Origin of the sequence: Phenylobacterium sp. (assembly GCF_041916435.1) — a bacterium.
In the GTDB taxonomy this organism is placed as follows: domain Bacteria; phylum Pseudomonadota; class Alphaproteobacteria; order Caulobacterales; family Caulobacteraceae; genus Phenylobacterium.
Genome location: NZ_JAYRZM010000003.1, coordinates 541,218 through 595,998 on the forward strand (window position 1 = coordinate 541,218; position 54,781 = coordinate 595,998).

Annotated in this window: 58 protein-coding genes and 1 pseudogene (2 of these 59 only partly in view); 37 read left to right on the forward strand and 22 right to left on the reverse strand. The window is 70.3% G+C overall.

The features are described from left to right. Positions 1-132: the 5' portion of an alanine dehydrogenase gene (gene ald / locus ACE3TA_RS11040; RefSeq protein ID WP_374573524.1), read on the reverse strand. 984 nt of this gene lie to the left of the window's left edge; 132 of the gene's 1,116 nt are visible here — the first part of the coding sequence; the start codon lies at positions 130-132; its stop codon lies off the left edge, out of view. Positions 133-264: 132 nt separating this feature from the next. On the opposite strand from ald, the gene ACE3TA_RS11045 reads away from it, so the two are divergent. After that, the gene (locus tag ACE3TA_RS11045; RefSeq protein WP_374573526.1) at positions 265-717 is read left to right on the forward strand and encodes an Lrp/AsnC family transcriptional regulator; all 453 of its coding nucleotides are present in this window, start codon (positions 265-267) and stop codon (positions 715-717) included. Positions 718-726: 9 nt separating this feature from the next. Here the strand turns inward: ACE3TA_RS11045 and mtgA are convergent, their stop codons facing one another. Further along, complete coding sequence (gene mtgA, locus ACE3TA_RS11050) at positions 727-1,398, reverse strand: monofunctional biosynthetic peptidoglycan transglycosylase (RefSeq protein ID WP_374573689.1); 672 nt, start codon at positions 1,396-1,398, stop codon at positions 727-729. Positions 1,399-1,522: 124 nt separating this feature from the next. Here mtgA and ACE3TA_RS11055 point away from each other — a divergent pair, with 124 nt between their 5' ends. Further along, on the forward strand, positions 1,523-2,185 hold the full coding sequence (locus tag ACE3TA_RS11055; RefSeq protein WP_374573528.1) for a nitroreductase: 663 nt from the start codon (positions 1,523-1,525) through the stop codon (positions 2,183-2,185). A gap of 4 nt (positions 2,186-2,189) precedes the next feature. Here the strand turns inward: ACE3TA_RS11055 and ACE3TA_RS11060 are convergent, their stop codons facing one another. After that, the gene (locus ACE3TA_RS11060; RefSeq protein WP_374573530.1) at positions 2,190-2,654 is read right to left on the reverse strand and encodes a carboxymuconolactone decarboxylase family protein; all 465 of its coding nucleotides are present in this window, start codon (positions 2,652-2,654) and stop codon (positions 2,190-2,192) included. 82 nt (positions 2,655-2,736) lie between these two features. Next, the gene (locus tag ACE3TA_RS11065; protein WP_374573532.1) at positions 2,737-3,708 is read right to left on the reverse strand and encodes a WD40 repeat domain-containing protein; all 972 of its coding nucleotides are present in this window, start codon (positions 3,706-3,708) and stop codon (positions 2,737-2,739) included. A gap of 265 nt (positions 3,709-3,973) precedes the next feature. On the opposite strand from ACE3TA_RS11065, the gene ACE3TA_RS11070 reads away from it, so the two are divergent. Further along, on the forward strand, positions 3,974-4,420 hold the full coding sequence (locus tag ACE3TA_RS11070; RefSeq protein ID WP_374573534.1) for a biopolymer transporter ExbD: 447 nt from the start codon (positions 3,974-3,976) through the stop codon (positions 4,418-4,420). Between the two features lie 103 nt (positions 4,421-4,523). On the opposite strand, the gene ACE3TA_RS11075 is transcribed toward ACE3TA_RS11070, so the two are convergent. Beyond that, complete coding sequence (locus ACE3TA_RS11075) at positions 4,524-5,594, reverse strand: GTP-binding protein (RefSeq protein WP_374573536.1); 1,071 nt, start codon at positions 5,592-5,594, stop codon at positions 4,524-4,526. 123 nt (positions 5,595-5,717) lie between these two features. Here ACE3TA_RS11075 and dmeF point away from each other — a divergent pair, with 123 nt between their 5' ends. The 7 genes and pseudogenes from dmeF (at position 5,718) to proB (ending at position 11,311) form a co-directional block, all read left to right on the forward strand. Beyond that, on the forward strand, positions 5,718-6,668 hold the full coding sequence (gene dmeF / locus ACE3TA_RS11080; protein WP_374573538.1) for a CDF family Co(II)/Ni(II) efflux transporter DmeF: 951 nt from the start codon (positions 5,718-5,720) through the stop codon (positions 6,666-6,668). Positions 6,669-6,805: 137 nt separating this feature from the next. After that, a pseudogene (gene rplU / locus ACE3TA_RS11085) lies at positions 6,806-7,243 on the forward strand (50S ribosomal protein L21); the annotation flags it as partial. A 279-nt stretch (positions 7,244-7,522) separates the two neighbouring features. Then, positions 7,523-7,792 carry a 50S ribosomal protein L27 gene (gene rpmA, locus ACE3TA_RS11090; protein WP_374573539.1) on the forward strand — a complete coding sequence of 90 codons (270 nt, stop codon included), beginning with the start codon at positions 7,523-7,525 and terminating at the stop codon, positions 7,790-7,792. Between the two features lie 138 nt (positions 7,793-7,930). Next, complete coding sequence (locus ACE3TA_RS11095) at positions 7,931-8,461, forward strand: GNAT family N-acetyltransferase (RefSeq protein ID WP_374573541.1); 531 nt, start codon at positions 7,931-7,933, stop codon at positions 8,459-8,461. 39 nt (positions 8,462-8,500) lie between these two features. Continuing rightward, positions 8,501-9,061, forward strand: coding sequence for a biotin transporter BioY (locus ACE3TA_RS11100; protein ID WP_374573543.1), 561 nt, complete (start codon positions 8,501-8,503; stop codon positions 9,059-9,061). A 61-nt stretch (positions 9,062-9,122) separates the two neighbouring features. Further along, a complete protein-coding gene (gene obgE / locus ACE3TA_RS11105; RefSeq protein ID WP_374573546.1) occupies positions 9,123-10,184 on the forward strand; it encodes a GTPase ObgE in 1,062 nt (353 codons plus the stop codon). Continuing rightward, positions 10,181-11,311: a glutamate 5-kinase gene (gene proB / locus ACE3TA_RS11110; RefSeq protein ID WP_374573548.1), complete on the forward strand. Its 1,131-nt coding sequence runs from the start codon at positions 10,181-10,183 to the stop codon at positions 11,309-11,311. The genes obgE and proB overlap by 4 nt, the downstream gene beginning before the upstream one ends. A gap of 19 nt (positions 11,312-11,330) precedes the next feature. Here the strand turns inward: proB and ACE3TA_RS11115 are convergent, their stop codons facing one another. Beyond that, the gene (locus ACE3TA_RS11115; protein ID WP_374573550.1) at positions 11,331-12,131 is read right to left on the reverse strand and encodes an aminoglycoside 6-adenylyltransferase; all 801 of its coding nucleotides are present in this window, start codon (positions 12,129-12,131) and stop codon (positions 11,331-11,333) included. A gap of 136 nt (positions 12,132-12,267) precedes the next feature. On the opposite strand from ACE3TA_RS11115, the gene ACE3TA_RS11120 reads away from it, so the two are divergent. From ACE3TA_RS11120 to ACE3TA_RS11160, 9 genes are all read left to right on the forward strand, one after another. Next, positions 12,268-13,833 (forward strand): aldehyde dehydrogenase family protein, encoded by a 1,566-nt coding sequence (locus tag ACE3TA_RS11120; protein ID WP_374573552.1) that lies wholly within the window; start codon positions 12,268-12,270, stop codon positions 13,831-13,833. Between the two features lie 15 nt (positions 13,834-13,848). Continuing rightward, entirely contained in the window at positions 13,849-14,508 is a 660-nt protein-coding gene (locus ACE3TA_RS11125) for a nicotinate-nucleotide adenylyltransferase (RefSeq protein ID WP_374573554.1), read from the forward strand. A 75-nt stretch (positions 14,509-14,583) separates the two neighbouring features. After that, positions 14,584-15,000: a ribosome silencing factor gene (gene rsfS, locus ACE3TA_RS11130; RefSeq protein ID WP_374573691.1), complete on the forward strand. Its 417-nt coding sequence runs from the start codon at positions 14,584-14,586 to the stop codon at positions 14,998-15,000. A gap of 10 nt (positions 15,001-15,010) precedes the next feature. Continuing rightward, entirely contained in the window at positions 15,011-15,475 is a 465-nt protein-coding gene (gene rlmH / locus ACE3TA_RS11135; RefSeq protein ID WP_374573556.1) for a 23S rRNA (pseudouridine(1915)-N(3))-methyltransferase RlmH, read from the forward strand. Positions 15,476-15,506: 31 nt separating this feature from the next. Further along, a complete protein-coding gene (locus ACE3TA_RS11140) occupies positions 15,507-16,382 on the forward strand; it encodes a murein hydrolase activator EnvC (RefSeq protein ID WP_374573558.1) in 876 nt (291 codons plus the stop codon). Positions 16,383-16,431: 49 nt separating this feature from the next. After that, the gene (locus tag ACE3TA_RS11145) at positions 16,432-17,823 is read left to right on the forward strand and encodes a S41 family peptidase (RefSeq protein ID WP_374573560.1); all 1,392 of its coding nucleotides are present in this window, start codon (positions 16,432-16,434) and stop codon (positions 17,821-17,823) included. A 101-nt stretch (positions 17,824-17,924) separates the two neighbouring features. Further along, complete coding sequence (locus tag ACE3TA_RS11150; protein WP_374573562.1) at positions 17,925-19,073, forward strand: divergent polysaccharide deacetylase family protein; 1,149 nt, start codon at positions 17,925-17,927, stop codon at positions 19,071-19,073. Beyond that, a complete protein-coding gene (locus ACE3TA_RS11155; RefSeq protein WP_374573564.1) occupies positions 19,070-19,543 on the forward strand; it encodes an RNA pyrophosphohydrolase in 474 nt (157 codons plus the stop codon). Before ACE3TA_RS11150 ends, ACE3TA_RS11155 begins: the two co-directional genes overlap by 4 nt. Before the next feature lie 115 nt (positions 19,544-19,658). Further along, positions 19,659-20,438 (forward strand): alpha/beta fold hydrolase, encoded by a 780-nt coding sequence (locus ACE3TA_RS11160; protein ID WP_374573566.1) that lies wholly within the window; start codon positions 19,659-19,661, stop codon positions 20,436-20,438. A 24-nt stretch (positions 20,439-20,462) separates the two neighbouring features. Here the strand turns inward: ACE3TA_RS11160 and ACE3TA_RS11165 are convergent, their stop codons facing one another. From ACE3TA_RS11165 to ACE3TA_RS11200, 8 genes are all read right to left on the reverse strand, one after another. Next, on the reverse strand, positions 20,463-21,095 hold the full coding sequence (locus tag ACE3TA_RS11165; RefSeq protein ID WP_374573567.1) for a hypothetical protein: 633 nt from the start codon (positions 21,093-21,095) through the stop codon (positions 20,463-20,465). Positions 21,096-21,317: 222 nt separating this feature from the next. Then, positions 21,318-21,584 (reverse strand): ATP synthase F1 subunit epsilon, encoded by a 267-nt coding sequence (locus ACE3TA_RS11170; RefSeq protein ID WP_374573569.1) that lies wholly within the window; start codon positions 21,582-21,584, stop codon positions 21,318-21,320. A gap of 5 nt (positions 21,585-21,589) precedes the next feature. Continuing rightward, positions 21,590-23,206, reverse strand: coding sequence for a F0F1 ATP synthase subunit beta (gene atpD, locus ACE3TA_RS11175; RefSeq protein WP_374573571.1), 1,617 nt, complete (start codon positions 23,204-23,206; stop codon positions 21,590-21,592). Between the two features lie 21 nt (positions 23,207-23,227). After that, the gene (locus ACE3TA_RS11180) at positions 23,228-24,100 is read right to left on the reverse strand and encodes a F0F1 ATP synthase subunit gamma (protein WP_374573572.1); all 873 of its coding nucleotides are present in this window, start codon (positions 24,098-24,100) and stop codon (positions 23,228-23,230) included. Positions 24,101-24,124: 24 nt separating this feature from the next. Continuing rightward, positions 24,125-25,660 carry a F0F1 ATP synthase subunit alpha gene (gene atpA / locus ACE3TA_RS11185; protein ID WP_374573574.1) on the reverse strand — a complete coding sequence of 512 codons (1,536 nt, stop codon included), beginning with the start codon at positions 25,658-25,660 and terminating at the stop codon, positions 24,125-24,127. Between the two features lie 4 nt (positions 25,661-25,664). Beyond that, positions 25,665-26,219 carry a F0F1 ATP synthase subunit delta gene (locus tag ACE3TA_RS11190; protein ID WP_374573576.1) on the reverse strand — a complete coding sequence of 185 codons (555 nt, stop codon included), beginning with the start codon at positions 26,217-26,219 and terminating at the stop codon, positions 25,665-25,667. Positions 26,220-26,407: 188 nt separating this feature from the next. Beyond that, positions 26,408-26,716 (reverse strand): PaaI family thioesterase, encoded by a 309-nt coding sequence (locus ACE3TA_RS11195; protein WP_374573578.1) that lies wholly within the window; start codon positions 26,714-26,716, stop codon positions 26,408-26,410. 268 nt (positions 26,717-26,984) lie between these two features. Further along, positions 26,985-27,320 carry a hypothetical protein gene (locus tag ACE3TA_RS11200; RefSeq protein WP_374573580.1) on the reverse strand — a complete coding sequence of 112 codons (336 nt, stop codon included), beginning with the start codon at positions 27,318-27,320 and terminating at the stop codon, positions 26,985-26,987. 331 nt (positions 27,321-27,651) lie between these two features. Here ACE3TA_RS11200 and ACE3TA_RS11205 point away from each other — a divergent pair, with 331 nt between their 5' ends. Then, positions 27,652-29,622: a transglycosylase domain-containing protein gene (locus ACE3TA_RS11205; RefSeq protein ID WP_374573582.1), complete on the forward strand. Its 1,971-nt coding sequence runs from the start codon at positions 27,652-27,654 to the stop codon at positions 29,620-29,622. A 12-nt stretch (positions 29,623-29,634) separates the two neighbouring features. On the opposite strand, the gene ACE3TA_RS11210 is transcribed toward ACE3TA_RS11205, so the two are convergent. Next, entirely contained in the window at positions 29,635-29,931 is a 297-nt protein-coding gene (locus ACE3TA_RS11210) for a hypothetical protein (protein ID WP_374573584.1), read from the reverse strand. Between the two features lie 150 nt (positions 29,932-30,081). Here ACE3TA_RS11210 and ACE3TA_RS11215 point away from each other — a divergent pair, with 150 nt between their 5' ends. The 10 genes from ACE3TA_RS11215 to ACE3TA_RS11260 all read left to right on the forward strand — a co-directional run bounded on the left by ACE3TA_RS11215 (position 30,082) and on the right by ACE3TA_RS11260 (position 40,952). Continuing rightward, positions 30,082-30,831, forward strand: coding sequence for an electron transfer flavoprotein subunit beta/FixA family protein (locus ACE3TA_RS11215; RefSeq protein WP_374573586.1), 750 nt, complete (start codon positions 30,082-30,084; stop codon positions 30,829-30,831). Then, a complete protein-coding gene (locus tag ACE3TA_RS11220; protein WP_374573587.1) occupies positions 30,831-31,775 on the forward strand; it encodes an electron transfer flavoprotein subunit alpha/FixB family protein in 945 nt (314 codons plus the stop codon). The genes ACE3TA_RS11215 and ACE3TA_RS11220 overlap by 1 nt, the downstream gene beginning before the upstream one ends. A gap of 279 nt (positions 31,776-32,054) precedes the next feature. Next, entirely contained in the window at positions 32,055-32,933 is an 879-nt protein-coding gene (locus ACE3TA_RS11225; RefSeq protein ID WP_374573589.1) for a 3-hydroxybutyryl-CoA dehydrogenase, read from the forward strand. 152 nt (positions 32,934-33,085) lie between these two features. Then, positions 33,086-34,345, forward strand: coding sequence for an EAL domain-containing protein (locus ACE3TA_RS11230; RefSeq protein ID WP_374573591.1), 1,260 nt, complete (start codon positions 33,086-33,088; stop codon positions 34,343-34,345). A gap of 61 nt (positions 34,346-34,406) precedes the next feature. Beyond that, positions 34,407-35,270, forward strand: coding sequence for a TIGR01459 family HAD-type hydrolase (locus ACE3TA_RS11235; protein ID WP_374573592.1), 864 nt, complete (start codon positions 34,407-34,409; stop codon positions 35,268-35,270). Between the two features lie 87 nt (positions 35,271-35,357). Further along, a complete protein-coding gene (locus ACE3TA_RS11240) occupies positions 35,358-35,780 on the forward strand; it encodes a MaoC family dehydratase (RefSeq protein ID WP_374573594.1) in 423 nt (140 codons plus the stop codon). After that, complete coding sequence (locus tag ACE3TA_RS11245; protein WP_374573596.1) at positions 35,781-36,713, forward strand: bifunctional riboflavin kinase/FAD synthetase; 933 nt, start codon at positions 35,781-35,783, stop codon at positions 36,711-36,713. It abuts the gene before it with no gap. A 182-nt stretch (positions 36,714-36,895) separates the two neighbouring features. Then, entirely contained in the window at positions 36,896-39,823 is a 2,928-nt protein-coding gene (gene ileS, locus ACE3TA_RS11250; RefSeq protein WP_374573598.1) for an isoleucine--tRNA ligase, read from the forward strand. Between the two features lie 2 nt (positions 39,824-39,825). After that, on the forward strand, positions 39,826-40,314 hold the full coding sequence (lspA, locus tag ACE3TA_RS11255; protein ID WP_374573600.1) for a signal peptidase II: 489 nt from the start codon (positions 39,826-39,828) through the stop codon (positions 40,312-40,314). A gap of 80 nt (positions 40,315-40,394) precedes the next feature. Continuing rightward, positions 40,395-40,952 carry a DUF3035 domain-containing protein gene (locus ACE3TA_RS11260; protein ID WP_374573602.1) on the forward strand — a complete coding sequence of 186 codons (558 nt, stop codon included), beginning with the start codon at positions 40,395-40,397 and terminating at the stop codon, positions 40,950-40,952. 119 nt (positions 40,953-41,071) lie between these two features. Here ACE3TA_RS11260 and ACE3TA_RS11265 read toward each other — a convergent pair whose 3' ends face one another. Genes ACE3TA_RS11265 through ACE3TA_RS11275 form a run of 3 tightly spaced genes read right to left on the reverse strand, consistent with a single transcriptional unit; the run spans position 41,072 to position 43,452 of the window. Then, positions 41,072-41,773: a DUF4336 domain-containing protein gene (locus tag ACE3TA_RS11265; protein WP_374573604.1), complete on the reverse strand. Its 702-nt coding sequence runs from the start codon at positions 41,771-41,773 to the stop codon at positions 41,072-41,074. Positions 41,774-41,793: 20 nt separating this feature from the next. Beyond that, positions 41,794-42,555, reverse strand: coding sequence for a phosphatase PAP2 family protein (locus ACE3TA_RS11270; protein WP_374573606.1), 762 nt, complete (start codon positions 42,553-42,555; stop codon positions 41,794-41,796). Positions 42,556-42,576: 21 nt separating this feature from the next. Continuing rightward, the gene (locus ACE3TA_RS11275) at positions 42,577-43,452 is read right to left on the reverse strand and encodes a MaoC/PaaZ C-terminal domain-containing protein (protein WP_374573608.1); all 876 of its coding nucleotides are present in this window, start codon (positions 43,450-43,452) and stop codon (positions 42,577-42,579) included. 188 nt (positions 43,453-43,640) lie between these two features. Between ACE3TA_RS11275 and ACE3TA_RS11280 the strand changes: the two genes are divergently transcribed. Then, entirely contained in the window at positions 43,641-44,438 is a 798-nt protein-coding gene (locus tag ACE3TA_RS11280) for a SapC family protein (RefSeq protein ID WP_374573609.1), read from the forward strand. Positions 44,439-44,451: 13 nt separating this feature from the next. Here ACE3TA_RS11280 and ACE3TA_RS11285 read toward each other — a convergent pair whose 3' ends face one another. Then, a complete protein-coding gene (locus ACE3TA_RS11285) occupies positions 44,452-44,844 on the reverse strand; it encodes an acyl dehydratase (RefSeq protein WP_374573693.1) in 393 nt (130 codons plus the stop codon). Between the two features lie 126 nt (positions 44,845-44,970). Here ACE3TA_RS11285 and ACE3TA_RS11290 point away from each other — a divergent pair, with 126 nt between their 5' ends. Next, a complete protein-coding gene (locus ACE3TA_RS11290) occupies positions 44,971-47,106 on the forward strand; it encodes a protein-disulfide reductase DsbD family protein (RefSeq protein ID WP_374573611.1) in 2,136 nt (711 codons plus the stop codon). Here the strand turns inward: ACE3TA_RS11290 and ACE3TA_RS11295 are convergent, their stop codons facing one another. Next, entirely contained in the window at positions 47,107-47,565 is a 459-nt protein-coding gene (locus ACE3TA_RS11295) for a hypothetical protein (protein ID WP_374573613.1), read from the reverse strand. It abuts the gene before it with no gap. A gap of 130 nt (positions 47,566-47,695) precedes the next feature. Between ACE3TA_RS11295 and pgi the strand changes: the two genes are divergently transcribed. Continuing rightward, on the forward strand, positions 47,696-49,312 hold the full coding sequence (pgi, locus tag ACE3TA_RS11300; protein ID WP_374573615.1) for a glucose-6-phosphate isomerase: 1,617 nt from the start codon (positions 47,696-47,698) through the stop codon (positions 49,310-49,312). A gap of 106 nt (positions 49,313-49,418) precedes the next feature. Here pgi and ACE3TA_RS11305 read toward each other — a convergent pair whose 3' ends face one another. Both ACE3TA_RS11305 and ACE3TA_RS11310 read right to left on the reverse strand, forming a co-directional pair. After that, complete coding sequence (locus tag ACE3TA_RS11305; protein ID WP_374573617.1) at positions 49,419-50,486, reverse strand: deoxyhypusine synthase; 1,068 nt, start codon at positions 50,484-50,486, stop codon at positions 49,419-49,421. Positions 50,487-50,580: 94 nt separating this feature from the next. Next, positions 50,581-51,834 carry a type III PLP-dependent enzyme gene (locus ACE3TA_RS11310; RefSeq protein ID WP_374573619.1) on the reverse strand — a complete coding sequence of 418 codons (1,254 nt, stop codon included), beginning with the start codon at positions 51,832-51,834 and terminating at the stop codon, positions 50,581-50,583. A gap of 272 nt (positions 51,835-52,106) precedes the next feature. Here ACE3TA_RS11310 and phnC point away from each other — a divergent pair, with 272 nt between their 5' ends. The 4 genes in view from phnC to ACE3TA_RS11330 are tightly spaced (at most 20 nt apart) and all read left to right on the forward strand, a layout consistent with a single transcriptional unit that may run on beyond the window. Continuing rightward, positions 52,107-52,901: a phosphonate ABC transporter ATP-binding protein gene (gene phnC, locus ACE3TA_RS11315; protein ID WP_374573621.1), complete on the forward strand. Its 795-nt coding sequence runs from the start codon at positions 52,107-52,109 to the stop codon at positions 52,899-52,901. After that, positions 52,898-53,920 (forward strand): phosphate/phosphite/phosphonate ABC transporter substrate-binding protein, encoded by a 1,023-nt coding sequence (phnD, locus tag ACE3TA_RS11320; RefSeq protein ID WP_374573623.1) that lies wholly within the window; start codon positions 52,898-52,900, stop codon positions 53,918-53,920. Before phnC ends, phnD begins: the two co-directional genes overlap by 4 nt. A 20-nt stretch (positions 53,921-53,940) precedes the next feature. Next, positions 53,941-54,750, forward strand: a complete 810-nt coding sequence (phnE, locus tag ACE3TA_RS11325; protein WP_374573625.1) for a phosphonate ABC transporter, permease protein PhnE — start codon at positions 53,941-53,943, stop codon at positions 54,748-54,750. Between the two features lie 6 nt (positions 54,751-54,756). Next, positions 54,757-54,781, forward strand: partial view of a trans-aconitate 2-methyltransferase gene (locus tag ACE3TA_RS11330; protein WP_374573627.1) — the beginning only. It continues 707 nt past the right edge of the window; only the first 25 of its 732 coding nucleotides appear in the window; the start codon lies at positions 54,757-54,759; the stop codon falls past the right edge of the window.

Sequence of the window (54,781 nt, forward strand, 5' to 3'; positions counted from 1 at the left end):
GCCCGCGCCCTGCCCGGCGCCGGCCTCCACCAGCACCTCGTGGCCATGGGCCACATATTCCCGCACCGCGGTGGGGGTCAGCCCCACGCGGTGTTCACCTGGTTTGATTTCGGAAGGGACGCCGACGCGCATGAGGAAGCCTCCAATTTGGTCGGAAATCCATCTAACTCGAATTGGATGCGGCTTCCGGGCGGATTCTTCGAACGCCGGATCAGCACGCGTGGTATTCCTGCGGCAATCCGCAAATCTGCGAGGGAATCCCGCATGGATCAGTTCGACTGGGCGATTCTCCGCCATCTGCGCCAGCACGGGCGCGCGAGCTACGTGGAGCTGGCCCAGGCGGTCCACTTGTCGGAAACCTCATGCCAGCGGCGCGTGAAGGCCCTGGAGGAATCCGGCGTCATCTCCGGCTACGCGGCGCTGATCGACGAGCGGGCGCTGGGCCTGTCGCTGTCGGTGTTCGTCACGGTCACCCTCTCCTCCCAGGCGGAGGCGGCGCTGGACGCGTTCGAGCGGGCGATCCGCGAGGTCAAGGAAGTGGCCGAATGCCATCTGATGACCGGCGGCGCCGACTACCTGCTGCGCCTGGCCGTGCGCGACGTGGACGATCTGGAGCGCGTCCACTCCAAGGTGCTCACCCGCATTCCCGGCGTGGAGCGGATCAGCTCGAGTCTGGCCATGCGCACGGTCGTGCGGCGTCCGGCGCTGCCGACCTAGGGCTCGAGCCTAGTCCAGCACGCACCCGGCCAGGCCGTCGCGCCGCACGGTCCCGGCCGCGCGGGTGATGCGGCCCGATCGCTTCTTCACATAGGGACCGGGCTTGGCGGCCTGCCATTTCAGCGGGCTCGGCAGGATGGCCGCAAGCCGCGCGGCCTGGGCGTCGGACAGCTTGTCGGCGCCGACCCCGAAGTTCTTCCGCGCCGCCGCCTCGGCCCCGTAGATCCCCGGCCCCCATTCCACGGAGTTCAGATAGACCTCCATGATCCGGCGCTTGCCCCAGATCGCCTCGATCAGGACGGTGAAATAGGCCTCCAGGCCCTTTCGCACGTAGGAGCGGTTCGGCCACAGGAAGATGTTCTTGGCGGTCTGCTGGCTGATGGTCGAACCGCCGCGGATCCTCTTGGACTTGGCGTTGTGCTGCAGCGCCTTCTCCATGGCCTGGAAGTCGAAGCCGTGGTGCTGGCAGAAGCGGGCGTCCTCGGCGGCGATCACCGAGCGCACCAGCCGGGGCGACATCTGGCCGATCGGACGCCAATGGCGCTCGAAGCCGCGCCCCTCGAACAGTCGCTCGATCATCAGATAGGTCACCGGCGGGGGCACGAACCGGTAGATCGCGGTCACCGTCACCGGGCCGATCAGGCCGAAGATCAGCACCAGGGTCAGCGCCACGCGCCACACCTTGCCCAGCCATCCCCGTTTCGCCGCCTTGCGGGCCAAATCAGCGCCCCCTTGCCTTGACCTGACGGATAGGTGCTAGCCGTGGCTCAAGCTTCCGTCCAGATCACCGAACGAGACGCCGCCCATGAATGTCACCGAAGCCGTCGCCGCCCGCATCTCCGTGCGCGCCTTCAAGCCCGATCCGGTGCCCGGCGCCCTGGTGCGGGAGATCCTGGAGGCGGCCGACCGCGCCCCCTCCGGCGGCAACCTGCAGCCCTGGCGCGTCTATGCGCTCGCCGGCGCGCCGCTGGAGGCGCTGAAGGCCGAGGTGGCGGCCAATCCGATGGGCGAGCCCCCGGAATACGACGTCTATCCGCCGAACCTGTGGGACCCGCTGCGCACGCGCCGGTTCGAGTGCGGCGAGGACCTTTACGCCACCATCGGCATCCCGCGGGAGGACAAGCCCGCGCGCCTGCGCCAACTTGCCAGGAACGGCGAGTTCTTCGGCGCGCCGGTGGGCCTGTTCTTCTGCCTCGACCGCCGCTGCGGCCCGCCGCAATGGTCGGACGTGGGCATGTACATGCAGACGGTGATGCTGCTGGCCGTCGAGCGGGGGCTCGACACCTGCGCCCAGGAATATTGGGCGCGCTATCCGAAGACCGTGACCAAGGCGATCGGCCTGCCCGACGACCACATGCTGTTTTCCGGCATGGCGATGGGCTGGCGCGATCCGGACGCGCCGATCAACACCCTGCGCACCCGCCGCGACCCGTTCGAGGCCTGGGCGGAGATGCGCGGGTTCGATTGAGCCGTCAGGCCGCCACGGCCGCGGGCGCCGCCGGGTGGGCCAGGCGGAAGCCGACGGCCAGCCGGTTCCAGGCGTTGATGGCGCCGACCAGCATGGTCAGGTTCACCTGCTCGGCCTCGCTGAATTCGGCCTTGAGCAGGGCGTAGTCCTCGTCCGGCGCGCCGGTCCGGGCCACCAGGGTCAGGGCCTCGGTCCAGGCCAGGGCGGCCCGCTCGCGGGGGGTGTAGAGCGAGGACTCGCGCCAGGCCGGCAACAGATAGATTCGCATCTCGCTCTCGCCGCCCTTGCGCGCGTCGCTCGCATGCATGTGCAGACAGAAGGCGCAGCCGTTGATCTGCGAGGCGCGCAGCTTGACCAGCTCGATCAGGCCAGGCTCCAGGCCGCTGTCGTGGATGGCGGTCTCCAGGGCGACCATCGCCTTGTAGGCGGCGGGGGCGAGCTTCTGGGGATGGGTCAGGCGGGGGGACATCGGGGGGCTCCGTCTCTCGTGGGGATATGCCCCAAGGACGCGCGAGGCCGCCCGTCCGTGACATCGCCCGCCGCGGAAGACCCTAGAGCCCGGCTTCGGCCACGCCCGCGCCGCCCTCCTCGTCGCCCCACGCCACGCGGCGGCCGTCGGGCGTCAGCGCCAGGGCGCAGATGGCCGGGCCCTTGTCGGCCTTGACCTGGGCGATGCGCTGGCCGGTGAGGTCGCAGGTCCAGACCCGCCCGTCGTCCAGACCCGCCGCCACGATCGAGCCGGCCGGCGTGGCGGCCACGCGGGCCACCAGCGAGCTTTCGTCGAAGCCCACCTCGGCGGCCTGCTTGCCCATCGGGCCGGTGGAGCCGGAGAACGGCCAGACCACCAGGCCGTTGGCGCCGGAGGTGGCCAGGAGCTGGCCCTTGGACAGGAACACCAGGCTCTTCACCTTGGACGGATAGCCGCCCATCCGCATGTTCTTCTCGTCGGCCACCCGCCAGCCGTGCAGCTGGTTCTCCTGCATGGACGACATCAGGAACTTGCCGTCGGGGCTCCAGGCGACGGCGATGTGGCTGCCGGCCCATTCCAGGATCACCGGCTTCTGTTCGGCGATCCGCGCGTACCACAGCCAGGCGCCGCCATAGGTGGCCACCGCGATTCGCCGCCCCTTGGGATCGAAGGCCAGCCCCGCCGCCGACTTCTCGTGCGTGAACGTGCGCGCGAAGGCCGCGTCGGCGAGGTCGCGCACGTGCAGGTCGCGGCCGGCGGCGAAGGCGATCAGCCCGGACTCGGCGCTGGCGGCCACCGCGTCGATCCAGCGGCCCGGCAGCGCGGCGATCTCCTGGGCGCCCGACGGCTGCGACCACACGACGCGGCCGTCGTCCCCGCCGGTGACCAGTCCCGGACCCTTGGGATGGGCGCAGGCGGCCAGCACCGCGCCGTCATGGGCCTCGACCACGGTTCCGTCCTCGAAGCGGACGGTGCCGTCGCCCAGGGCGAAGGCCGCCTGGCCGGAACGGTCGAAGAGGGCTGAAGAGACATAGGCGTCGAAGTCGAAGGTCATGGGAGCGAGCCCATAACGCATCCCTGCGCCCAGGCAACCGCCGAGGCCGGCGGGGCCGCCCGGCGAACGCCGGTCTTGGAGGGAGCCGCCCGGCGCTCAAGAATCGATCTGGAGGGCGCCGCCGAATAAGGCCGCGCCGTGATCGGCCCTCTTGCGGCGCGCTTCGCGTTCACCTTCGGGCTTTACTTTCGGAAAACGACAGGCGAATGGTCTGGCGACGAACGACGGGCCGTCCCTCGGCGGACCCAATGGGAAGGAATTGCATATGGGTGCGAAGCTGGGCGGCGGAGGCGGCGGCAAGAAGTTCGACCTCGGCCAGAACAGCGACATCAACGTGACGCCCTTCGTGGACGTCATGCTGGTGCTCCTCATCATCTTCATGGTGTCGATTCCGGCGGCGACGGTGTCGATCAAGCTCGACCTGCCTCCGGCCATTCCGCCGCCGCCCGGCACCAAGGTGAAGGAGCCGATCCTGGTGAACATCCAGCAGGGCGGCGGAATCTTCATCGGCGAGCAGAAGACCTCGCTCGCCAACCTGACCAGCGATCTGGCCGTGGTGCTGACCAAGGAAGATCCGGTCACCCCGCCGACCGAACAGCGCGTCTATATCCGCGCCGACCGGACGGTGAAGTACGGTGACTTCATGTCGGTGATGAACGACCTGCAGGAAAACGGCTTCTATCAGGTCGCCCTGATTAACGAAGACCTCTAGGCCTTCGCACCGATCCAAACGAAAGAGCCCGCCCGGGGAGACCCAGGCGGGCTTTTTTTGTCCGCTTTCTTGTCCGCGTCCGTCCGCGATCGCCGCCCGGGCGTCAGGCGGCGCAGGCCTCGAAGCCCTTGCGCAGGGCGTCCTCGTCGAGGTTGCGGCCGATGAACACCAGCCGGCTGAAGCGCGGTTCGTCGGGCTTCCATTCGCGCTGGAAGTCGCCCTCCAGGATCATGTGCACGGCCTGGAACACCAGCCGGCGGTTCTCCCCGGCCACATCCAGGATGCCCTTGGCGCGCAGGATGTCGGGCCCCTGCGTCTGCAGCACGTTGTTGAGCCACTGGGTCACGCGGTTCCCGTCGATCGGCTTGTCCAGGGTCAGCGAAATCCCGCGGATGCCGGCCTCGGCCACGTGGTCGTGGTGATCGTGGTGGTCGTGATCGTGATCATGATGGTGGTGGTCATGATCGTGGTCGTGGTGGTCGCAGTGCTCGTCGTGCACGTGGCCCGGCTCGCCGTGCGCCGGGTTCAGGAATTCCGGCTGCAGCTCGGTGATGCGCTCCAGGTCGAAGCCGCCGCGGCCGAGGATCGCGTCCAGCGGCACGTTGGAGCGCTGGGCCCGGTGGATCGGCGCCAGCGGGTTGAGCCGGCGGATCTGCGCCTCGACCGCCGCGAGGTCGGCCTCGGACACCAGGTCGGTCTTGTTCAGCACGATCTGGTCGGCGAAGGCGATCTGCTCCACCGCCTCCTTGGAGTCGGCCAGGCGCAGCGGCAGGTGCTTGGCGTCGACCACCGTGGTCACGCTGTCCAGCTCGGCCTTGGCCCGCACGTCGTCGTCGACGAAGAAGGTCTGGGCCACCGGGCCGGGATCGGCCAGGCCCGTGGTCTCCACGATGATCGCGTCGAACTTGCCCTTGCGGCGCATCAGGCCCGAGAGCACGCGGATCAGGTCGCCGCGCACCGTGCAGCAGACGCAGCCGTTGTTCATCTCGAACACTTCTTCGTCCGCGCCGACGATCAGGTCGTTGTCGATGCCGACCTCGCCGAACTCGTTGACGATGACGGCGTAGCGCTTGCCGTGGTCCTCGGACAGGATGCGGTTGAGCAGCGTGGTCTTGCCGGCGCCGAGATAGCCGGTCAGCACGGTGACGGGGGTCTTGTCGGTCATGGCGCTCATCTAGTCATTGCGGGGGCAGGATGGAACAGGCTGATCGTCGGCGCGGCCTCTGTTCCCGCCGCCTTGACCGCCACATGTGTTATATAATAACACTTGAACTCCATCGCACGAGAGGCGCGGCCCTTGAACGCCCATACCCCCGGTCAGACCGTCGACGCCGAGACGAGCGCCGAGACGAGCCTTGACGCCTTCCGGGCGGACCGCACCTACCTGGGCGCGGACCATGCGCGCAATGAGCGGCGCACCCGCCTGGTGGCGGCGATCTGCGTGGCCAGCCTGGCCATGCAGGTGGCCGGCGGCCTGGCGTTCAACTCCATGGCGCTGGTGGCCGGCGGCCTGCACATGGCCGGCCACGTCGCCGCCCTGGCCGTGGCCGCGGCGGCCTACGCCCTGGCGCGCCGCTACGCCGCCGACCGCCGCTTCACCTTCGGCGCCGGCAAGTTCGGCTACCTGGCGGCCTTCGCCAACGCGGTGGTTCTGGCCGTGACGGCCATCCTGGTGCTGGCCGAAAGCCTGGGGCGCCTGTTCGCCCCCGCTGACGTGGGCTACGACGCGGCCCTGCCGCTGGCCGGCGCGAGCCTGGCCGTCAATCTCCTCAGCGCCTGGCTCCTGCGTCCCGCGCGCCGGGACCACGATCACGACGAGCACGGCGACCTTAACCTCAGCGTCGCCCACCTGCACCTGACCGCCGACGCCGCCGTGTCCGCCCTGGCGATCCTGGGCCTCGCGGCCGGCCGCCTCCTGGGCTGGAGCTGGGCCGACCCGGCCGCCGGCGTCGTCGGCGCCCTCCTGATCGGCCAGTTCGCCTATGTCCTGCTGCGCCGGGCCGGCGCGACCCTGCTCGACATGAATCCCAGCCCCGAACTGGCCGCGGAGGTGCGCCGGCGGCTGGAAGGCGACGGCGCGCGGGTGCTGGATCTGCACCTGTGGCGGCTGGGCCCGGGCCACCACGCCGCGATCGTCACCCTGGCCGGCGGGGACAGCCGCACGGCAGAGGCCTATCGCGCCCGCCTGGCCGGCCTGCCGGGGCTCAGCCACGTGACCATCGAACTGCGCGCCGCGCCGGCCGCATGAGCGTGTGGGAAGGCCACTGGCGCGTTGACTCAGGCGAGCGCCTCTGTATAAGTCCGCGCCTCTCGCCCGCGGGGCTTCTCGCGGGCGTATTCCATTCTGCGACAACGCACTCACTATAAGAACTTAAGGCGCGAACGATGTACGCGGTGATCAAGACCGGCGGCAAGCAGTACCGAGTTAAGGCCGGCGATCTGCTCGTGGTCGAAAAGCTCGAGGGCGAACCCGGCGCCAAGGTGGCGTTCGGCGAAGTCCTGATGCTGGGCGAGGGCGAAGCGGTGACCGTGGGCGCCCCGACCGTGGACGGCGCTTCGGTGAGCGCGACCCTGATCGAAACCCGCAAGGGCGAGAAGGTTAAGATCTTCAAGAAGATCCGTCGCCAGGGCTACCGCCGCACCCGCGGCCATCGCCAGACCGAGTCGGTGCTGCGGGTGACCGCCATCGCCGGCGCCGGCAAGTCCGAGACCTGGGACGGCGAAGTCGACCTGACGCCCAAGGCCGTGCTCGACGCGCGCGCCCGCGGCCTGTCGATCGAAGTCGCCGCGCCGGTGGCCGCCGAGGCCCCCAAGGCCCCGGCCAAGAAGGCCGCCGCCAAGAAGGCGGACGAGGCCGTGACGCCGGAGAACGTCGAGGTCGAAACCGTGGTGGTGTCCGACGAGGGCGGCCACGTCGAGGCCAAGATCGTCGAGAAGGCCGAAGCCGCCCCGAAGAAGGCCGCGGCTCCGAAGAAGGCCGCCGCCAAGGCGTCCGACGAGGCCGACGCGGGTGAAAAGAAGGCTGCGCCGAAGAAGGCCGCCGCCAAGAAGACGGAGAAGGACGCCGAGTAGGGCGTCCGCTGAAAGGTTTAGGAGAGCGCTATGGCTCACAAGAAATCGGGCGGCTCCTCGCGCAACGGGCGCGATTCTGATGGCCGCCGTCTCGGCGTGAAGAAGTTCGGCGGCGAAGCGGTCGTCCCGGGCAACATCATCATCCGCCAACGCGGCACCAAGTTCTTCGCCGGCGACAACGTCGGCATGGGCAAGGACCATACCCTCTTCGCGACCGCCGCCGGCGCCGTGAAGTTCGTCACCAAGCGCGACGACCGCACCTACGTGACCGTGGTGCCGGAGACTATGGCCGCCGAATAAGGCGAAACCTCCACTTTCCGGTTTCGCCCTGACGCAATCAGGCAAACCGGACGTGAGACCAAGCGGGGAGTCCGGCGCGCCGGGCTCCCCGCTTTGCTTTTGCGCCCCATGGCCTCAGGCTTGGGGGAGGAGGACGAGATGGTCGACCACGACGTCTCACCGATCGTCGAAACCGAACGCCTGGCGCTGCGCGCGCCGACCCCGCGCGACGCCGACCGCCTCGCCGCGCTGGCCGGCGACCTCGAGATCGCTCGCATGACCTCTTCCATCCCGCATCCCTACACCATTGAGGATGCAAGGGAATTTCTGGACAGGGCGGTCGAACTCGACGCGACGACGCGCGCCAGCTTCGCCATCGACCATGACGGCCAGCTCATCGGCATGCTGGGCTTCCACCCCATGGAGGACGGCCGCACCGAGCTGGGCTACTGGATCGGCGCGCCGCACCGCGGGCGCGGCTTCGCCACCGAAGCGGTCCTCGGGGCGCTGACCTGGGCTTCGCGCGACTGGAGCCGCCGCTACGTCATGGCCCGCCACTTCTCCGACAACCCCGCCTCGGGCGAGGTTCTGTGCAAGGCCGGCTTCCTCTACACCGGCGAAGTCGTGCTCGGCCGGTCCCGCGCGCGGGCCGAGCCGGCGCCGGCGCGCACCATGGTGTGGCTCGCCTGACCGTGAGCCCGCGCCCCGCAGCCTGTGAGGAGGCCCGCCATGCAGCCCGCTCCCCTCGCCGTTCTCCTCCAGGGACGGCCGATCGTCTGGCGCGTGGTCCTGGCGCTCGCCTTGAGCTGGGTGCTGGCGGCCTCCTCGTGGGCGGCCCTGCCCATGGTCCCCGCGCCCATGACCTTGCAGACCTATGCGCTGCTGACGGTCGCGGCCCTGGCCGGGCCCCGGCTGGCCTTCGAGGCGATCGTCATCTGGCTCGGCCAGGCCGCGCTCGGCCTGCCGTTGCTGGCGGGCGGCGCCGGCGGACTGTCGGCCCTCGCCGGACCGACGGCGGGCTTCCTGGCCGGCTTCCTCGTCGCCGGGACGGCGACGGCCTGGCTGGCGCGGCGTCCAGCCCTGCAGGGCTGGGCGGGGCTCACCGGCCTCTTCCTGGCCGCGCACGCCGTGATCCTGGCTCTGGGATGGGCCTGGCTCGCCACGCGCATCGGCCCGGCGAAGGCCTGGAGCGGAGGGGTCTGGCCGTTCCTGCCCGGCGCGGCGGTCAAGAGCCTGGCCGCCGCGGCGAGCGTGAAGCTGGCCGCCCCGGCCCTGCGCGCGCTGGCCTGACGCAGGCCCGGGCGAATCGGGCCGCTCGACGGGCGGCTCCGGCTGGTTCAAAAGGCGCGGCATGAAGTTTCTCGACCAGTGCAAGATCTACGTCCGCTCCGGCTCCGGCGGCGGCGGCGCCGTGTCCTTCCGGCGCGAGAAGTTCATCGAGTACGGCGGCCCCGACGGCGGCGACGGCGGCAAGGGCGGCGACGTGTGGATCGAGGCGGTCGACGGCCTCAACACCCTGATCGACTACCGCTACCAGCAGCACTTCCGCGCCGAGACCGGCGGCCACGGCATGGGCAAGAACCGCCACGGGGCCAACGGCGCCGACGTGGTGCTGAAGGTGCCCGTGGGCACCCAGGTGCTGGACGAGGACAAGGAGACGCTGATCGCCGACCTCGACCACCTGGGCGCGCGCATGCGCCTGTGCAAGGGCGGCAACGGCGGCTTCGGCAACACCTACTTCAAGGGTCCGATCAACCAGGCCCCGCGCCACGCCAATCCCGGCCAGGAGGGCGAGGAGCGGGCGATCTGGCTTCGCCTGAAGCTGATCGCCGACGTGGGGCTGGTGGGCCTGCCGAACGCCGGCAAGTCCACCTTCCTGGCCGCGGCCTCGGCCGCCAAGCCGAAGATCGCCGACTACCCCTTCACCACGCTCGCGCCGAACCTCGGCGTGGTCGACCTGTCGCCCAGCGAGCGCTTCGTGATCGCCGACATCCCCGGCCTGATCGAGGGCGCCTCGGAGGGCGCGGGGCTGGGCACGCGTTTCCTCGGCCATGTGGAGCGCAGCGCCAGCCTGATCCACCTGGTGGACGGAACCCAGGACGACGTCGTCGGCGCCTGGCGCACCGTGCGCCACGAGCTGGACGCCTACGGCGAGGGCCTGGCCGACAAGACCGAATTCCTGGCGCTCAACAAGATCGACGCCCTGGACGCGGAGACCCGCGCGGCCAAGGCCGCCGAGCTGGAAGCCGCCTGCGGCAAGAGGCCGTTCCTCGTCTCCGGCGTGTCCGGCGAGGGCGTCACCGAGCTGCTGCGCGCCGCCTACGCCGAGGTGCGCCTGCGCCGCGCCGAAGCCGTCGAGGATGAGGACGAGGACGAGGACGCCGCGCCCGAGTCCGGGGGCTGGACCCCGTGAGCGGCCTGGATCGCGCACGGCGCGTCGTCGTCAAGGTCGGCTCGGCCCTGGTGGCCGGCGCCGGCGGCGGATCGGCCGACGCCGCCTGGCTCGCCGCCTTCGCCGCCGACGCCGCCCGCCTGCGCGCGCGCGGCCAGCAGGTGCTGGTGGTCTCCTCCGGCTCCATCGCGCTCGGCCGCCGGCGGCTGGGGCTGGGGCGCCGGGCCCTGACCATCCCCGAGAAGCAGGCCGCCGCCGCCGCCGGCCAGTCCGGCCTGATGCGCGCCTGGGAAGAGGCGTTCGAGCCGCATGGCCTGGCCGTGGCCCAGGTGCTGCTCACCCGCGACGACACCGAGGTCCGCCGCCGCTGGCTGAACGGCCGCGCCACCCTGGAGACCCTGCTGGACCTGGGCGTGATCCCGGTGATCAACGAGAACGACACCGTGGTCACCGAGGAGATCCGCTACGGCGACAACGACCGCCTGGCCGCCCGCGTGGCGCAGATGATCGGCGCCGACGTCCTGGTGCTGCTGTCCGACATCGACGGGCTCTACACCGCCGACCCCCGGCGCGAGCCGGACGCGCGCCACCTGGCGCGCATCGAGCGCCTGACCGCCGAGATCGAGGCCATGGCCGGCGGCGCCAACGCCGGCGCGGGCGTGGGCACCGGCGGCATGGCCACCAAGCTGGCCGCCGCCCGCATCGCCCAGTCCGCCGGCTGCGCCACGGTGATCACCCTGGGAACCCGGCCCGCGCCGCTGAAGGCCGTGGAAGAGGGCGAGCGGTCCACCGTGATCGAGCCCGCCACCACGCCGGCCGCCGCCTACAAGGCCTGGATCGCCGGCTCCCTCGCGCCCGGCGGGGCGCTGATCGTCGACGAGGGCGCGGCCCAGGCGCTGGGACGCGGCAAGAGCCTGCTGGCGGCGGGCGTGCGCCGCGTGGAGGGCCGCTTCGGCAAGGGCGACGCGGTGGTGATCCGCGACGAGGCCGGCCGCGAGGTGGGCCGCGGCCTCAGCCGCTACGACGCCGCCGACGCCGAGCGGGTCTGCGGGCTCAAGTCCGACGCCATCGAGGCCGTGCTGGGCTACACCGCCGGCCCGCTGATCCACGTGGACGACCTGGCGCTCGCCGATCGCGCCAAGGCCTGACGGCCCGCGCCCGAAGCCCTCAGGCGCAGCCCCAGTCGCGCCCGATCGCGCGCTTCAGGTGCGCCCGCGTGGCCGCCTCGAAGGCGTCCGGCCAGGGCGCGCCGATGCGCTCGGCCAGGGCGCGGGCGCGGGGCAGGAAGATGCGCGCATAGGCCAGGTGCGTGTCGATCACCGAATCCATGTCGGCCGCGGCGAGCGGCAGGCCGGTGGCCAGCTCCAGGTCGTCCGGCGGCAGGACGCGGGACAGCGACAGCGCTCCGGGCGGCGTGGGCAGGCCCTGCTCCTCCACCAGGAGCGAGATGATCGCCTGGCGCTGCAGCCCCGCGCCGGTGACCGACACGGCCACCTCGCCGCGGCCCACGACCACCGACAATAGCCCCAGCACCCGCAGGAACTCGCGCACCAGGACGTCCAGCCGCTGGGGGTCCGGCCCGCCCTCGCGCCGGCGCGGGCGCAGGGCCTCATGCACCCCGTCCCGGTCGATCAGCGGCTTGAGCTCGTCGCGCGCGCCGCTCACCACGCCCGGGACCGTCACCGTCAGGTCCAGCCGCGCCCAGTCGGCGGTGATGGCGGTGAACAGCGGCAGCGGTGGATGGGGCGCCTTCCAGTTGACGATCTCGACGGCCGCCTCGACCCACGGCAGAGCCTCGGCGACGAAGGCCTTGTGATCGTCCGCCCCCACCACGGCGATCAGGTCGACGTCGCTGAAATCGTCGCCCTCGCCGCGCCCCAGGCTGCCGCCGAGGAACAGCGCGCGCACGCGCTCGTCGCCCTGCGCGCGCGTCGCCACGGCGTCGATCAGCTCATCCCGCTGAGCCATGAAACACACCCCTGCATTGTCTGGCGGCACCCTAAGACGCGTCTTCACCAACGCAAAGGCGACTCATCGGATTTGCCGCGCGGGCCCATTGCGCCTACTAAGGCTCAACTTGAGCATATCGGACCGGACACGGACGATGGACGACGCCGCCGCCAGGACCGCCTCGACTGACGCCGCCGGGCCCTCCGCCCGGCTGGAGGCGCTGGTCCCCGGCATGGCCGTGATCTACGGCGGCGACAAGGTGGCCCACGTCACGCCGGCGCTCGCCGCCGCCTTCCGCCCCGGCGACCGGCTGGTGGTGGTGCAGGACACCGGCGCCCTCCTGCACGTGCCCGCCGCCGAGGCCGCCGTCGCCGAGGCCGCCGTGGGCCGCGCCCACGCCGCGTTCCAGCGGATGGGCCAGGTGTCCGACGCGGCTATCACCGCCTTCTTCGAGGCCTTCGCCGCCAACCTCGCCGATGACGCGCGCTGGGCGAAGATCGCCGCGGCCAACGCCGCCGACGTGGAGAGCGCCAGGGCCCGCGGCCGCTCCACCACCCGCCTTGTCGCCTCCGAGGCCATGCGCCGCGACATGATCGCCGGCCTGCGCGCCTGGGCGAGCGCGCCCGCCGCCCGCGGCCGGGTGATCGAGACCGTCCGCCACGACGGTTGGCGCGTGGAGCAGACCCTGGCGCCGCTGGGCGTGGTGGGCTTCGTGTTCGAGGGCCGTCCCAACGTCTTCGCCGACGCCACCGGCGTCCTGCGCACCGGCAACACCGTGGTCTTCCGCATCGGCTCGGACGCGCTGGGCACCGCCCGCGCCATCGTCGAGCACGCCCTGGACCCCGCCATCGCCGCCGCCGGCCTGCCCGCCGGCGCCGCGGCCCTGGTGGATTCGGCCGCCCACGCCGCCGGCTGGTCGATGTTCTGCGACACGCGCCTGTCCCTGGCCGTGGCCCGCGGCTCCGGCCCCGCGGTCGCCCAGCTCGGCGCCATCGCCCGCCAGGCCGGGACCGCCGTCAGCCTGCACGGCACAGGCGGCGCCTGGATGATCGCCGACGCCGGCGCCGACCCGGTCCGCTTCCACGCCGCGGTGTTCCACTCCCTGGACCGCAAGGTGTGCAACACGCTCAACGTCTGCTGCATCGTGCGCGAGCGCGCCGAGGCGCTGGTTCCCCTGTTCCTGAAGGCCCTGCATCAGGCCGGCGAGCGGCGCGGCCACGGCGCCAAGCTGCACGTGGTCGAGGGCTCGCAGGGCTGGATTCCCGCCGACTGGATGGGCGCCCGCACCCTCGTCTCCCGCGCTGAGGGCCCCTGCGAGGAGCCTCTCGTCGAACGCCTGGCCGAAGCCGACCTCGGCCGCGAATGGGAGTGGGAGGAGACCCCCGAGGTCACGCTGGCGGTGGTGGACGACCTGGACCAGGCCGTCGGCCTCTTCAACCGCTACAGCCCCCAGTTCACCGCCAGCCTGATCTCAGGGGACGCGGACGCCCAGCGCCGCTTCTACGAGAGCGTCAACGCCCCGTTCGTCGGCGACGGCTTCACCCGCTGGGTGGATGGCCAGTACGCCCTGGACAAGCCCGAGCTCGGCCTCTCGAACTGGGAGCACGGGCGCCTCTTCGCCCGCGGCGGCGTCCTGGCCGGCGACGGCGTGTTCACCGTGCGCAGCCGCGTGGTGCAGGACGACGCGCACCTGGACCGGGGCGGAGCGCCCACCCCTTGAAGCAGACACTTCGCCATGTGGTTCGCCGGACCGGCTCGCCGCGTCCCTGAGGCCGGCCGGCCCGCCATGCTGCGCCCGGGCTTCTCGCTCGCGCCCGGCATGCGCGTCGGGCTGTACGGGGGCTCGTTCAACCCCGCGCACGAGGGCCACGCCCACGTGGCCGAGACCGCGCGCCGGCGGCTGCACCTGGACCGGGTGATCTGGCTGGTCTCGCCGCAGAATCCGTTGAAATCCACCCGCGAGACGGCCGACCTGTCCCATCGCCTGGCCGGCGCGCGCCGCCAGGCCCGCGGCCGCGGCATGATCGTCTCCGACGTCGAGAGCCGCATCGGCACCCAGTACACGGTCGACACCATCCGCGTGATGAAGGCCCGCTATCCGGGGGTGAAGTTCGTCTGGATCATGGGCGCCGACAGCCTGGCAAACTTCCACCGCTGGCGCGGCTGGACCCAGATCATGCGCGAGGTGCCCGTCGCCGTGGTCTCGCGCCCCTGGATCTCCCTGAAGAGCCGTTCCTCGCCGGCGGCCCGCCGCTTCGCCTCGGCCCGGCTCTCCTCGGCCCGCGCCGCGCTGCTGCCCGGCTCGACGACGCCGCGCTGGACCTTCCTGCGCGGACCCTTGAATTTCCAGTCCTCGACGGCCCTGCGCGAGCGCATGGGACGGACCGTCCCGTGACACGCGAAACAGGCGCCTGACCAAGGCCTCAGTCTGTGTTAGCCTGCGGGTCGCGAGGACTAGAGGAGCATCCCGCTGAACACCCAACCCGCGCCGCGCGCGCAGGAGGACATCGGCCCCGCCGAGCCCTCCCCGGAGGACCAGGGACGCGTCGGCGCCTTGGAAGATCTGATCCTGGCCCGTCTGGACGACGACAAGGCCCAGGACGTCGTTTTCATCGACCTCAGAGGCAAGAGCGCTGTGGCGGACGGCCTGATCGTGGCGTCCGGCCGCTCGCATCGGCACGTCGGCGCCATGGCCGACCACCTGCTGCGCGCCCTGAAGGAGCACGGCTACGGCCGCGCCCGGGTCGAGGGCATGCCGCACTGCGACTGGGTGCTGATCGACACGGGGGATGTGATCATCCACCTGTTCCGCCCCGAGGTGCGCGCCTTCTACAACATCGAGAAGATCTGGTCGGTGGAGCCGCCGGCCCGCAGCGCGGCGAACTGACCGCCCGCTTGTGAAGATCGCCATTGTCGCCATCGGCCGGCTGGCTCGTTCTCCCGAGACCGAGCTGGTCAAGCTCTACGCGGAGCGGGCCGGGGCGGCCGGCCGCGCCCTGGGCCTGGGTCCGGTGGAGGTGGTCGAGGTGGAGCCGCGCAAGGCCGGCAAGGCGGCCGAGGCCGAAGCCCTGCGCCCGCATCTGGTCCAGTCCCACGTCGTCGCCTGCGACGAGCACGGCGCGGCGCGTCCCTCGCGCGACTTCGCCGCGGAGATCGGCCGACTGCGCGACGACGGCGTGCGCCGCCTGGCCTTCGTCATCGGCGGCGCCGACGGGCTGGATCCGGCCCTGCTGGCCGAGGCCCAGGGCAAGCTCGCGTTCGGCCCGCAGACCTGGCCCCATGCGCTCGCCCGCGCCATGCTGGCCGAGCAGATCTACCGCGCCGTCACCATTCTGGCCGGAAGTCCCTATCATCGGGATTGAGGCGACGCAGGCGCGCGCTTAAGCCTGGACCATGGTTCGCCGCCGGATCGCCATGCCCGCCGCCCTGGCCCTGATGGTCGCGATGGGCTGCGCCGCGCTCGCCCAGACCGACCGCGCCCGCGAACGGCTGGCCGACCTGAACCTGCGCGAGACCGAGCTGAACGCCGAGCAGGGCAAGAACCTCAACCGCATCGCCCGGCTCCTCAGCGTCCTGGTGCAGATCCGGCGCGATCCGCCGCCGGCGCTGCTGGTGAGCCCGCAGGACGCCAAGGACGCCGTGCGCGCGGCGATCCTGGTCAAGGCGATGACGCCGGCGCTGCAGGACCGCGCGCGGTCCTACGCGGCCGAGGCCGTGGAGATCGCCCGCCAGCGCCGCCTGGCCGCCGTGGCCAGCGCCACCGTGTTCACCGCCGACAGCGAGGCCGCCGACCACACCACGCCCGAGACCCTGGATCGGGCCGAACTCGAACAAGCGCGCGCCAGGCTCGAGAAGGAACTGGTGAGCCCGCCCAAGGAGCTGCTCGTCCCCGTGGCCGGGCCGGTGATCCACGGCTTCGGCGACAAGGCGGTCGGCGGCGGCCGCACGGAGGGCCTGACCTTCCGCGCCGGGCGCAACGCCCGCGTTCAGGCGCCGGCCACCGGGCTGGTGCAGTACGTCTCCCCGGTGAAGGGCTGGGGCGTCATCGTTATTTTACGAATGCTGGGCGGATATCACCTGGTGCTCGCCGGATTGGACCGCTCGCCCCTTCAGGTCGGACAATCCGTCGCGCCGGGCCAGACTGTCGGTTGGATGCCTGATGCGAGACAATCGTCCGCCGATCTCTATTTCGAGGTTCGACAGCGCGGAGAGCCAGTTGATCCGCGACGCTGGATGAGCCCCAATGCAGAAGACGGCCGAGGGGGCTGAAACGCGTGAGCGACGCATGTCCGTCGCAAGGGAGCCTGTAGGCAGGCAGATGAAGAAGTACCTTCTGATCGGCATTTCGGCCTTCGCCATGGGCGCCGGCTCCATGGCCTACCTCAGCCAGCAGGCCGCGGCCTCGGCCACGGTCCAGCCGCGCACCAAGACCTATCAGATGCTCGAGCTGTTCGGCGACGTGCTGGACACCGTCGAGCGCCAGTACGTGACCCAGGTCGACGACACCAAGCTGATCCAGGCCGCCATTGACGGCATGCTCACCTCGCTCGATCCGCACTCCGGATATCTGGACCCCGAGAGCTTCGACGACATGCGCGACCAGACGCGCGGCGAATACGGCGGCCTCGGCATCGAGGTCACCAGCGAGGACGGCGTGGTCAAGGTGATCTCGCCGATGGACGGCACCCCGGCCGCCGAGGCCGGCATCAAGGCCGGCGACTACATCACCGCCGTCAACGGCGAGAGCGTCCTGGGCATGAGCGTCAACGACGCGGTCAAGGAAATGCGCGGCAAGCCCGGCGAGGCCGTCACCCTGACCATCGCCCGCGAGAAGACCGATCCGTTCGACGTGAAGGTCGTGCGCGAGGTGATCAAGCCGAAGTCGGCGGTGGCCCGGCTCGAGGGCGACTACGGCTATCTGCGCATCTCCTCGTTCAACGAGCGCACCACCGAGGACGCCGAGGCGGCCCTGGCCAAGATTCGCGCCGAGGACCCGAAGATGAAGGGTCTGATCCTCGACCTGCGCAACAACCCCGGCGGCCTGCTCGACCAGGCCGTGGGCGTGGCCGACATGTTCCTCGACGGCGGCGAGATCGTCTCCCAACGCGGCCGCGATCCGCGCGACGTGGAGCGCTACAACGCCCGTCCCGGCGACGAGGCCCAGGGTCTGAAGATGGTGGTGCTGGTGAACTCCGGCTCGGCCTCGGCGGCCGAGATCGTCGCCGGCGCCCTGCAGGACCGCAAGCGCGCCGAGCTGGTGGGCCTGACCACCTTCGGCAAGGGCTCGGTGCAGACCGTCATCCCCCTGCGCGGCGGCATGGACGGGGCGCTGAAGCTGACCACGGCGCGCTACTACACCCCCTCGGGCCGCTCCATCCAGAAGACCGGCATCACCCCGGACCTGGAGGTCGCCTCCAGCCGCGAGGAGGCCCAGGCCATCGCCAACCGGGCCTTCCAGTTCAGCGAGGCGTCGCTGCGCAACGCGCTGAACGCCGACGAGGGCAAGGTGCGCGAGGGCGCCCACGAGCCGGCCGAGGAGCCGCCGGAAAGCTTCGATCCGAAGAAGGACTTCCAGCTCGTCCGCGCCGAGGACGTCTTGAAGTACGGCTCGGTGGCCGCCACGCCGAAGATGCCCAAGCCCACGGCCAAGCTCGCCGAGATCACCTCGCCGAAGGTGAAGGGCTCCGAGGCCCCGGCCGTCAACAAATAGGCGCGATCAGGGCTCGGCGTCCCGCGCCGGGCCCTTTGCGTTAAGCGCTTCATTAACCATATCGGGACACGTTCCAGGGGCCGCCATTCGCATCCCGGGCCATGTTCTCCAAGAAGTCCCTCAAGCCGGCCGCCGCCCCTGTCGCCCGCCCCCGGTGGAGCGCGCCGGAAGGCGCACGCGCGGCTCTGGCCAACCCCTATGTCGGCGCCAGCGGCGCGGCCGTCCTGCTGCTGGCCGCCCTCGTCGCCCTGATCGCCATCGCCGGCGATCCCAAGGCGGGCGAGCCGCAGGTGCGCATCTCGCTGGCCAAGATCGCCGCCAGCGCCGCCCCGGCCGGCTGGCGCGAGGCCCTGGTGCAGGAACAGCCCGGCCGCCAGACGGTGACCGAGGAGCTCTACCAGCTCTCCGAGAAGCCCCAGCCCATCGAGGGCCAGGCGGTGATCACCCTGCCGGGCGCCCAGGCTCATCATGGCGCGGCCCTGCCGCCGGCGCCGATCGCCGGCCTGCAGACCCAGGGCCCGAACGGCCCCCTGCCGATCATCGCCGCCGACGGGCGCACGCCGGCCGAGGCCTATGCGCGGCCCTTCACCTCCGACGGGCGGCCGAAGATCGCCCTGGTGATCGGCGGCCTGGGCCTGAACGCCAAGGCCACGCGCGAGGCCATCGAGACCCTGCCGGGCGAGATCACCCTGTCGTTCGTGCCCTATTCGGAGGGGCTGCAGGGCTGGATCGACCTGGCCCGCGAGAACGGCCATGAGGTGCTGCTGGAAGCGCCCATGGAGCCCACCGACTATCCGGAGAACGATCCGGGCCCCTACACCCTGATGGCCGCCGCCCCGCCCGGCGACACCGTGCGCAAGCTGGAGTGGCTGTTGTCGCGCGCCACCGGCTACTTCGGCCTGACCAACTACCTGGGCTCGCGCTTCCTGGCCTCCGACAAGGCCATGGCCGCCTTCACCGGCGCGCTGAAGACCCGCGGCCTGGCCTTCATCGACGACGGTTCGGCCGCGCGCAGGGGCGCCGGCGTCCCCCGCGCCTCGGCCGACCGGATCATCGACGACCAGCTTTCCGAGGACGCGATCGACCAGCAGCTGCTGGCCCTGGAGGCCGGCGCCCTGCAGCACGGCCAGGCGCTGGGCTCGGGCTTCGCCTATCCGGTGACGATCGAGGAGGTCGCGCGCTGGGCCGCCCAGGTGCAGCAGCGCGGCTACCAGCTCGCGCCGGCCTCGGCGCTGATGGGGCGCAAATGACCGATCTGGCGCTCTATCGCCCCAACGTGGGCGTGGTGCTGTTCCATCCCGACGGCCACGTCTGGCTGGGCCGCCGGAACAATACGCCCGCCCCCTACAACTGGCAGTTCCCCCAAGGCGGCGTCGACGACGGCGAGGACCTGCAGTCTGCGGCCCTGCGCGAGCTCGCCGAGGAGACCGGCGTGACCTCGGCGACGGTGCTGGCCCGCACGGACGACTGGCTGACCTACGACTTTCCCCCCGATCACGGCGGATCCAAGCAGGCCAGGGGCTGGAAGGGCCAGCGCCAGGTGTGGTTCGCCGCGCGTTTCGACGGCGAGGAGGACGAGATCGATCTCCTCGCCCATCCGCCCCAGGAGTTCGACGCCTGGCGCTGGGCCGCGCTGGACGAGGCGGCCGAGGTGGTGGTGCCGTTCAAGCGGCAGATCTATCTGACGGTGGCCGAGGCCTTCCGCGTTTTCGCCGGATAGGCGGGCCGGGGCTCCGGCGCGGCCTGAAAGGCTTGCACCTCGGGGAAATACTGGTGATTGATCATGGACCTGCGCCCACGGTCGGGGCGATGAGCAACGCTGAGACGGGGGTTCGATGCCGGCGCCTGTAGTGATGGTGCATGGCGCCTTTTGCGGCGGCTGGGTGTTCGACGACTTTCGGGTTCCGTTCGAGGCGGCGGGGCACCAGGTGCTCTGTCCGGACCTGCGCGGCCACGGCGCGGACGAGCCGCCCCAGTCGGTGGCCGGCGTCTCCATGAGCGACTTCGCCCAGGACATCATGGCCTTCTGCGCCGGGCTGGACGAGCCGCCGATCCTCTTGGGCCACTCCATGGGCGGGCTGGTGGCCCAGCTCGCCGCGCGCCGCACGCCCCTCGCCGCCCTGGTGCTCCTGGCCCCTTCCGCCCCCTGGGGCGTGACCGGCTCGACCGTGGAGGAGGCCGTCACCGCCATGGGGCTGCAGGCGCTCGGCCCCTTCTGGTTCCACGCGATCCCGCCGGACGTGGGGCTGATGGTCAACTATTCCCTGGACCGCATGCCCAAGGGCGAGCGGCGGCCCGTCCTGGAGCGGCTGCGGCCCGAGAGCGGCCGCGCCGTCTGGGAGACGCTGAACTGGTGGATGGACCCGATGATGACCACCAGCGTCGGCCTGCGCACGCCCTCGGCGCCGGCCCTGGCCCTGGTGGGCGAGCGCGACGTCGTGCATCCGCCGGCCACGGTCAAGCAGACCGCCCAGCGCATCGGCGCCGAGTTCCTGGTGCTGCCGGGCATGAGCCACTGGCTGCCGGGCGAACCGGGCTGGCAGGAGGTCGCCGAGATCGTGCTCGGCTGGCTTGAGGGGCTGGAGGCCAGCGCGCCGGCCTCGTCGCGGCGCTGAAGCGAGGCCGGCGTCGAACGCCGCTTAGAAGCTGCGTTCGCTGTAGAGGATCGTGGCCTGGTCGAACTTCTTGTCGATCGGGCTGTCGTCCGGGTTCTTCAGTTGCACCAGCACCAGGCCCGTCGACTGGTGATCGGTGAAGTACTCCCACGACAGGGTGACCCGCTTGACGCCATCGGCGCCGACGACGAAGTCGTTGCGCTGCATCGGCAGCTCGGGCTGGTGCAGGAAGGCCCAGATGTTCAGCGCGTTGACGATCGGCTTGGCCTCGCCCACCGCGTAGTGGACCGTCACGTTGCAGACGTTCTCGTTGGCGCCCTTGGGCAGGACCGAGATCTCATAGGGCTTGGCGCCCATGGTCTTCACCCAGGTGCCTTCGCGCTTGTTCTTCTTGAAGCCGAGCGGCTTGGCCAGCTCGTCCACCGTGCCGCCGTGCACCAGGGGCACGCAGATGTTGTTGATGACCGAGATCACCTCGGCGCCGTCGCCGGTGGTCGGCAGCGTCGGATGGGCCTCCGCGTCGTCGGCGGGCGCCGGAGCCGGCGCGGCGGCCGGCGCTTCGGCGGCGGGAGGCGCCTGCGTCTCGTCCGCAGGCTGGGCGACCGCAGCGGTGCTAAGCCCCGCAAGAACGATCAGACTGGCGACAACGGTCCGCATCACGAATTCCCCTGACTTCAATACGCCCTGACTTCAAACGCGCGGCATCACACTAAAGGCGGCCTGGCTTCGCAAGCCCCCCAGCGCGAATTTCAGCCCGTTCGAGCATGATCGGCGGCGGCTTGAGCGGCTTTCCCGCTCGAACGCGCCCCCGAGGCGGTTTGAATCCGGAACGCCGTCAGGCGGCGGGCGACCACGCCCGCGCCCGTCGCGCTCCAGACGTCAGGCGGCCGCTTCGACGGCGTGCTCGGCCAGGATGGTCAGGCCCTCGGCCGTCACGTCGGCGAAACCGCCCTTGAGGTCAAACACCGTGACTTGGGCGGCGTTCCGCACCACGACCCGGCCCTCGCGCAGGGTGGTCATGAACGGCGCGTGGCCAGCCAGCACGCCGAAGTCGCCTTCGGCGCCCGGCGCGTCCACCTGGTCCACTTCGCCCGAGAACAGTTCGCGCTCGGGCGAGACCAGCGAGAAGTGGAGCTTGTCGGCCATCAGGATCAGGCCTCGGCCGCCAGCTTTTCGGCCTTGGCCACCGCGTCTTCGATGGTGCCGACGTTGTAGAAGGCCGGTTCCGGCAGGTGGTCGTACTCGCCGTCGCAGATCGCCTTGAACGAGCGGATCGTGTCTTCCAGGCTCACGAACACGCCCGGCAGGTTGGTGAACTGCTCGGCCACGTGGAACGGCTGGGACAGGAAGCGCTGGATCTTACGGGCGCGGGCCACGATCAGCTTGTCCTCTTCAGACAGCTCGTCCATCCCCAGGATGGCGATGATGTCCTTCAGGGCCTTGTACTGCTGCAGGATTTCCTGCGTGCGGCGGGCGACGGCGTAGTGCTCCTCGCCGATCACCAGCGGGTCCATGATCCGGCTGGTGGAGTCCAGCGGGTCCACGGCCGGGAAGATGGCCTGGGCGGCGATGTCGCGGCTCAGCACGGTCGTCGCGTCCAAGTGGGCGAACGAGGTGGCCGGGGCCGGGTCGGTCAGGTCGTCGGCGGGCACGTAGATGGCCTGCACCGAGGTGATCGAGCCCTTGTTGGTCGAGGTGATGCGCTCCTGCAGGTTGCCCATCTCGGTGGCCAGGGTGGGCTGATAGCCCACGGCCGAGGGGATGCGGCCCAGCAGGGCCGACACTTCCGAGCCGGCCTGGGTGAAGCGGAAGATGTTGTCGATGAAGAGCAGCACGTCCTTGCCCTCTTCGTCGCGGAAGTACTCGGCCTGGGCCAGGCCGGTCAGGGCCACGCGGGCGCGGGCGCCGGGCGGCTCGTTCATCTGGCCGTAGACCAGGGTGCAGCGGCTCTCGCCGCCGCCGCCCGGCTGGTTCACGCCGGATTCGATCATTTCGTGGTAGAGGTCGTTGCCCTCGCGGGTGCGCTCGCCCACGCCGGCCAGCACGGAGTAACCGCCGTAGGCCTTGGCGATGTTGTTGATCAGCTCCTGCATGGTCACGGTCTTGCCCACGCCGGCGCCGCCGAACAGGCCGATCTTGCCGCCCTTGGTGTAGGGGCACATCAGGTCGATGACCTTGATGCCCGTGACCAGCACTTCGGCCTGCGTCGACTGCTCGGCGAAGGACGGGGCGTCGCGGTGGATGCCGCTGGTGAACTTGGAGTCGATCGGGCCGGCTTCGTCGATCGGCTCGCCGATGACGTTCATGATGCGGCCGAGCGTCGCCGGGCCGACAGGCACGGTGATCGCCGAGCCGGTGTCGACCACGGCCTGGCCGCGGGTCAGGCCCTCGGTGGTGTCCATAGCGATGGTGCGCACGGTGTTCTCACCCAGGTGCTGGGCGACTTCCAGCACCAGGCGGAAGGGCTGGCCGGTCCGCTGGTCGGTGTTGGTCGTCTCCAGCGCGTTCATGATCGCCGGCAGGTGGCCGTCGAACTCGACGTCGACGACGGCGCCGATGACCTGGGAGATGCGGCCCGTGGCCACGCCCTTGGCGGCGACCGGCGTGGTCGGCGCGGCGGCGGGCTTGGCCGGAGCCTTGCGGGCCGGGGCCTTGGCGGCGGTCTTCGGAGCGGCGGCCGCGGCGGCGGCTTTCGGCGCCGCAGCCTTCGGAGCGGCGGCCTTGGGGGCGGCGGGCTTCTTGGCCGGAGCCTTCGGGGTCGTAGCCATGGGGTCCAACTCTCTTCGGGTCTAGAGCGCCTCGGCGCCGGAGATGATCTCGATCAGCTCCTTGGTGATCTGCGCCTGGCGTGCACGGTTCATTTGCAGGGTGAGTTTGGCGATCATCTCGCCGGCGTTGCGGGTGGCGTTGTCCATCGCCGTCATCTGGGCGGCGAAGAACCCGGCCTGGTTCTCCAGCGTCGCCGAGAGGATCTGGACGGTCAGGTTCCGCGGCAGGAGGTCCTCCAGGATCGCTTCCTCGGAGGGCTCGTATTCATAGGCCGCGCCCTTCAGGTCGATCGGGGCCGCGCCGGCGTCCACCTGGGCGGGCACGAGCTGCACCGCGGACGGCACCTGGCTGACCACCGACTGGAACTGGTTGTAGATCAGGGTCACGACGTCGGCGTCGCCGCCCTCGAACAGCTCGATGATCTTGTCGGCCACGGCCTGGGCGGTGGCCATCGAGGGGTTGGAGCCCGCCTCGAAGAAGCCCACGAAGCGGTCGCCGTACAGGCGGCGGAGCTGGTCGCGGGCCTTCTTGCCGACCGCGATGATCCGCACGTCCTTGCCGGCGGCCAGGAGGCCCGAGATCTTCTCGCGGGCCAGGCGCACGACCGAGGAGTTGAAGCCCCCCGCCAGGCCGCGGTCCGAGGTCGCGACGACCACGAGCTGCTTGACGTCGGAGCCCGTGCCCACCAGCAGGCGCGGCGCGCCGTCGCCGGACACGCCCTGCGCCAGATTGGCGATCACCGAGGCCATACGCCGGGCGTAGGGCCGGGCGTTCTGCGCCGCATCCTGGGCGCGCCGCAGCTTGGCTGCGGCCACCATCTGCATCGCCTTCGTGATCTTCTGCGTGGCTTTCACGCTCGAGATCCGATTGCGCATGTCCTTGAGGCTGGCCATCCCCTTAGGTTCTCCGGCTCAGTCTCAGGCGAAGGTCTTGGTGAAGCTTTCGAGCGCGCCCTTCAGCTCCGCCTCGAAATCGGCCGTCAGCTCCTTCTTGGTGCGGATGCCGTCCAGCAGGGGCTGATGCTTGGCGTGCAGGAGGCCGAGCAGCTCGGACTCGAAGCGGCCCACCGCCGAGGTCGGGATGCCGTCCAGGTAGCCGCGGGTGCCGGCGTAGATCACGCAGACCTGCTCTTCCACCGCCAGCGGCGCGTATTGCGGCTGCTTCAGCAGCTCGGTCAGGCGCTCGCCGCGGGCCAGCATGCGCTGGGTGGCCGCGTCCAGGTCGGAGCCGAACTTGGCGAAGGCCGCCATTTCCCGGTACTGCGCCAGCTCGCCCTTGATGGGGCCGGCCACCTGCTTCATCGCCTTGATCTGGGCCGAGGAGCCCACGCGCGACACCGAGATGCCGACGTTCACCGCCGGGCGGATGCCCTGGAAGAACAGGTCGGTTTCCAGGAAGATCTGGCCGTCGGTGATCGAGATCACGTTGGTCGGGATGTAGGCCGACACGTCGTTGGCCTGGGTTTCGATCAGCGGCAGGGCGGTCAGCGAGCCGGAGCCGTTGTCGGCGTTCAGCTTGGCCGCGCGCTCCAGCAGGCGGGAGTGCAGGTAGAACACGTCGCCCGGATAGGCTTCGCGGCCCGGCGGGCGGCGCAGCAGCAGCGACATCTGGCGATAGGCGACGGCCTGCTTGGACAGGTCGTCATAGATGATCACGGCGTGCATGCCGTTGTCGCGGAACCACTCGCCCATGGCGCAGCCGGCGAAGGGCGCCAGGAACTGCAGCGGGGCCGGCTCGGACGCCGTGGCGGCCACGACGATGGTGTAGTCCAGCGCGCCGCGCTCCTCGAGCGTCTTGACGATCTGGGCCACGGTGGAGCGCTTCTGACCGACCGCGACGTAGATGCAGTAGAGCTTCTGGCTCTCGTCGCCGGCGGCGTTCACCGACTTCTGGTTCAGGATGGTGTCGATCGCCACGGCGGTCTTGCCGGTCTGGCGGTCGCCGATGATCAGCTCGCGCTGGCCGCGGCCGACCGGGATCAGCGTGTCGATGGCCTTCAGGCCGGTCTGCACCGGCTCGTGCACCGACTTGCGCGGGATGATGCCCGGCGCCTTCACGTCCACCCGGCGGCGCTCGGCCACGTTCTGGATCGGGCCCTTGCCGTCGATCGGCTCGCCCAGCGGGTTCACGACGCGGCCCAGCAGGCCCTTGCCCACCGGCACGTCCACGATCTCGCCCAGGCGGCGGACTTCGTCGCCTTCGCCGATGGCGCGGTCGTCGCCGAAGATCACGACCCCGACGTTGTCGCGTTCCAGGTTCAGGGCCATGCCCTTCACGCCGGCCTTGGGGAATTCCACCATTTCGCCGGCCTGGACGTTGTCGAGGCCGAACACGCGGGCGATGCCGTCGCCCACCGACAGCACGCTGCCAACGTCGGAAACGTCAGCTTCTTCGCCGAAATTGGCGATCTGCGACTTGAGGATGGCCGAAATCTCGGCGGCGCGGATGTCCATGGCTTTACGCTCTCTTCAGGGCGAATTTGAGGGAGTCGAGCTTCGAACGCAGCGAAGCATCGAACAGACGGGAACCGACCTTCACCTTGACCCCGCCCAGGATGGACGGGTCGACGCGGGTCGTGATTTCGGGATCCTTGCCCAGCGCCTGGCGCAGGGCGGCCGCCATGCCCTTGGTCTGGGCGGCGGTGAGCGGCAGGGCGCTGACGACTTCGGCGGCCACGACGCCGCGCGCCTCGGCCGACAGGGCCTGGAAGGCCACGATCACCTCGGGCAGGGCCGAGGCGCGGCCGTTGGCCGACAGCAGGCCCAGGAACTTCGCGGTGGTCGCGTCGAGGCCGGCCTTGGCGGCGATCGCGCCCAGGCCCTTGGCCTTGTCCTCGGCTGAGAAGGCGGGCGAATCCAACAGGATGCGCAGGTCGCGGCTGTCGGCGATCATCGCCTTCAGCGACTTCAGGTCCGCTTCGACGCGGTCGACCTTCTTCTCATCATTCGCGAGATCGAACAGGGCCTGCGCGTATCGGCCGCCCACATTCGAAGACTTGGAATCATCCGCCACTTAGTTGTCCGCCCGATGCGTGTCGAACGCCGCCGAGAAGTCCCCCTTCACTGCGGCTAAAAGCTTGAAAGCGCTTGAAAAAAGCACGTCTCCGCAGGGCCTCGTCGGCCCCCCGGCTCTAAGCCGCGCGCCTGATAGCATGCGATTTTCGGCGCCGCAACCGAACGGCGGGCCCCTGCGCCGTGTTTTCAGGGGGCGGCGGGCGCGGCGCCGGGGCGCCGGAACACCGCCGAGCCGGTGGCGACCAGCGCCCCGTCCTCGGCCGCCAGCAATCGTCCGTGCGCGAACACCAGGGTTCGGGTGGCCCGGTCGACCCAGGCTTCCACCACCACCGAGACGCCGGCGCGGGCGGCCCCGGCGTAGTCCAGGGTCAGGGAGACGGGCTCGGCGCCCGGGCCGGAAACCTCGGCGAGGGCGGGCTCCAGCAGGGCGGCGGGCGCGGCGGGCGCGGCCGACAGGCTGGCGGAACGGCGCAGGATGTCTGGGGAGGCGGTCATCGGCGCGCTCCTTTATAGAAGGCGGGGCCGTTGGCAAATCGGCGGGGGAGCGCGGCAGGCGCCGCGCGGTCGGGAAAGCGCCCCGCGGCTCGCTTTGGCGTCTCGCACGCCGCGAACTCGGGCGCCGGATTGCTCCGGCGCGCGCCGCCCCAAAAAAAGAAGGGCGCCGGATTGCTCCGGCGCGCGCTACCTCCAAAAAAAGAAGGGCGCCGGATTGCTCCGGCGCCCAGGGTCGACAGGCTCGAGAAAATCGGCGGGGAGGTTGCGCCTACCGGTTCGCGACCTGGGTGACGGGCTTGGCCGTGGCGTTGCACTTGCCGAGCTTGTCTTCGTCGAGCGACTTGCGGTCGCTGCTGAACTCGGCCACCGCGCCGACCGACTTCGCCAGGGCCTTGCAGGTGGCGGCGGTGAAGGTGCGCGAAGTGGCGGCGGTGGCGACGCAGGAATCGCCGTCGCAGAGGAACACGGCGCCGCCGGCGATCAGCTTGGTCTTCTCGGCGACCGGCTGCTGCAGCTTGACCGAGACCGTTTCGGCGGACGCGGCGCCGGCGGCGGTCGTGGCGACGATGACCGCAGCGGCGGCCGCAAGGAATTGGAGCTTCATGGAGCCCTCCAGCGTTTCGGGGAGTCGGGACCGAGGGCCCCGGCCAGTCCGTCCCGATATCGCCGACGGTTATCCCCGCCGTCGGCGCGAAACGAACTAAGCAACGCTAAGATAACACTGTTAAGATCGGCCACAACAGAAAATTTCGCACCGCCGTTATGCGGGTTTGCAGAACGGGCGCTGCAGGCTGGCCCCGCGGGCGGCGGAAACGGGCGGCGACGCGGCGTCAAGCCGCTGTTCATCTGTCGTCAATCTTGTCGCGCGTTTCGTGCGTGTGGGGTAAACGGGCGCCCGGGCGGGGCGGCTCGTATCGCTGACCTAGGACGACACGATGGCGAAGGGTAAGGCGGCGGGGCCGCAGGGCGAGCGCGGGCGCGAACCGCGCAAGCGCCGCACGCCGCTGCAAGCGCTCCTCTACTGGACCCTGGTGCTGGGCGTCTGGGGCGTGATCTTCGCCGGCGCCCTGTTCGCCGTGGTCGCCTCGGACCTGCCCGACACCTCCAAGCTCTACGAGGTCGAGCGCCAGCCCTCGATCTCCTACCTGGACCGCTCCGGCGCCCTGGTGGCCGTGCGCGGCAGCCAGTACGCCCCGCCGGTCGACCTGGACAAGTTGCCGCCCTACGTGCCGATGGCCTTCGTCGCCATCGAGGACCGCTGGTTCTACTGGCATTTCGGGTTCAACCCGTGGGGCATCGCCCGCAGCCAGATCTACAATCTCACGCACCGGGGCGGGCCCCTGCGCGGCGGCTCGACCATCACCCAGCAGCTCGCCCGCAACCTCTTCCTGACCCTGGACCAGACCTACAAGCGCAAGATCCAGGAGCTGATCCTGGCGGTGTGGCTGGAGGCCAAGTTCTCCAAGAAGGAGATCCTGGAGCTCTATCTGAACCGGGTCTACTTCGGGGCCGGCGCCTACGGCATCGAGGCCGCCTCCCAGCGCTACTTCAACAAGAGCGCCACCGAGCTCACCGTCGGCGAGGCCGCCCTCCTGGCCGGCATGATGAAGGGCCCCTCGCGCTACAGCCCCGTCTCGGCCAGCGACCGCGCCGCCCGCCGTGCGACCATCGTGCTGGACGAGATGGTGCGCATCCACGCCATCACGCCCGAGCAGCGGGCCGAGGCCTTCAAGCATCCGGTGCGCGTGAACCCGACGCTGGCCAACCAGCGGGCGCAGTATTTCACCGACTGGGTCGACGACCAGGTGCGCGGCCTGGTGGGCGAGCCCACCGAGGACCTCGTCGTCGAGACCACCCTGGACCTGCCGCTGCAGACGGCCGCCGAGCAATCCCTGCGCCGCGGGGTGCTGGAAGCGGCCAAGCAGGGCGTCGAGCAGGGCGCCCTGGTGGCGCTGGACGGCGAGGGCCGCGTGCGCGCCTACGTCGGCGGCACCTCCTACGTGGACAGCCAGTTCGACCGGGCGACCATGGCCCACCGCCAGGCGGGCTCGGCGTTCAAGCCGTTCGTCTATCTGACGGCCATGGAGCAGGGGCGCACGCCGAACATGATGGTGGTCGACGAGCCCATCAAGATCGGCAATTGGGAGCCGCACAACTACACCAACAAGTACCTGGGCCCGCTCACCCTGCAGAGCGCGCTCGCCAACTCCATCAACACGGTCGCCGCGCGCCTGGCCAACGAGGTCGGCACGCGCAACGTGGCGGCCACCGCCCACCGGCTGGGCATCACCTCGAAGATCCAGCTCGACCCGTCCATGGCCCTGGGCGCGGTGGAGGTCAGCCCGCTGGAGATGGCCCAGGCCTACGCGCCGTTCTCCAACGGCGGGCTGCAGGCCAAGGCCTACGCCATCGAGCGCATCCGCACCACGGACGGGCGGGTGCTCTACGACCACAACGTCGACAAGCCCGAGCGCCGCTCGGTGATCGGCTCTCCGGCCCTGCAGTACATGAACCAGATGCTGCGCCAGGTGGTGATCTCCGGCACCGGCGGGCGGGCGCGGGTGCCCGGCTACGACCTGGCCGGCAAGACCGGCACCACCAGCGATTACCGCGACGCCTGGTTCGTCGGCTACACGGGCGGCTTCGTCACCGCCGTGTGGCTCGGCCGCGACGACAACACGCCGATGAAGCGCGTCACCGGCGGCGCCGCCCCGGCGGGCGTGTGGAAGGATTTCATGAGCCAGGCCCTGCCCCGGCTGAAGGTCCAGCCGATCCCCGGCGGCGTGATCGAGCCGCCGCCGGTCAACGACCCCATCGGCGACATCCTGGCCGGCGGCGGCGAACAGCCGCAGCCGACCGCCACCACGCCGACTCCGGTCCAGGAGCCGGAAAGCGTTCCCTTCTAGGCGGAACGGCCGCTAGGGCTTGGCCGGCGCGGCCCCGGCGGGCGCGGCCTTTTCCTTCGCCGCCTGGTCGGCGGCGGCCTTCGCCTTGGCCGCCTTTTCGGCCAGGACTTCCTCGGTCGTGCGGCCGGTGATGTCGGACAGGAGCACCGGGTGGGCGCAGGTGCGCGTGCGCCAATCCCACCAATCCTTCTTGGCCTCGCAACGCTGAGCCGGCAGTTGCCAGCCGAACGTGTAGACGAGCACGCCGACGCAGCCGAGGGCGAAGACGCCCAGGAATATGAGCTTCAACTGGTTGATCGTGCGGTTCATGTCCGTGCTCTAGTCGAGGAGGCGCCCCGGCGCCTAGAGGCCATTTGCGCTTCAATTGAGGCGCGCGCACGACTTGCAAAGCGCGTGGGAACCGTTATGCCCCCATCCGACAATTTCTCTAGCCAATCTAATTTGAGGCGGTAACGACCCATGAAGGTGTTGGTCCCGATCAAACGGGTGATCGATTACAACGTCAAAGCCAGGGTGAAGCCCGACCAGTCGGGCGTGGATCTGGCCAACGTGAAGATGTCCATGAATCCCTTCTGCGAAATCGCCGTCGAAGAGGCGGTGCGCCAGAAGGAAAAGGGCGTGGCGACCGAGGTCGTGGCCGTGTCCATCGGCCCGGCCCAGGCGCAGGAGACCCTGCGCACGGCCCTGGCCATGGGCGCCGACCGCGCGATCCTGGTCCAGACCGACCAGGACCTGGAGCCGCTGGCCGTGGCCAAGACGCTCAAGGCCGTGATCGCCGAGGAAAACCCCGACGTGGTCATCATGGGCAAGCAGGCCATCGACGGCGACAACAACGCCACCGGCCAGATGCTGGCGGCCCTGCTCGACTGGCCGCAGGCGACCTTCGCCTCGGCGCTGGAGCTGTCGGCCGGCAAGGCCAAGGTCACCCGCGAAGTGGACGGCGGCCTGCAGACCATCGAGGTCGACCTGCCGGCGGTGGTCACCGCCGACCTGCGCCTCAACGAGCCGCGCTACGCCAGCCTGCCCAACATCATGAAGGCCAAGAAGAAGCCGCTGGACGTCAAGGAGCTCGGCTCCCTGGGCGTCGACGCGGCCCCGCGCCTGAAGGTGCTGAAGGTCACCGAGCCGCCGAAGCGCGGCGGCGGGATCAAGGTTGAGACCGCGGCCGACCTGGTCGCCAAGCTGAAGAACGAAGCGGGGGTGCTCTAATGGCCGTTCTCGTCATCGCCGATCACGACAACGCCTCGCTGAAGGACACCACCAACAAGACCGTCACCGCGGCCCTCGCCGTGTCGGGCGACGTGGACGTCCTGGTGGCGGGCAAGGACGCCAAGGCCGCCGCCGACGCCGCGGCCAAGATCGCCGGCGTGCGCAAGGTGCTGCTGGCCGAGAGCGACGCCCTGGGCGAAGGCCTGGCCGAAGCGATCCAGGCGCTGGTGGTTCCGCTGATGGCCGGCTACGACGCCGTGCTGATCCCGGCCACCTCGCAGGGCAAGAACATCGCCCCGCGCATCGCCGCCAAGCTCGATTCCTCGCAGATCTCCGAGATCATCGAGGTGGTCGACGCCAACACCTTCGTGCGCCCGATCTACGCCGGCAACGCGCTGGAGACGGTGCAGTCCTCCGACGCCAAGAAGGTGATCACCGTGCGCGCCACGGCCTTCAAGGCGGCGGGCGAAGGCGGCTCGGCCAGCGTCGAGACCATCGACGCCGGCGCCGGCGCGCCCAAGACCCACTTCATCGGCCAGCAACTGGTCAAGTCCGACCGTCCGGAACTGGGCGCGGCGAAGATCGTCGTGTCCGGCGGCCGCGCCATGGGCTCGGCCGAGGAGTTCCAGCGGGTCATCGAGCCGCTCGCCGACAAGCTCGGCGCGGCCGTGGGCGCCAGCCGCGCCGCGGTGGACGCCGGCTACGCGCCGAACGACTACCAGGTCGGCCAGACCGGCAAGGTCGTGGCCCCCGAGCTGTACGTGGCGATCGGCATCTCCGGCGCCATCCAGCACTTGGCCGGCATGAAGGACTCCAAGGTGATCGTGGCGATCAACAAGGACGGCGACGCGCCGATCTTCCAGGTGGCCGACTACGGCCTGGTGGCGGACTACAAGACCGCCGTGCCGGAGCTGATGGACGCGCTGACCGCGGCCGGCAAGTAAGCCGGCCGTCGCACGACGCGACTTTCGAGAGGGGCGGCCCGGCGGGCCGCCCCTTTTTCGTTTCTGCTGCGCTGCGGCGAACTCCTGGTGGTTCCGCGGAAACATCTCCCTCATAGGTGGGCGAAACACCGCATTTAGCGTCCCCGGCGCCACAGTGAGAGGCGCCCGCCACGCTGCGCCGCAGCAAAAGCCTTGGCGGCGGCGGCTCCGGCCATGTTAGAAGATCGTCACAAGCGACGGCGCGCATGAACGCGCCCGCATTATTGGGGCTTTGACTGCATGGTTGATATCAAGTCGGTCGGCGTCATCGGCGCAGGCCAGATGGGATCCGGCATCGCTCACGTGTGCGCCTTGGCCGGCTACGACGTCCTTCTGCACGACGTGGCGCCGGAGAGGATCAGCGCAGGCGTCAAGGCCATCGAGAAGAACATGACCCGCCAGGTCTCGCGCGGGATCATCGAGCCGGCGCAGATGGAAGCGGCCATGGCCCACATCCATCCGGCCAAGGAACTGCAGGACGTCGGCAAGACCGACCTGGCCATCGAGGCGGCCACCGAGGACGAGGACGTCAAGAAGGCGATCTTCAAGGCGCTGACGCCCCACTTGGCGCCGACGACGATGCTCGCCTCGAACACCTCGTCGATCTCGATCACCCGCCTGGCCTCGACCACCGACCGGCCCGAGCGGTTCATCGGCCTGCACTTCATGAACCCCGTGCCGCTGATGAACCTGGTGGAGATCATCCGCGGCATCGCCACGGACGCGCAGACCTACGAGACCGCGGTCAACTTCGCCCGCTCGCTGGGCAAGACCACCGCCAACGCCGAGGACTTCCCCGCCTTCATCGTCAACCGCATCCTGGTGCCGATGATCAACGAGGCGATCTACACCCTCTACGAGGGCGTGGGCACGGTCGAGGCCATCGACACGGCGCTGAAGCTGGGCGCCAACCATCCGATGGGCCCGCTGGAGCTGGGCGACTTCATCGGCCTGGACACGGTCCTGTCGATCATGAACGTGCTGCACGAGGGCCTGGCCGACTCCAAGTACCGGCCCTGCCCGCTCCTGGTGAAGTACGTCGAGGCCGGATGGGTGGGCCGCAAGTCCGGCCGCGGCTTCTACGACTATCGTGGCGAGGCGCCCGTCCCCACCCGGTAGAGCAGCCAGTCGAGCCGCCCGCGCCCTCGATCAAAGCAATCCGCCTCAAGTCTTGCGGCCGATCGGCGCGGGATCACGACCCGCTCGTTTATCCATTCGACTTCTCCGCCGGCTGCGTTCGATAATCCTTTTCGATTCGGACCGGCGGACCCATGCGACGGCTCACCTTGGCGCTCTTGTGCGGCGCCTACCTATGTCTGGCGCTGATCATCGCCTTGCTGCTCTGGCGCAACGGCGGCGGCTGGGGTGCGGGCGTCGCGGCGCTGGTGGGCGGCCTGGGCCTGGCCTTCGCCTTCCACGGCCTCATCGAGCAGGCGCTCAACGCCGCCTCCATCCGCAACGAGCTCGGCGCCCTGCGCGAGGCTCACCGCATCCTGCTGGACCAGATCGAGAAGATCGACGGCCGCGTCTCCCAGGTGGTCGAGACGATCGCCGACGACGCCCTGCGCCGCTCCGAGGCCCTGTCCGACGAGGTCCACATGCTGGAGGACCTGGTCCAGCGCATGAGCCAGCGCCTGGAGGAGCGGGTGGCCACCGCCCCCTTGCCGCCGCGCCTCGGCCAGCACGGCGGCCAGTCGGCGGCCCTGCTGGAAACCGTGCGCGAGGCCCTCGCCGACAACCGCGTGGACCTCTACCTGCAGCCGATCGTCGGCCTGCCGCAGCGCCGGACCGTGTACTATGAGAGCTTCTCGCGCCTGCGCGACCAGACCGGCCGGGTGATGATGCCGGCCGAGTATCTGTCGGTGGCCGAGCCGGAGGGGCTGATCACCTCCATCGACAACCTGCTCCTGTTCCGCTGCGTGCAGATCGTGCGGCGGCTGGCCAAGCAGGACCGCAAGGTCGGCATCTTCTGCAACATCTCCACGGCCAGCCTGGCGGACGAAACCTTCTTCCCCCAGTTCCTGGAGCTCTTGTCGGCCAACCGCGACCTGGCCGGCGCGCTGATCTTCGAGCTCGGCCAGGCGGCCTTCGACGCCCGCGGCGCGGTCGAGGCGCGCAACATGGCCAAGCTCGCCGACCTCGGCTTCCGCTTCAGCCTCGACAAGGTGGTCGACCTGGACTTCGACTTCCACGACCTGGCCCGTTCGGACGTGAAGTTCGTCAAGATCGCCGCCAAGGTGCTGCTGGAGGAGATGGTCGAGCGCGACGGCCGGCTGGTGCTGAAGTCCCTGCCTGACCTCGCCGCCGAGGACTTCGCCGCCCTCACCCGCCGCTACGGCGTGGAGATCGTCGCCGAGAAGGTCGAGAGCGAGCGCCAGATCGTCGACATCCTCGAGCTCGACATCTCCCTGGGCCAGGGCCACCTGTTCGGCGAGCCGCGCCCGATCCGCGACCAGGTGCTCGCCGAGGCCGATCCGCCGGCCGACTTCATGCGCAACAACCTGCTGCGCCGGACCGCTGGACGCGGCTGAGCCGCCGCGGACCTTCGCCGTGCATTGACCCGGACGGCGGTCCCGGCTACCGCCCGGCTCCATGACCGCGCCCCGACCGATCCACGGCCTGTCCGAAATCTCCGACCGCTACGACGTGCTGCTCTGCGACGTCTGGGGCGTGATCCACAACGGGCGCGAGCACTTCCCCGACGCCTGCGCGGCGCTGGCCCGCTTCCGCGACGAGCGCGGCCCCGTGGTGCTGATCTCCAATTCGCCCAAGCCGCGTCCGGCGGTGGTCGAGCAGATGGATTCCCTCGGCGTGCCACGCGCCGCCTGGTCGGCCCTGGTGACGTCCGGCGACGCCACCCGCGCCCTGCTCGGCGCCCGCGCGCCGGGCCCGGCCTGGGCCATCGGGCCGGAGCGGGACGGCGTCCTCTACGAGGGCCTGGGCCTGGAGTTCGCGGGGCCCGAGGCGGCCGCCTTCATCGCCTGCACCGGCCCCTACGACGACGAGGTGGAGACGCCGGAGGACTATCGCGACCGTCTGGCCGCGGCCGCCGCGCGGGGCCTTGAGATGGTCTGCGCCAATCCCGACATCGTCGTGCAGCGCGGCGACAAGCTGGTCTATTGCGGCGGGGCGCTGGCGCAGCTCTACGAAGCGCTCGGGGGAACCGTGTTCATGGCCGGCAAGCCGCATCCGCCGATCTACGACCTGTCCGTCGCCGAGGCCGCGCGCCTGGCCGGCGGCCCGGTCGCGCGTGAGCGCATCCTCTGTGTCGGCGACGGCATGGCCACCGACGTGATGGGCGCCAACGCCCAGGCCCTGGACGTCCTGTTCATCGCCAGCGGCATCCACGGCGCCGACGCCGTGGGCGAGGGCGGGCTGGACGCGGCGGCCGTGGAGACGCTGCTGGCCGAGAACGGCGCATCCGCCGCCTGGGCCGCGGCTCATCTGGTCTGGTGAGGCCGTCTGGTTTGGCGAGGTCGGTCGCGGACGCTTCGCATCGGCGAACAAGCCCGCTAAGGAAACCGCAGTGACAGGAGGGCCGGGGTGACGGGGCTGAACTTCGAGGACTTGAGCGTGGGCCAGAGCGCCGACATGACCCACGTGGTGACCGCCGCGGCCATCGAAGCGTTCGCCGAGGTGTCCGGCGACACAAACCCCGTGCACCTGGACGAGGCCTACGCCAAGACCACCGCGTTCCAGGAGCGCATCGCCCACGGCATGCTCTCGGGCGCCTACATCTCCGCGGTGCTGGGCACGCGCCTGCCGGGCCCGGGCGCCATCTACCTGAACCAGTCGCTGCGCTTCCGCCGGCCCGTGCGCATCGGCGACGCTGTGACCGCCCGGGTGACCGTGCAGGCGCTGGACGAGCGCCGCGGCCACGTCACGCTCGCCACCCTGTGCCTGGTGGACGGCAAGACCGTGGTCGAGGGAGAGGCGGTCGTGATGGTTCCGCGCCGGGGCGACTGAATGCGTATCGTCCGCCACTGGAAGGGTCTCAGCGACGCCGACAAGGGCGCCTCGGTGGCGCTCGGCAACTTCGACGGCGTCCATCGCGGCCACCAGCACGTCATCGCCCTCGCCGCCAGGGCGGCCGGCGAGTTCAAGGCGCCGCTGGGCGTGATCAGTTTCGAGCCGCATCCGCGCCGCATCTTCCAGCCGGACGCGCCCGCCTTCCGGCTGATGAAGCCCGACCAGCAGGCCAGGGCGCTGGCCGCCCTCGGCGTGGACGTGCTCTACGTCCTGCCCTTCGACGGCGAGCTGATGCACCTGACCGACCGCGAATTCGCCGAGCAGGTGCTGTACGAGGGGATGGGCGTGCGCAACGTCGCCGTCGGCTTCGACATCTCCTTCGGCAAGGGCCGCAGCGGCAGCCCCGAGAGTATGGCCGCCTACGGCGCCGAGTTCGGCTTCGGCGTGTCGGTCGCCCCGGCCCTCGGCGAGGGCGAGGACAAGTTCTCCTCCTCCGCCGTGCGCCAGGCCCTGCGCGACGGCCGCCCGCAGGACGCCGCGGCCGTGCTGGGCCGGCCGTTCGCCATCGAGGGCGTGGTGCTGCACGGGCGCAAGCTCGGCCGCCAGCTCGGCTTTCCCACCGCCAACATCGCCCTTGAGGACTACGTCACGCCCAAGTTCGGCGTCTACGCCACCCGCACCCGCCTGCCGGACGGGCGGGAGGTTCCGGGCGTGGCCAATATCGGGGTCAATCCCACGGTGGGCGAGGTCGACCCGCGCCTGGAGGTCTGGCTGTTCGACTTCGACGAGGACCTCTACGACCAGACGCTGGAGACCGACCTGATCGCCTTCCTGCGGCCGGAACTGAAGTTCGACGGGCTGGAGGCCATGGTCGAGCAGATCCACGAGGACGTGCGCCAGGCTCGCGCCATCCTCACCCCCGACTTCTGACCCGTCCTTCGCCGGCTCGTCCGGCTTCGTTTGAACCGGGCCGCGCCCTCTGCTACAGCCCCCGCCATGACTTCGGTTCGGACGGGACTGCGAATTATCCGCCCGGCGTGACGCCGCCGGACGACCTCCAGCGCGCGCCGGGTCCTGCCGCTCTTCCTTTCCGAATCCTCTTGGATTGATCCATGGCCGACGACGCCCAACCGCCTGGTCGCGACTATCGCGAAACCGTCTTCCTTCCCGACACGCCGTTCCCCATGCGCGCCGGCCTGCCGCAGAAGGAGCCGCAGATTCTCGAGCGCTGGGAAAGCGCCGGCCTCTACGGCGCCATCCGCAAGGCTCGCCAGGCCGCCGGCGCGCCGCTCTACGTGCTGCATGACGGCCCGCCCTACGCCAACGGGGCGATCCACGTGGGCCACGTGCTGCAGAAGACGCTGAAGGACTTCGTCGTCCGCTCGCGCTTTCTGATGGGCTACGACGTCGACTACGTGCCCGGCTGGGACTGCCACGGCCTGCCGATCGAGTGGAAGATCGAGGAGGAGCTCCGCGCCCAGGGCCGCCAGAAGGCCGACGTGTCCAAGGCCGAGTTCCGCGAACGCTGCCGCAAGTACGCCGCCCACTGGATCGACGTGCAGCGCGAGGGCTTCAAGCGCCTCGGCGTGCTGGGCGACTGGGACAACCGCTACGCCACCATGGACTATTCGAGCGAGGCGGCCATCGTCGCCGAGTTCCACAAGTTCGTGGTCTCCGGCCAGCTCTATCGCGGGTCCAAGCCGGTGATGTGGAGCCCGGTCGAGCGCACCGCCCTGGCCGACGCCGAGGTCGAGTACCACGACCACGTCAGCCCCACGGTCTGGGTGAAGTTCCCGGTGGTCGAGGGCTCGGACGCGGCCCGCGGGGCCAGCGTAGTGATCTGGACCACCACCCCCTGGACCATCCCGGCCAACCGCGCGGTCTCCTACAACGAGGCCATCGCCTACGCCGTCTACCAGGTCGAGGCGCTGGAAGAGGGCCTGGCCTTCGAGCCCTGGGCCAAGCCGGGCGACAAGCTGATCCTCGCCGAGAAGCTGGCCGAGGACGTCTTCAAGGCCGCCAAGATCGCCAGGTGGCGCAAGGTCGAGCGCTTCGATCCCCTGGGCGTGGTGCTGGAGCACCCGCTCGCCGCCCTCGACGGCCACTACGGCTTCCAGGTGCCGATGCTGGCGGGCGACCACGTGACCGACGAGGCCGGCACCGGCTTCGTCCACACCGCCCCCGGCCACGGCGCCGACGACTACATGGTCTGGCTCGCCCATGGTCATCGGGAAATCCCCGAGACGGTCGACCCGGACGGGGCCTACTACCCGCACGTGGCCCTGTTCGCCGGGCTGAAGGTGCTGGAGACCGAGGGCAAGAAGGCCGGCAAGTTCGGCCCGGCCAACGACGCGGTCATCGCAAAGCTGATCGAGGCCGGCCATCTGCTGGCCCGCGGCCGGCTGGAGCACTCCTATCCGCACTCCTGGCGCTCCAAGGCGCCGGTGATCTTCCGCAACACGCCGCAGTGGTTCATCCGCATGGACCAGCGGCTGGACGATCCGGTGCACGCCGGACGCACCCTGCGCGAGACCGCCCTGGAGGCGATCGAGGCCACCGCCTTCTATCCGCCCGCCGGCAAGAACCGCATCCGCACCATGGTGGAAAGCCGGCCCGACTGGCTGATCAGCCGCCAGCGGGCCTGGGGCGCGCCGCTGGCCATGTTCGTCGACAAGGAGACGAACCAGCCGCTGCACGACGAGCGCGTCAACGCCCGCATCATCGAGCTGATCGCCAAGGAGGGCGCTGACGCCTGGTTCACCCGGCCGGTCTCCGACTTCCTGGGCGAGCACGATCCGGAGCGCTTCGAGAAGGTCGAGGACATCCTCGACGTCTGGTTCGATTCCGGCTCCACCCACGCCTTCACCCTGGAGAAGCGCGAGCACACCCGCTGGCCCGCCGACCTCTACCTGGAAGGCTCCGACCAGCACCGCGGCTGGTTCCAGTCCTCGCTGCTGGAAAGCTCGGGAACCCGCGGCCGCGCGCCGTATGACGCCATCCTCACCCACGGCTTCACCGTCGACGAGAACGGCGAGAAGATGTCCAAGTCCAAGGGCAACACCCTGGACCCGGAGAAGGTGATCAAGGACTCCGGCGCCGAGATCCTGCGCCTGTGGGTGGCGATGGTCGACTACGCCGACGACCAGCGCATCGGCAAGACGATCCTGGCCACCACCTCCGACGCCTATCGCAAGCTGCGCAACACCCTGCGCTACATGCTGGGCGGCCTGGCCGGCTTCACCGAGGCCGAGCGCGTGGCCCACGCCGACCTGCCGCCGCTGGAACGCTACGTCCTGCACCGGCTGTGGGAGCTCGACCGCGAGGTGCGCGCCGCCTACCAGGGCTATCTGTTCCACGAGGTGGTGCGGCCGATCCTCGACTTCTGCCAGAACGACCTGTCGACGCTGCTGTTCGACATCCGCCGCGACGCCCTCTACTGCGACAAGCCCGACAGCCTGCGCCGCCGGGCCATGCGCACGGTGATGGACCTGGCGTTCGAGCGGATCACCGCCTGGCTCGGCCCGCTGATCCCCTTCACCACCGAAGAGGCCTGGACCACCCGCTTCCCCGAGGCCGGCTCCAACGCCCTGCGCACCCTGCCGGAAACGCCGGCCGAATGGCGCGACGAGGAGGTGGTCGGCCGCTGGGGCGCGGCGCTGGCCCTGCGCAGCGTGGTGATGGGCGCCCTGGAGGTGGCCCGCCGCGAAAAGATCATCGGCTCGGGCCTGGACGCCAGGGTCGACGTCTACGCCGAGGCCGAGGCCTTCGCCTGGCCGTTCGGCGCGGACATGCCGCTCGAGGACGTGGTGATCACCAGCCAGGCCGCCCTGCACGTGGGCGCGGGCGCCCCCGAGGGCGCCTTCCGCCTGGCCGACCAGCCGGGCTTCGCCGTGGCCGTCTCCCGCGCCGAGGGCGGCAAGTGCGCCCGGTCCTGGAAAGTGCTGCCCGAGGTCGGCTCGGACCCGCGCTATCCGGACCTGTCGCCCCGCGACGCCGAGGCGGTGGCGGCCTGGGACGCCGCCCACGGCCGGGGCGCCTGAGCATGCGGCGCATCAGCCGGCTGGGCTGGACGGCCTACGCGATCGCGGTCGGGGTCATCGCCCTGGATCAGGCGGTCAAGTTCTGGATCCTCTACGGCTTCAACCTGCCGGCGCGGCTGACCACGCCGGTGATCGGGCCGTTCTCCCTGACCATGGTCTGGAACAAGGGCGTCAGCTTCGGCCTGTTCCGCGCCGACCAGGATCTGGGCCGCTGGCTGCTCAGCCTGTTCTCCCTGGTGGTGGCCGCCGCCCTCGCCTGGTGGGCGCGCCGGACCGAGCGGGGCCTGATGAGCCTGGCCCTCGGCCTGATCATCGGCGGGGCGGTCGGCAACGCCATCGACCGCATCCGTTTCGGCGCGGTGGTCGACTTCCTGGACTTCTCGCGGCTGATGTTTCCCTGGGTGTTCAACGTGGCCGACAGCGCCATCAGCGTCGGCGTGGCGCTGCTTCTGGTCGACAGCCTGATGTCCGAGCGCAAGCCCACGAGCTAATCGCCTTGGCGTCACCATGGCGTTTAGGGTATCTGGAACCTTCATATGCGGCCGGGGGCGGCCTACGGAGCCTGAAGTTCATGAGTTTGAACCGTCTGATCGTCGCAACCGCCCTGATCGCGGCGGCCGGTCTCGGCGGCTGCCAGTCCACCCGCCAGGCGCTGGGCATGACCAAGGTGACGCCTGACGAATTCCGCGTGGTGACCAAGGCGCCCCTGGTGGTGCCGCCGGACTACGCCCTGCGCCCGCCGGCGCCCGGCGAGCCGCGCCCGCAGGAACTGCAGCCGGAAAGCGCCGCCCGCGTGGCCCTGCTCGGCCAGCGCGAAGCGCAGACCCGCTCCGAGGGCGAACAGCTCCTGGTGGCCAAGGCCGGCGCCGAAAAGGCCGATCCCTTGATCCGCTACGTGGTCGACGACGAGTTCGGCGACGTGGCCCACAAGGACAAGAGCTTCGCCGACAAGGTGATGTTCTGGCGCGGCGACGACAGCGCCGCCCCGAACGCCTCGGCGGCCGCCGACAACACCGTGGCGCCCGTCGACGCCGGCGCCGAGGAAGCCAAGCTCAAGGAGCTCACCGGCGGCGAGCCGGTGATCATCCACCGCGAGAAGTCGGCGAAGATCAAGCTGCCGGGCCTCTAGGCGCGGCGCCCCGCCGCGGGCTCCTTTCTTTCGACAAGACGCCCTGACCGCCTGCATCCCCGGGGTGCGGGCGGCGCGGCTCCCTGTGATCGACGTGCGCCTGGTCGTTCTGGTGAGGCTCAGCCCTTCAGCCAGCGAAAGGCGCGCTCGATGAAGGCCCGGCCATCCGCCAGGACAGGCGCGCCATGGGCCATCAGCACCTGCTCGGCCGGCCAGGAGAGGATGCGGTCCAGGTCGGCCCGCGCCGCACGCCGGTCGGTGAAGCTCACGCGGAACTTCCTCGGCACGGCCGGCTCCGGCTGCGTCATCAGGTCCAGCCGCGCGACGAGGGCGCGCCAGCCGGAAAACCAGCCTGGCGGAAACTGCTGGATCAGGTCTGTGAACAGGACCGTCCGGCTCGCCCGATGGAAGAAGACGACCTCGGTCGTGATCGCGCAGCCGCGCACCGGCGTCTGGTCCAGGTCCGCCGCCCAGGCCGCCGGCGGCGCATCCGTCAGCTCGCCGTCGAAGGCCAGGTCCCCCCGCTTGGCCGCAAGGCCAAGCGCGGCATGGAGCCTAGCCGCCGGATAGGCCCGCCGCCAGTCTTCGAGGAACAGGTGATGCAGCGCGTTCGGCGCTATGACGTGGCGCACCTCGCCCAGGGCGTCCACCTGCGCCTTCAGTCCATCCGACAGCGCCACCGGCGACCAGACGAACAGCCCCCCGTCGCCGAGCCGGATCACCGCCATGCGGGTCGGGTAGCGAAAGCCGACCACCTCGGTCTGCGGACCGTCCGCCGTCCAGATCTCGGGTCCGAAGGTCTGAAGCGGCGGCGCGGTCATCGTTGGGTCCTCCCCGGTGTCTAGCTGCAGCCCGTCGGCGCGGGCTGCGGCCTGGCCAGTTCGGCCCTGGCCTCGGCCATGTCCTTCGCGAAGGCCGGATCGGCGTGCAGCCGCGCCACCATGCCCGCGCCCAGGGTGCGCCCGGCCTCCACGTCGCTGGGATAGTGCACGCCGCAGACCACCCGGCTCCAGCCCATGTCCTGGCCCAGCTTCAGCGCCGCGTCGGCCTTGGCCGGGACCAGTTCGGCCAGCACCAGCGCCCAGGACCATTCCACCAGCGAGTGGCCGGAGGGATAGGAGGCGTTGGTCTTCATCCAGTCGGCGCGCGGCACGCACAGGGGCTTGTCGTTGCCGATCAGCGGCCGTGGGCGGTCGTAATGATCCTTGGGCGGCGTGCCGACCGTGCGGCCGTCGAACTCGATCTTGCGGAAGATGCGCATGACGGCCGGCGTCGTCTTCTCGCCCAGCTCCACGCCGACGGCGCAGGAATAGCGATGGACCGCGCCGCCCTTCCAAAGGTCAGAGTCCTGAATGGCGGTGGCCCAGCGGGGCGTGTCCTTCAACGCCCGCGTCTCGTCATAGGCCGCCCGGTCGGCCAGGCCCCGCGGCGAATCGGGCGCCGGCGGCGGCGGCAGGATATCGGCCCCGTGCAGGGCGTCCGCGGACAGATAGCCTTGCGGCTTGGCGTTCCAGTCCTGCGCCGTCGCCTGCGCCGCGCCGTTCGTCTCGACGCCGGCGCAAGCCGCCAGGGCGCACAAGGCCGCCCCGGCGAAAATGCTCACTATACGAATTGAAAGGCCTCCTCAGCGCAGCACGGTCAGACCGTTCTTGATCACGGTCGCTCCGCGTTCCTTTACACGCGCTTCGAAGGAGATGTCCTTGCCGTCGCGCCACAGGTCGACGGTGATGGTGTCGCCCGGGATCACCGGCGCCGAAAAACGCGCCTGATGCGACAGGATCTGCTCGGGATCGAAGTCGGTGATCGCCTGCAGCACCGCCCGGCAGGTGATCCCGTAGGTGCACAGCCCGTGCAGGATCGGCCGCTGGAAGCCGGCGCGGCGGGCCACGTCCGGATCGGAGTGCAGCGGGTTGCGGTCGCCGTTCAGCCGATAGAGCAGCGCCTGGTCCGGCCGGGTGGTGAAATCCACCGACAGGTCGGGCTTGCGGCTGGGCGTGGGATGCGGCTCGGGCGCGCCGTCCGAAGGCCCGCCGAAGCCGCCGTCGCCCCGCGCGAACGTGGAGCCGGTGAGCGTGGCCACCTTCTCGCCGGACGCGTCGGTCCACACGGTCTCGTTGATGATCACCGCGCCCTTGCCCTCGCCCTTGTCGTAGGCGCCGATGGTGCGGCTCTGGGTGGTGAAGGTCGCCGACGTCGGCAGGGGCTTGTGCAGCTCCACCTTCTGCTCGCCATGCACCACCATCAGGAAGTTGATCTGGCTCTGGCGGTGGCCGGGCTTGTCCGAGGTAGCGGCCGAACGCGGCGCGCCGGCGGCGAGCACGGTGGCGGCGCTGGGCACGACCTTCAGCCCCTTTTCGTAGACGAACGCCAGCTCGGTCTCGTTCATCGGGTCGGCGCCCATGCCGATGCCCAGGGCGTAGAGCATCACGTCCTTGTCGCCGTAGGAAAAGGTTCGCGGCTCGGTCTTCTGATCGAGAATGTCGGGATAATAGATAGGCATGAAATGGCTTCCTCCAGGGAGCGGCTTTCCGGCCGCTTCTCAATGGCGGAATTGAAGCCGTTCGATCGGGCCGAGGCAAGGCGGGCGGACCTTGATTTGCCGCGCCCGGCGGGATCGGGTAGAAGCGCGAACCCTGTCGCGCGGGGGCTCAACGCCGCTGCGGCGGCCAACGATTTCGAAGGTTTTCCATGGCGACCGACACCCCGCCCGTCGAAAGTGCGATCACCGGCAACGTGCTGTTCTATTCCCAGCCCGAGCCCCTGAACCAGCAGCTCCATGGCAAGCTGGGCGTCAAGCGCATGGACGGCCCTTTCGGCTTCGCCCGCACCGGCCACGCCGTGCCGCTCACCGTCGGTGAATTCCAGGTCGCGGCCCTGACCGGCCCGATCATCTTCGTGGGCGACGAGAAGACCCCGCTGGCCGTGATGGGCCTGAACGCGGGCGAGAACATGTTCGTCACGCCCGGCGGCCTGTTCGAGGCCGGCGTCTACATTCCCGCCTACATCCGCCGCTATCCCTTCGTCTTCGCCAACGACGAAGCGTCCGGCCAGATGATCCTGTGCATCGACCGCGCCGCCGAGTTCATCGTCGAAGGCGGCGACATGGGCTTCTTCGACGCGAAGGGCGAGCTCACCGAGTACACGAAGAACTGCATCGAGTTCTGCAACAACTACGAAGCCGAGCGCCAGCGCACCATGAGCTTCGTCCAGCTCCTGCGCGCGCTCGACCTGTTCGAGCTGAAGACCGCCAGCTTCACGCCCACCAATCCCGACGGCTCGGCGGGCGAGCCCCAGAAGATCGCCGAGTACTTCGGCGTGTCCGAGGAAAAGCTCAACGCGCTCAAGCCCGAGCAGCTCGCCGAGCTGCGCGACAACGGCGCCCTGCAGCAGATCTACGCCCACCTGACCTCGCTGGCCGGCTGGGACCGCATGGTGGCGCTGGCCATGTTCCACGCCTCGCGCCAGCCGCAGGCGGCCAACGCCTAGAGGCGGGGCGACGTCACCGGGCGAAGACGCTGCGGGTCAGGCAGGAGAAGACCAGCCGGCCCGCCTCGTCCAGCAGGTCGTGCTGGGCGATGACGATGCCCTTGCCCTCGCCCACCGGGTCCTTGCCCATCACGGTCATGCGCCCGCGCAGCAGTTCGCCGACCGGCGGGTTGCGCACCCAGCGCAGGGCGTCCACCCCCAGCCGCTTGGTCTGCGGCCAGCCGACCACGGCCGAGGCGTCCAGCCGGGTCCAGATCGCATAGACCATCGCGTCCGGCGCGCCGCGCTCCGCCGTCCAGCCGGGGGCGAAGGCGGCGATGAAGGCGTCCAGCGCCTTGGCGTCCACGACCGCGGTCCCGAGGGACACCACCTGGCCGATCTCAATATCGTCGAAGGCCGCGGGCACGCGCATCTCCCTGTCCGTGAACGTGATTCGTCGATGATGGCGGCGCGGTCCGCGAAGTCGAGCGGTTTGCGCGAACGGCCCCGCGCGCCATATAGCCTCAAGGACAGCTTAGGTCGGATCATCGGTATGCCGCGTTTCCTCCCGGGCCTCGTGCTCGCGCTCCTGACGGTCCTGACCGCCGCACCCGGCCACGCCGCGCCGGTGAACACCGGCCACCTGTCGGCCGAGCTCGTCCCGCAGACCCAGGGCGTCGCCCCCGGCGGCACGGTCTACGTCGCCCTGCGCCAGAAGATCGACAAGGGCTGGCACACCTACTGGCGCAATTCCGGCGATTCCGGCGAAGCCACTCAGATCGCCTGGACCCTGCCGGCGGGCGCGAGCGCCGGCGACATCGTCTGGGCCCCGCCGCACCGCCAGCCCACCGGCCCTCTGATGAACTACGGCTACACCGGCGAGGTGCTGCTGCCGGTGGCGATCACCGCGCCGGCCGGCGCCAAGCCCGGCCAGACGATCGACCTGAAGGCCGACGTGGCCTTCCTGGTCTGCGCCGACATCTGCGTGCCGGAAGACGCCACCCTGACCCTCGCCCTGCCCGTGACCGCCGGCCCGCCGCCGAAGGATCCCAAGTGGGGCGCGCCCGTCGACGCGGCGCTGGCCGCCGCGCCCAGGCCGGCCGCCATCACCGCCGCCTTCGCCGTCCAGGATGGCGCCCTGAAGCTCGCGGCGACCGGCGCGCCGCTCTCCGGGATCGACGCGGCCGACGCCTATTTCTACCCCTACTCCGGCACGGTCATCGACCACGCCAAGCCCCAGGCGATCGAGCGCGGGCCGCAGGGCCTGACGCTGACCATCGTCCCCGGCTACGCCTTCGAGCACGACCAGGCGCCGCCGACCCTGGCCGGCGTGCTGGAAGCCGGCGGCAAGGCCTATGAGATCGAGGCCCAGCCCGGCCCCGCACCCGCCGGGGCGGCCGGCCTGGGCCCGCCGCCGGCGCCCGCGCCCAAGGCCGCCAGCCTCGGCCTGCCGCTCGCCGCCCTCTTCGCCTTCCTGGGCGGGCTGATCCTGAACCTGATGCCCTGCGTCTTCCCGGTGCTGGCGATGAAGGCCGCCTCCCTCGCCGGCCACGGCGACGAACACTCCGCGGCGCGCCGCCAGGGCCTGGTGTTCCTGGCCGGGTGCCTGGCCACCTTCCTCGCCCTCGCGGGAGGGCTGATCGCCCTGAAGGCCGCCGGCGCGGCCGTGGGCTGGGGCTTCCAGCTCCAGTCGCCGCCGGTGGTCGCGGTCCTGGCGCTCTTGATGCTCGTCGTGGCGCTGGACCTCTCCGGCGTGTTCGAGGTGGGAACCTCGGCCCAGAGCCTGGGCGCGGGCCTGGCCTCCCGCCGCGGCCTGATCGGCGCCTTCTTCACCGGGGCGCTGGCCGTGGTCGTCGCCGCCCCCTGCACCGCCCCCTTCATGGCCCCGGCGCTCGGCTGGGCCTTCACCCAGACCCCGCTCGCGGCCCTCACCGTCTTCGCCGCCCTCGGCCTCGGCTTCGGCGCGCCGTTCACCGCGCTCGCCTTCATCCCGGCCCTGATCAGCCGCATGCCGCGCCCGGGCCCCTGGATGGACGGCTTCAGGAAGCTGCTGGCCTTCCCGATGTACGGCGCGGCCGCCTGGCTGGTCTGGGTGCTCTCCCAGCAGACCGATCCCGCGGGCCTGGCCCGCATCCTCGCCGCCTCGGTGGTGGTCGCCTTCGCCGCGTGGCTGGCCGGGATCGCCCAGCGCCGCCAGGCGTCCGGCGCCCGCGCCCTGCCCGCCGGCGTCGCCGCCCTGGTCTTCGCCGCCCTGGGCCTCGGCTCGGTCGTCTGGCCAGCCTATGACGCCGCCTCCGCCGCCGAGCCGGGCGCCTCGCCGGCCTCGGCCGAGGTGCCCTACGAGCCCTACACGCCCCAGCGGCTGGCCGAGCTGCGCGCCGAGGGCAAGCCGGTGTTCGTCGACTACACCGCCGCCTGGTGCGTCACCTGCCAGGTGAACGAGAAGGTGGCCCTGTCCACCGAGGGCGTGGCCGAGGCGTTCAAGCGCACCGGCGCGGTCTATCTGAAGGCCGATTGGACGCGGAAGGACGCCGACATCGCCGCCGAGCTCGCCCAGCACGGCCGCGCCGGCGTGCCGCTCTACCTCCTCTACGCCGCCGGCGGCGGCGAGCCCAAGGTGCTGCCCCAGCTCCTCACGCCGGGCCTGGTGGCCCGCGCCCTCGACAAGGCGGCGGCCAAGAAGGGCTGATCAGGTTCCCGACAGGGAGTCGGCCTTGGGCGGGGTGGTGATCACCTCGACGTTGTCGCGCAACAGGTAGGACATGTCGGTCACGGCGTCGGACTTGGCCCGATCGCCCTCGGCCGCCTGCATGGCCTCCAGCTTGACCGGCAGGTCCTCGGAAATGCCCTTCAGGATGCACTTCAGGTCGCCGTCGGTGCCCCGCTGAGCCAGGGTCACGTGGCCCTTCATGTCCAGCTCGGAGAGCTCGGCGATCTTCTTGGCGAAATCGGCCGGCAGCGCCTGGCCGTTCTGCTGCAGGGCGTCCACCTCGGCCTTCAGGGCGCCGGCCCGCTTGACGATGTCGGCGAACAGCGGCTCCAGCGCGACGGACGGCGGCGGCGCGGCGTGCTCGGGCTTCATCGCGTCGCCCGTTCCCATGGCGGCGAGCCAGACGACGGCGGCGGAAGCGACGGCGTCAAGGGACATGGCGTCTCTCCTTCGGACCTTCACGTTTCGAAGCGACATCGGGCCGGGGACGAGACGCGTCGCCGCGCATCTGCTACCCGGCATGGGACCTAGATGATCCGCTTCGCCCCAAACGGGAACCGATAATCGCATGTCCGACCTCGACGCCGCCTGGCGCAGCCTCGAAGCCGCCGCCCGTTCCGCCGAGGGCCGCTCGATCGCCGGCCTGTTCGAAACCGAGCCCGGCCGCGCCGGCGCCATGTCGCTGCAGGCCGCCGGCCTCTACATCGACCTGTCCAAGCAGCCCTGGAGCGCGGGCGACCGCGCCCTGGCCGTGGACCTCGCCCGCGCCGCCGGCGTCGAGGCCGCCCGCGCGCGCCTGTGGGCCGGCGAGGCGGTGAACGCCTCCGAGCACCGGGCGGTGCTGCACCCGGCGCTGCGCGCCCCGGCCGGCTCCAGCTTCACCGCCCTCGGCGCGCCGGTCTCGGCGGAGGTGGAGGCCACCCGCGCCCAGATTCGCGCCTTCGCCGACGCCGTCCGCTCCGGCGCGCGCAAGGGCGCGACGGGCAAGCCGTTCAAGGCCGTCGTCCACATCGGCATCGGCGGCTCCGACCTCGGCCCGCGCCTGGTGTGGGAGGCCCTGCGCCCCTTGAAGCCCGCCCTGGACCTGCGCTTCGCCGCCAACGTCGATCCGGCCGAGCTCGCCCTCGCCCTGGAGGGCCTGGATCCCGCTGAGACCCTGGTCGTCGTCGTCTCCAAGACCTTCACCACGCTTGAAACCATCACCAACGCCACCGCCGCCCGCGACTGGCTGCGAGCAGCCCTGGGCGCGGGCGCCGACAGCCACCTCGTCGCCGTTTCCGCCGCGCCGGACGTGGCGGCCGCGTTCGGCGTGCGGGAGGACCAGGTCTTCGCCTTCTGGGACTGGGTGGGGGGCCGTTATTCCCTCTGGTCGGCCGTCGGCCTGTCCTGCGCCATCGCGCTCGGACCCGACGTCTTCGCCGCCATGCTGGACGGCGCCTTCGCCATGGACGCCCACTTCGTCTCCGCGCCGCTGGACGCCAACGCGCCGGTGCTGCTCGCCCTGGCGCACGTCTTCAACCGCAACGGCCTTGGCCGGCCGATCCGCGCGGTCGTGCCCTACGCCCAGCGCCTGCGCCTGTTCGCCGCCTTCCTGCAGCAGCTGGAGATGGAGTCCAACGGCAAGCGGGTGGACGCCCGCGGCGCGCCGGTGGCGCGCCCCACCGCCGCCAGCGTGTTCGGCGACGCCGGCACCAACGGCCAGCACGCCTTCTTCCAGCTCCTGCACCAGGGCACGGACATCATCCCGGTGGACATCATCGCCGTGCGCCATGCGTCCGAGGGCGATCCGGCCGCCCAGGCCAAGCTGCTGGCCAACGCCGTCGCCCAGGCCGAGGCGCTGATGATCGGCCGGCCGGAAGCCGAGGTGCGCGAGGAGCTGACCGCCAAGGGCCTGGCCGCTGGCGAGATCGCCGAACTCGCCCCGCAGCGCACCTTCCCGGGGAACCGCCCCTCCAGCTTCATCCTGATGGACGCCCTGACGCCCCAGACCCTCGGCGCGCTGATCGCCCTCTATGAGCACAAGACCTTCGTCGAGGGCGTCATCTGGGGGATCAACAGCTTCGACCAGTGGGGCGTCGAGCTCGGCAAGACCCTGGCCGGCCGCATCCTCGCCGACCTGCAGGGCGGCGAAGCGCGCCTGCACGACCCCTCCACCGCCGCCCTGATCGAGCGGCTGAAGGCCTAGGCGCGCCTCCAGAACGCAAAACCCCCGGCCGGCCTGCGCCGTCCGGGGGTCAGCGATGGTTGCGGACGGCCTGCGCCGCCGGCGTTCCTCAGGCTGCTTTCGGGCCTCAGGCCGCCTTCTGGAACAGCTTGGCCCAGCGGCGGCGTTCGCGGGTCTTCCACGAGCCGCGGTGCCAGGCGTCGGAGGCGATCAGCGGGACGACGGTGGTGGCCTCGGCGAACACCATCTGCTCCCAGGTCACGTCCACCTTGCCCCAGGAGCAGGCCTCCTTGAGCGTGGACGACGAGCAGGCGCCGTCGCGCACGTCGGCCACGGTGATCTGCACGGCGTATTTGTGCATGTCGACCTCGTGGCCGAGGATCTCGGCGCAGACCACCGTGTCCTGGGCGAAGTTCTTCGGCACGCCGCCGCCGACCATGAACAGGCCCGTGGTGCCGGCCGCGATCTTGATGTCGGTCAGCTCGCGGAAGTCGGCGATGGAGTCGATCGTCAGGTAGGGCTTGCCCGCCTTCATCCGCTCAACCTGGTGCTTGACCAGGCCGAAGCCGGCCGAGGAGTCGGTGAACGCCGGGCAGAAGATCGGCACGCCCTCACGGTAGGCGGTCTCGATCAGGCTGTCGGGCTTCTTGGCGCCGCCCTCGGCCAGCCACTTGCCCATCTCCCAGATGAACTCGCGGCTGGAATAGGGGCGCGGCTCCAGGGAATTGGCGAGATCGAAGATCGTCTCGTCGCAGGCCTGCAGCTCTTCCTCGTCGATGTAGGTGTCGTAGATGCGGTCGATGTACATGGCCCGCAGGTCGCGGTCGTCGACGGGGTTCTGCGCCTCGGACTGGTAGTGCTTGAAGCCCAGGGCCTCGAAGAAATCCATGTCGATGATCGAGGCGCCGGTGGAGACGATGGCGTCGATCAGCCCGTACTTCACCATGTCGCGGTAGATGTGCATGCACCCGCCGGCGCTGGTCGAGCCGGCCAGGGTCAGCCAGGTCGAGCAGCCCTCGTCCTCCAGCGCCATCGAGAAGATGTCGGCGGCGCGGGCGGTGTCGCGGCTGGTGAAGCTCATCGCGCGCATGGCGTCGATGACGGGCCGGGCGTCGTACTGGTCGATCGCCACGTGTTCGACGGTGCGCGAAAGCAGCTCGGCCTTGCGGTTCGACTTCTGAACGTCAGCGTTCATTCTAAGGTTTCCCTTGGTTTGAGCGCCCGTCCGATAGGATTAGGCGCGACCGGGACGGAGCGACCGGCCGCGCCTGAACTGCATGGGGCGCGTCCTACTTCTTGCGGCGCTTCTTGCCGCGGGCGCGCGACAGCTTCACGACATTCGGCGTCTCGGTCCGCGGCGTCTTGATGGAGCGGGCCGCCAGCCCGAACATCGAGGCCATCGGCGCATCGTCCACCACCACGGTCTCGGCGTCGCCGAAGCCGTTGAAGCGGGTGTTCATGGCCACGCCGTAGGCGCCCATCATGCCGATCTCGATGTAGTCGCCCTCGCGCACGTCGGCGGGCAGCCAGAACGGGCCCGGCATGTGGTCGATGGAATCGCAGGTGGGGCCGTAGAAGCGGAACGGCCGCAGCGGACCCTCCACCTCGTGGGCTTCGCCGTCCTCGGCGCGCATCAGCTTCACCGGGAAGGGCCACTTGGTGTGCGCCGCGTCGAACAGGCTGCCGTAGGAGCCGTCGTTCAGATAGAGCGCGTCGCCCTTCTTCAGCTCCACCTTGGTCAGGATCGAGGAGCCCTCGGCCACCAGGGCCCGGCCCGGCTCGCACCACAGCTCGGTGGTCTCGTGGACCATCATCTCGGCGAAGCCGCGCTCGATGGAGTCCATGTAGTCGGCCAGCGCCGGCGGGGTCATGCCCGGATAGATCGACGGGAAGCCGCCGCCCACGTCGACCACGTCGGCGAAGACGCCGGCGCGGACCAGCGCGCGGGAGGCCTGCTGCATGGCCGCCTGATAGGAGGTGGGCCGCATGCACTGGCTGCCCACGTGGAAGGACACGCCCATCAGCTCCTGGGTGGCCCGGCGGGCGGCCAGCAGCAGGCTCGGCGCCTGGTGCACGTCCACGCCGAACTTGCCGGAGAGCGAATAGGCCGCGCCCTCGGCCTGGACGCCCAGGCGCACGATCAGGTTCAGGTCCTTGGCCTGGCCCGTGGCGTCGAGGATCTTGGCCAGTTCCTCGTGGGTGTCGAAGGAGAAGGTCCGCACCCCGTGGTCGAAGTAGGCGGCCGAAATCGCCCGCCGGCTCTTCACCGGATGCATGAACGCCATGCGCGAGCCCGGCGCATGCTGCGCCACCAGCTCGATCTCGGCGATCGAGGCCACGTCAAAGCTTGCGACGCCGTTCGCCGCCAGGGTTTCGATCACCCACGGCGAAGGGTTGGCCTTCACGGCGTAGAAAACGTCGCCTTTGAAATGATCCTGGAACCAGCGCGCCGCTACGGCCACCGCCGCCGGTCGCGCAAAGGCGACAGGACGTTCGGGCGACCGCTCGCGGACCAGGTCCAGGGGCGTATGGTAGCTATGCACCTCACGCAACCCCCAACGGATTGTTGAACCTAGACCGGCGTTAGCAGCGCTTTTCAGGACATCGGGTCCGCCGGAGCCGAGCGACATAAGAGCCTATGCCTCCAATGTAAAGGCCCAAGACTTACAGACCATCAACTCGCGGGCGCGCAATCGGCTCCAGGCCATCCAGGCTGGACCCTTCCATCTCGCTCGTGTCATGAAGCCGTTGCAACGGTCGGCGATCAGAGGGTTTCCGCCGCGAGCCGGAAACCGCCGGAGAAGCCAGTACATCGATGAGCGACGCCGCAGTCCTGTCGATCAAGGACGTGTCCAAAACCTTCGGCCAGCGCCGGGCGCTGGATCGCGTGTCGCTGGACGTCCACAGGGGCGAGATGATCGCCCTGATCGGCCCGTCGGGCTCGGGCAAGTCGACCCTGCTGCGCTCGATCACCGGCCTTGCGCCGATCGACGCCGACACGGGGCGCATCGAGGCGTTCGGCGCGGCCGTGCAGGCCAAGGGCAAGGTCAGCGACAAGGTGCGCGACGCGCGCATCCGCATCGGCTTCGTCTTCCAGCAGTTCAACCTGGTCGGCCGGCTGTCGCTGTTCTCCAACGTCGCCCTGGGCTCGCTGGGACGGATCAACTTCTGGCGCGGCCTCATCGGCCTGTGGCCGGCCGAGACCAAGACCGCGGCCATGGCCGCCCTGGCCCGGGTGGGCGTGGCCGAATACGCCCCGCAGCGCGCCAACACCCTGTCCGGCGGCCAGCAGCAGCGCGCCGCCATCGCCCGCGCCCTGGTGCAGAAGGCCAAGATCATCCTCGCCGACGAGCCGGTGGCCTCGCTGGACCCGGTCTCCGCCCGCAAGGTGATGGAGATCCTGTCGGACCTGAACAGCGCCGACGGCCTGACCGTGATCGTCACCCTGCACCAGGTGGACTACGCCCTGCGCTACTGCCGGCGCGTAGTGGCGCTGAAGGCCGGACAGATCGTCTACGACGGCCCGCCCGGCGGACTGACCCGCAAGCGCCTCATCGACATCTACGGTCCGGAATTCGAGGACGTGTTCTGGGAAGGAGCTCCCTCATGATCGCACGCAGACAGCTCCTTTCGAGCGGCGCGGCCGCCCTGACGCTGGCCGCCTGCTCGCAGAAGCCGGCGACCAATCCCAGCGCGCCGCCGAAGGTGCTCAACTTCTCGATCCTGGCCACCGAGAACTCCACCAGCCTGGAGAGCTTCTGGCGGCCGATCCTGGACGACATGCAGAAGTCGATCGGCGTGCCGGTGAAGCCGTTCTACGGCTCAAACTACACCGCCCTGATCGAGGCCATGCGCTTCAAGCAGACCGACGCGGGCTGGTTCTCCAACCTGTCGGGGCTGGAGGCCGTGCGCCGGGCCGGCGGCGAGGTGTTCGCCCGCACCTTCGATCCTTCCGGCGAGGACGGCTACCGCTCGATCCTGATCGTGCCGGCCAAGAGCAAGACCACGCTCGACGACGTGCTCAAGTGCGACAAGACCCTGACCATGGGCATGGGCGACGCCAAGTCCACCTCGGGCACCCTGGCGCCGATGACCTATCTGTTCGCCCCGCACGACATCCGGCCGGAGAACTGCTTCAAGACCGTGCGCAACGGCAACCACCAGGCCAACCTGTTCGCCGTGTCCAACGGCGTGCTGGACGTGGCCACCAACAACTCCACCGCCATCCGCCTGCAGCGCGAGCGCGATCCGTCGGTGACCGACAAGGTCCGCGTGATCTGGGAATCGCCGCTCCTGCCCGAGGATCCGATCATCTGGCGCAAGGACCTGGACCCGGCGATGAAGGAGAAGCTGCGCCAGTTCTTCCTCACCTACGCCGAAGGCGAGGGCGCCGAGGCCCAGCGCCAGCGCGACCTGCTGGCCAAGCTCTCCATCGGCGGCTTCCGCCCCAGCGACGACAACCACCTGTTGCCCGTGCGCGAGATGGAAGCCACGGACAACTACATCGAGGCCAAGAACAGCGGCGACAAGGCCAAGATCGCCGAGACCGAGGCGGCCCTGAACGCCATCCGCGCCCAGCGTGAGGCCCTGGCCGCCAAGGCCGGCCAGGCGCCCGCGACGGCCCCGTAAAGCCCAGCCGCCGAGCGATCGTGACCGAACCGCAAGTTCCCGCCGACACCTTGAAGCCGCCCAAGCGCAGCCTGGGCGAGATCGCCTTCGACATCGCCCTGTGGGGCGGCATCGCCGCCGTGCTCGCGGTCAGCTTCGGCCCGGCCGAGATGGTCAAGCTGCCGCTGGTGTTCTCCAACTCCGACAACATGCGCCAGTTCGGCGCGGAGTTCCTGCGCCCGGACTTCTCGGACTGGAAGCTGCTGGTCGCCCAGATGTGGCTGACGATCCAGATCGCGCTGTGGGGCACGTTCCTGGCCGTCATCATCGCCATTCCCCTCGGGCTGGCCGGCTCGCGCAACCTCTCTCCGCCGTTCATCCGCCAGCCGGTGCGCCGGCTGATGGACCTGTTGCGCGCGGTGCCGGACCTGGTGATCGGCACCATGTTCGTGGTCGCCGTGGGCCTTGGACCGTTCGCCGGGGTGATGGCCCTGGCGCTGAACACCGGCGGGGTGCTGGGCAAGCTCTTTTCCGAGGCGGTCGAGGCCATCGACAAGGGCCCGGTGGAGGGCGTGCGCGCCACGGGCGCCGCGCCGCTGCAGGAGATCGTCTGGGGCGTGATCCCGCAGGTCGCCCCGCTGTGGACCTCCTATGCGCTCTACCGCTTCGAATCCAACAGCCGCGCGGCCACCATACTCGGCCTGATCGGCGCCGGCGGCATCGGCCAGATCCTGTTCGACAGCCTGAACAGCTTCGCCTACGCGCGGGTCTCGGCCATCGGCATCGTCATCGTCGTGGCGGTGACCTGCATCGACATGCTCAGCCAGACGATCCGCAGCCGGCTGATCTGAGCGGCCATGGCCGACCTGCTCTTCGCCGACG

Coding starts and splice junctions, on each gene's coding strand:
- ACE3TA_RS11045 (WP_374573526.1), top strand. CDS start 265: ATGGATCAGTTCGACTGGGCGATTCTCCGCCATCTGCGCCAGCACGGG.
- ACE3TA_RS11055 (WP_374573528.1), top strand. CDS start 1,523: ATGAATGTCACCGAAGCCGTCGCCGCCCGCATCTCCGTGCGCGCCTTC.
- ACE3TA_RS11060 (WP_374573530.1), bottom strand. CDS start 2,654: ATGTCCCCCCGCCTGACCCATCCCCAGAAGCTCGCCCCCGCCGCCTAC.
- ACE3TA_RS11065 (WP_374573532.1), bottom strand. CDS start 3,708: ATGACCTTCGACTTCGACGCCTATGTCTCTTCAGCCCTCTTCGACCGT.
- ACE3TA_RS11070 (WP_374573534.1), top strand. CDS start 3,974: ATGGGTGCGAAGCTGGGCGGCGGAGGCGGCGGCAAGAAGTTCGACCTC.
- ACE3TA_RS11075 (WP_374573536.1), bottom strand. CDS start 5,594: ATGAGCGCCATGACCGACAAGACCCCCGTCACCGTGCTGACCGGCTAT.
- rpmA (WP_374573539.1), top strand. CDS start 7,523: ATGGCTCACAAGAAATCGGGCGGCTCCTCGCGCAACGGGCGCGATTCT.
- ACE3TA_RS11095 (WP_374573541.1), top strand. CDS start 7,931: ATGGTCGACCACGACGTCTCACCGATCGTCGAAACCGAACGCCTGGCG.
- ACE3TA_RS11100 (WP_374573543.1), top strand. CDS start 8,501: ATGCAGCCCGCTCCCCTCGCCGTTCTCCTCCAGGGACGGCCGATCGTC.
- obgE (WP_374573546.1), top strand. CDS start 9,123: ATGAAGTTTCTCGACCAGTGCAAGATCTACGTCCGCTCCGGCTCCGGC.
- ACE3TA_RS11115 (WP_374573550.1), bottom strand. CDS start 12,131: ATGGCTCAGCGGGATGAGCTGATCGACGCCGTGGCGACGCGCGCGCAG.
- ACE3TA_RS11120 (WP_374573552.1), top strand. CDS start 12,268: ATGGACGACGCCGCCGCCAGGACCGCCTCGACTGACGCCGCCGGGCCC.
- ACE3TA_RS11125 (WP_374573554.1), top strand. CDS start 13,849: ATGTGGTTCGCCGGACCGGCTCGCCGCGTCCCTGAGGCCGGCCGGCCC.
- ACE3TA_RS11140 (WP_374573558.1), top strand. CDS start 15,507: ATGGTTCGCCGCCGGATCGCCATGCCCGCCGCCCTGGCCCTGATGGTC.
- ACE3TA_RS11145 (WP_374573560.1), top strand. CDS start 16,432: ATGAAGAAGTACCTTCTGATCGGCATTTCGGCCTTCGCCATGGGCGCC.
- ACE3TA_RS11150 (WP_374573562.1), top strand. CDS start 17,925: ATGTTCTCCAAGAAGTCCCTCAAGCCGGCCGCCGCCCCTGTCGCCCGC.
- ACE3TA_RS11155 (WP_374573564.1), top strand. CDS start 19,070: ATGACCGATCTGGCGCTCTATCGCCCCAACGTGGGCGTGGTGCTGTTC.
- ACE3TA_RS11160 (WP_374573566.1), top strand. CDS start 19,659: ATGCCGGCGCCTGTAGTGATGGTGCATGGCGCCTTTTGCGGCGGCTGG.
- ACE3TA_RS11165 (WP_374573567.1), bottom strand. CDS start 21,095: ATGCGGACCGTTGTCGCCAGTCTGATCGTTCTTGCGGGGCTTAGCACC.
- ACE3TA_RS11170 (WP_374573569.1), bottom strand. CDS start 21,584: ATGGCCGACAAGCTCCACTTCTCGCTGGTCTCGCCCGAGCGCGAACTG.
- atpD (WP_374573571.1), bottom strand. CDS start 23,206: ATGGCTACGACCCCGAAGGCTCCGGCCAAGAAGCCCGCCGCCCCCAAG.
- ACE3TA_RS11180 (WP_374573572.1), bottom strand. CDS start 24,100: ATGGCCAGCCTCAAGGACATGCGCAATCGGATCTCGAGCGTGAAAGCC.
- atpA (WP_374573574.1), bottom strand. CDS start 25,660: ATGGACATCCGCGCCGCCGAGATTTCGGCCATCCTCAAGTCGCAGATC.
- ACE3TA_RS11195 (WP_374573578.1), bottom strand. CDS start 26,716: ATGACCGCCTCCCCAGACATCCTGCGCCGTTCCGCCAGCCTGTCGGCC.
- ACE3TA_RS11200 (WP_374573580.1), bottom strand. CDS start 27,320: ATGAAGCTCCAATTCCTTGCGGCCGCCGCTGCGGTCATCGTCGCCACG.
- ACE3TA_RS11205 (WP_374573582.1), top strand. CDS start 27,652: ATGGCGAAGGGTAAGGCGGCGGGGCCGCAGGGCGAGCGCGGGCGCGAA.
- ACE3TA_RS11210 (WP_374573584.1), bottom strand. CDS start 29,931: ATGAACCGCACGATCAACCAGTTGAAGCTCATATTCCTGGGCGTCTTC.
- ACE3TA_RS11215 (WP_374573586.1), top strand. CDS start 30,082: ATGAAGGTGTTGGTCCCGATCAAACGGGTGATCGATTACAACGTCAAA.
- ACE3TA_RS11220 (WP_374573587.1), top strand. CDS start 30,831: ATGGCCGTTCTCGTCATCGCCGATCACGACAACGCCTCGCTGAAGGAC.
- ACE3TA_RS11225 (WP_374573589.1), top strand. CDS start 32,055: ATGGTTGATATCAAGTCGGTCGGCGTCATCGGCGCAGGCCAGATGGGA.
- ACE3TA_RS11230 (WP_374573591.1), top strand. CDS start 33,086: ATGCGACGGCTCACCTTGGCGCTCTTGTGCGGCGCCTACCTATGTCTG.
- ACE3TA_RS11235 (WP_374573592.1), top strand. CDS start 34,407: ATGACCGCGCCCCGACCGATCCACGGCCTGTCCGAAATCTCCGACCGC.
- ACE3TA_RS11245 (WP_374573596.1), top strand. CDS start 35,781: ATGCGTATCGTCCGCCACTGGAAGGGTCTCAGCGACGCCGACAAGGGC.
- ileS (WP_374573598.1), top strand. CDS start 36,896: ATGGCCGACGACGCCCAACCGCCTGGTCGCGACTATCGCGAAACCGTC.
- lspA (WP_374573600.1), top strand. CDS start 39,826: ATGCGGCGCATCAGCCGGCTGGGCTGGACGGCCTACGCGATCGCGGTC.
- ACE3TA_RS11260 (WP_374573602.1), top strand. CDS start 40,395: ATGAGTTTGAACCGTCTGATCGTCGCAACCGCCCTGATCGCGGCGGCC.
- ACE3TA_RS11265 (WP_374573604.1), bottom strand. CDS start 41,773: ATGACCGCGCCGCCGCTTCAGACCTTCGGACCCGAGATCTGGACGGCG.
- ACE3TA_RS11275 (WP_374573608.1), bottom strand. CDS start 43,452: ATGCCTATCTATTATCCCGACATTCTCGATCAGAAGACCGAGCCGCGA.
- ACE3TA_RS11280 (WP_374573609.1), top strand. CDS start 43,641: ATGGCGACCGACACCCCGCCCGTCGAAAGTGCGATCACCGGCAACGTG.
- ACE3TA_RS11290 (WP_374573611.1), top strand. CDS start 44,971: ATGCCGCGTTTCCTCCCGGGCCTCGTGCTCGCGCTCCTGACGGTCCTG.
- ACE3TA_RS11295 (WP_374573613.1), bottom strand. CDS start 47,565: ATGTCCCTTGACGCCGTCGCTTCCGCCGCCGTCGTCTGGCTCGCCGCC.
- pgi (WP_374573615.1), top strand. CDS start 47,696: ATGTCCGACCTCGACGCCGCCTGGCGCAGCCTCGAAGCCGCCGCCCGT.
- ACE3TA_RS11305 (WP_374573617.1), bottom strand. CDS start 50,486: ATGAACGCTGACGTTCAGAAGTCGAACCGCAAGGCCGAGCTGCTTTCG.
- phnC (WP_374573621.1), top strand. CDS start 52,107: ATGAGCGACGCCGCAGTCCTGTCGATCAAGGACGTGTCCAAAACCTTC.
- phnD (WP_374573623.1), top strand. CDS start 52,898: ATGATCGCACGCAGACAGCTCCTTTCGAGCGGCGCGGCCGCCCTGACG.